General features: G+C 64.2%; 48 protein-coding genes and 4 pseudogenes (2 of these 52 cut by a window edge). 14 read left to right on the plus strand and 38 right to left on the minus strand.

Features of this window, described 5'->3' with window-relative positions; all coding sequences use genetic code 11:
• The 7 genes and pseudogenes from istB to ACM61V_RS04545 all read right to left on the minus strand — a co-directional run.
• A protein-coding gene (istB, locus tag ACM61V_RS04515; RefSeq protein WP_419713830.1) for an IS21-like element helper ATPase IstB crosses the window boundary here: on the minus strand, positions 1-678 show its 5' portion. Its footprint begins 177 nt before the window's first position; the window shows 678 of its 855 coding nt (coding positions 1-678); it begins with the start codon at positions 676-678; its stop codon lies off the left edge, out of view.
• Positions 675-1,931, minus strand: coding sequence for an IS21 family transposase (gene istA, locus ACM61V_RS04520; RefSeq protein WP_419713831.1), 1,257 nt, complete (start codon positions 1,929-1,931; stop codon positions 675-677). Before istA ends, istB begins: the two co-directional genes overlap by 4 nt.
• A 118-nt stretch (positions 1,932-2,049) precedes the next feature.
• A pseudogene (locus ACM61V_RS04525) lies at positions 2,050-2,313 on the minus strand (radical SAM protein); the annotation flags it as partial.
• A gap of 8 nt (positions 2,314-2,321) precedes the next feature.
• Positions 2,322-3,494, minus strand: a complete 1,173-nt coding sequence (locus tag ACM61V_RS04530; protein WP_419713832.1) for a molybdopterin molybdotransferase MoeA — start codon at positions 3,492-3,494, stop codon at positions 2,322-2,324.
• On the minus strand, positions 3,491-3,967 hold the full coding sequence (moaC, locus tag ACM61V_RS04535) for a cyclic pyranopterin monophosphate synthase MoaC (protein ID WP_419713833.1): 477 nt from the start codon (positions 3,965-3,967) through the stop codon (positions 3,491-3,493). Before moaC ends, ACM61V_RS04530 begins: the two co-directional genes overlap by 4 nt.
• Positions 3,964-4,416 carry a molybdenum cofactor biosynthesis protein MoaE gene (locus ACM61V_RS04540; protein WP_419713834.1) on the minus strand — a complete coding sequence of 151 codons (453 nt, stop codon included), beginning with the start codon at positions 4,414-4,416 and terminating at the stop codon, positions 3,964-3,966. Before ACM61V_RS04540 ends, moaC begins: the two co-directional genes overlap by 4 nt.
• A 2-nt stretch (positions 4,417-4,418) precedes the next feature.
• Positions 4,419-4,664 carry a MoaD/ThiS family protein gene (locus tag ACM61V_RS04545; protein WP_419713835.1) on the minus strand — a complete coding sequence of 82 codons (246 nt, stop codon included), beginning with the start codon at positions 4,662-4,664 and terminating at the stop codon, positions 4,419-4,421.
• Positions 4,665-4,867: 203 nt separating this feature from the next.
• Between ACM61V_RS04545 and moaB the strand changes: the two genes are divergently transcribed.
• Entirely contained in the window at positions 4,868-5,437 is a 570-nt protein-coding gene (moaB, locus tag ACM61V_RS04550; protein ID WP_419713836.1) for a molybdenum cofactor biosynthesis protein B, read from the plus strand.
• A 26-nt stretch (positions 5,438-5,463) separates the two neighbouring features.
• Here the strand turns inward: moaB and ACM61V_RS04555 are convergent, their stop codons facing one another.
• From ACM61V_RS04555 to ACM61V_RS04580, 6 genes are all read right to left on the minus strand, one after another.
• Entirely contained in the window at positions 5,464-6,204 is a 741-nt protein-coding gene (locus tag ACM61V_RS04555) for a sulfite exporter TauE/SafE family protein (protein WP_419713837.1), read from the minus strand.
• The gene (locus tag ACM61V_RS04560; RefSeq protein ID WP_419713838.1) at positions 6,204-8,582 is read right to left on the minus strand and encodes a TonB-dependent receptor; all 2,379 of its coding nucleotides are present in this window, start codon (positions 8,580-8,582) and stop codon (positions 6,204-6,206) included. Before ACM61V_RS04560 ends, ACM61V_RS04555 begins: the two co-directional genes overlap by 1 nt.
• Positions 8,583-9,203: 621 nt before the next feature.
• Positions 9,204-10,478 (minus strand): hypothetical protein, encoded by a 1,275-nt coding sequence (locus ACM61V_RS04565; protein WP_419713839.1) that lies wholly within the window; start codon positions 10,476-10,478, stop codon positions 9,204-9,206.
• Positions 10,475-10,819, minus strand: coding sequence for a hypothetical protein (locus ACM61V_RS04570; protein ID WP_419713840.1), 345 nt, complete (start codon positions 10,817-10,819; stop codon positions 10,475-10,477). Before ACM61V_RS04570 ends, ACM61V_RS04565 begins: the two co-directional genes overlap by 4 nt.
• A gap of 233 nt (positions 10,820-11,052) precedes the next feature.
• On the minus strand, positions 11,053-12,408 hold the full coding sequence (locus tag ACM61V_RS04575) for a hypothetical protein (RefSeq protein WP_419713841.1): 1,356 nt from the start codon (positions 12,406-12,408) through the stop codon (positions 11,053-11,055).
• On the minus strand, positions 12,405-17,219 hold the full coding sequence (locus tag ACM61V_RS04580) for an AAA domain-containing protein (RefSeq protein WP_419713842.1): 4,815 nt from the start codon (positions 17,217-17,219) through the stop codon (positions 12,405-12,407). Before ACM61V_RS04580 ends, ACM61V_RS04575 begins: the two co-directional genes overlap by 4 nt.
• A 65-nt stretch (positions 17,220-17,284) precedes the next feature.
• On the opposite strand from ACM61V_RS04580, the gene ACM61V_RS04585 reads away from it, so the two are divergent.
• On the plus strand, positions 17,285-17,416 hold the full coding sequence (locus tag ACM61V_RS04585; protein WP_419713843.1) for a hypothetical protein: 132 nt from the start codon (positions 17,285-17,287) through the stop codon (positions 17,414-17,416).
• 1 nt (position 17,417) lies between these two features.
• Here the strand turns inward: ACM61V_RS04585 and ACM61V_RS04590 are convergent, their stop codons facing one another.
• Together ACM61V_RS04590 and ACM61V_RS04595 are read right to left on the minus strand one after the other, a co-directional pair.
• Positions 17,418-18,536 (minus strand): CaiB/BaiF CoA transferase family protein, encoded by a 1,119-nt coding sequence (locus tag ACM61V_RS04590; protein WP_419713844.1) that lies wholly within the window; start codon positions 18,534-18,536, stop codon positions 17,418-17,420.
• On the minus strand, positions 18,533-19,717 hold the full coding sequence (locus ACM61V_RS04595) for an acyl-CoA dehydrogenase (protein ID WP_419713845.1): 1,185 nt from the start codon (positions 19,715-19,717) through the stop codon (positions 18,533-18,535). The genes ACM61V_RS04590 and ACM61V_RS04595 overlap by 4 nt, the downstream gene beginning before the upstream one ends.
• 103 nt (positions 19,718-19,820) lie before the next feature.
• Between ACM61V_RS04595 and ACM61V_RS04600 the strand changes: the two genes are divergently transcribed.
• The 4 genes from ACM61V_RS04600 to ACM61V_RS04615 all read left to right on the plus strand — a co-directional run bounded on the left by ACM61V_RS04600 (position 19,821) and on the right by ACM61V_RS04615 (position 24,380).
• Positions 19,821-20,720 (plus strand): LysR substrate-binding domain-containing protein, encoded by a 900-nt coding sequence (locus tag ACM61V_RS04600; protein WP_419713846.1) that lies wholly within the window; start codon positions 19,821-19,823, stop codon positions 20,718-20,720.
• Between the two features lie 283 nt (positions 20,721-21,003).
• Complete coding sequence (ndpC, locus tag ACM61V_RS04605) at positions 21,004-23,022, plus strand: 6-hydroxypseudooxynicotine oxidase (RefSeq protein ID WP_419713847.1); 2,019 nt, start codon at positions 21,004-21,006, stop codon at positions 23,020-23,022.
• 581 nt (positions 23,023-23,603) lie between these two features.
• Positions 23,604-23,918 (plus strand): helix-turn-helix domain-containing protein, encoded by a 315-nt coding sequence (locus ACM61V_RS04610; protein WP_419713848.1) that lies wholly within the window; start codon positions 23,604-23,606, stop codon positions 23,916-23,918.
• An 81-nt stretch (positions 23,919-23,999) separates the two neighbouring features.
• A complete protein-coding gene (locus ACM61V_RS04615) occupies positions 24,000-24,380 on the plus strand; it encodes a nuclear transport factor 2 family protein (protein ID WP_419713849.1) in 381 nt (126 codons plus the stop codon).
• A 172-nt stretch (positions 24,381-24,552) separates the two neighbouring features.
• On the opposite strand, the pseudogene ACM61V_RS04620 reads toward ACM61V_RS04615, so the two are convergent.
• From ACM61V_RS04620 to ACM61V_RS04660, 9 genes and pseudogenes are all read right to left on the minus strand, one after another.
• A pseudogene (locus ACM61V_RS04620) lies at positions 24,553-26,745 on the minus strand (nicotine dehydrogenase subunit L); the annotation flags it as partial.
• 40 nt (positions 26,746-26,785) lie between these two features.
• Positions 26,786-27,241: a nicotine dehydrogenase subunit S gene (locus ACM61V_RS04625; RefSeq protein WP_419713850.1), complete on the minus strand. Its 456-nt coding sequence runs from the start codon at positions 27,239-27,241 to the stop codon at positions 26,786-26,788.
• 632 nt (positions 27,242-27,873) lie between these two features.
• Complete coding sequence (locus ACM61V_RS04630) at positions 27,874-28,587, minus strand: hypothetical protein (RefSeq protein ID WP_419713851.1); 714 nt, start codon at positions 28,585-28,587, stop codon at positions 27,874-27,876.
• A gap of 31 nt (positions 28,588-28,618) precedes the next feature.
• Positions 28,619-29,068 (minus strand): annotated as a pseudogene (locus tag ACM61V_RS04635) (HPP family protein); the annotation flags it as partial.
• Positions 29,065-30,270: an NAD-dependent formate dehydrogenase gene (locus ACM61V_RS04640; protein WP_419713852.1), complete on the minus strand. Its 1,206-nt coding sequence runs from the start codon at positions 30,268-30,270 to the stop codon at positions 29,065-29,067. The pseudogene ACM61V_RS04635 and the gene ACM61V_RS04640, both read right to left, overlap by 4 nt.
• Positions 30,271-30,449: 179 nt before the next feature.
• Entirely contained in the window at positions 30,450-31,358 is a 909-nt protein-coding gene (locus tag ACM61V_RS04645; RefSeq protein ID WP_419713853.1) for a LysR family transcriptional regulator, read from the minus strand.
• Positions 31,359-31,622: 264 nt separating this feature from the next.
• Positions 31,623-31,958 carry an acetyl-CoA hydrolase/transferase C-terminal domain-containing protein gene (locus ACM61V_RS04650; protein WP_419714246.1) on the minus strand — a complete coding sequence of 112 codons (336 nt, stop codon included), beginning with the start codon at positions 31,956-31,958 and terminating at the stop codon, positions 31,623-31,625.
• Positions 31,847-32,944 (minus strand): acetyl-CoA hydrolase/transferase family protein, encoded by a 1,098-nt coding sequence (locus ACM61V_RS04655; RefSeq protein ID WP_419713854.1) that lies wholly within the window; start codon positions 32,942-32,944, stop codon positions 31,847-31,849. Before ACM61V_RS04655 ends, ACM61V_RS04650 begins: the two co-directional genes overlap by 112 nt.
• Positions 32,945-32,988: 44 nt before the next feature.
• Positions 32,989-35,307, minus strand: a complete 2,319-nt coding sequence (locus ACM61V_RS04660) for a TonB-dependent receptor (RefSeq protein WP_171007650.1) — start codon at positions 35,305-35,307, stop codon at positions 32,989-32,991.
• On the opposite strand from ACM61V_RS04660, the gene ACM61V_RS04665 reads away from it, so the two are divergent.
• Positions 35,288-36,469 carry a glycoside hydrolase family 68 protein gene (locus tag ACM61V_RS04665; RefSeq protein WP_137787949.1) on the plus strand — a complete coding sequence of 394 codons (1,182 nt, stop codon included), beginning with the start codon at positions 35,288-35,290 and terminating at the stop codon, positions 36,467-36,469. The genes ACM61V_RS04660 and ACM61V_RS04665 overlap by 20 nt on opposite strands.
• A complete protein-coding gene (locus ACM61V_RS04670) occupies positions 36,466-37,401 on the plus strand; it encodes an ROK family protein (RefSeq protein WP_137787948.1) in 936 nt (311 codons plus the stop codon). The genes ACM61V_RS04665 and ACM61V_RS04670 overlap by 4 nt, the downstream gene beginning before the upstream one ends.
• On the opposite strand, the gene ACM61V_RS04675 is transcribed toward ACM61V_RS04670, so the two are convergent.
• The 3 genes from ACM61V_RS04675 to ACM61V_RS04685 form a co-directional block, all read right to left on the minus strand.
• Positions 37,382-38,353, minus strand: a complete 972-nt coding sequence (locus ACM61V_RS04675) for a LacI family DNA-binding transcriptional regulator (RefSeq protein ID WP_137787947.1) — start codon at positions 38,351-38,353, stop codon at positions 37,382-37,384. The genes ACM61V_RS04670 and ACM61V_RS04675 overlap by 20 nt on opposite strands.
• A 194-nt stretch (positions 38,354-38,547) precedes the next feature.
• Positions 38,548-39,495: an alpha/beta hydrolase gene (locus tag ACM61V_RS04680; protein ID WP_137787946.1), complete on the minus strand. Its 948-nt coding sequence runs from the start codon at positions 39,493-39,495 to the stop codon at positions 38,548-38,550.
• Positions 39,492-40,670 (minus strand): serine hydrolase domain-containing protein, encoded by a 1,179-nt coding sequence (locus ACM61V_RS04685; RefSeq protein ID WP_137787945.1) that lies wholly within the window; start codon positions 40,668-40,670, stop codon positions 39,492-39,494. Before ACM61V_RS04685 ends, ACM61V_RS04680 begins: the two co-directional genes overlap by 4 nt.
• Positions 40,671-40,788: 118 nt before the next feature.
• Here ACM61V_RS04685 and ACM61V_RS04690 point away from each other — a divergent pair, with 118 nt between their 5' ends.
• From ACM61V_RS04690 to ACM61V_RS04700, 3 genes are all read left to right on the plus strand, one after another.
• Positions 40,789-42,261 (plus strand): MFS transporter, encoded by a 1,473-nt coding sequence (locus ACM61V_RS04690; protein ID WP_137787944.1) that lies wholly within the window; start codon positions 40,789-40,791, stop codon positions 42,259-42,261.
• Between the two features lie 26 nt (positions 42,262-42,287).
• Complete coding sequence (locus tag ACM61V_RS04695; RefSeq protein WP_419713855.1) at positions 42,288-43,172, plus strand: alpha/beta hydrolase fold domain-containing protein; 885 nt, start codon at positions 42,288-42,290, stop codon at positions 43,170-43,172.
• A 123-nt stretch (positions 43,173-43,295) separates the two neighbouring features.
• Positions 43,296-43,925, plus strand: coding sequence for a glutathione S-transferase family protein (locus ACM61V_RS04700; protein ID WP_137787942.1), 630 nt, complete (start codon positions 43,296-43,298; stop codon positions 43,923-43,925).
• 366 nt (positions 43,926-44,291) lie between these two features.
• On the opposite strand, the gene ACM61V_RS04705 is transcribed toward ACM61V_RS04700, so the two are convergent.
• Positions 44,292-45,557 (minus strand): hypothetical protein, encoded by a 1,266-nt coding sequence (locus ACM61V_RS04705; RefSeq protein WP_137787941.1) that lies wholly within the window; start codon positions 45,555-45,557, stop codon positions 44,292-44,294.
• Positions 45,558-45,977: 420 nt separating this feature from the next.
• Here ACM61V_RS04705 and ACM61V_RS04710 point away from each other — a divergent pair.
• A pseudogene (locus ACM61V_RS04710) lies at positions 45,978-46,107 on the plus strand (IS630 family transposase); the annotation flags it as partial.
• A gap of 265 nt (positions 46,108-46,372) precedes the next feature.
• Here the strand turns inward: ACM61V_RS04710 and ACM61V_RS04715 are convergent.
• The 3 genes from ACM61V_RS04715 to ACM61V_RS04725 are packed head-to-tail and all read right to left on the minus strand — an operon-like array spanning position 46,373 to position 47,993.
• A complete protein-coding gene (locus ACM61V_RS04715; RefSeq protein WP_137787939.1) occupies positions 46,373-46,834 on the minus strand; it encodes a cytidine deaminase in 462 nt (153 codons plus the stop codon).
• Positions 46,831-47,505, minus strand: coding sequence for a glycoside hydrolase family 25 protein (locus tag ACM61V_RS04720; protein ID WP_137787938.1), 675 nt, complete (start codon positions 47,503-47,505; stop codon positions 46,831-46,833). Before ACM61V_RS04720 ends, ACM61V_RS04715 begins: the two co-directional genes overlap by 4 nt.
• A 5-nt stretch (positions 47,506-47,510) precedes the next feature.
• The gene (locus ACM61V_RS04725; protein ID WP_137787937.1) at positions 47,511-47,993 is read right to left on the minus strand and encodes a UPF0262 family protein; all 483 of its coding nucleotides are present in this window, start codon (positions 47,991-47,993) and stop codon (positions 47,511-47,513) included.
• Between the two features lie 111 nt (positions 47,994-48,104).
• Between ACM61V_RS04725 and ACM61V_RS04730 the strand changes: the two genes are divergently transcribed.
• On the plus strand, positions 48,105-49,601 hold the full coding sequence (locus ACM61V_RS04730; RefSeq protein ID WP_137787936.1) for a replicative DNA helicase: 1,497 nt from the start codon (positions 48,105-48,107) through the stop codon (positions 49,599-49,601).
• Positions 49,602-49,696: 95 nt separating this feature from the next.
• On the opposite strand, the gene ACM61V_RS04735 is transcribed toward ACM61V_RS04730, so the two are convergent.
• The 5 genes from ACM61V_RS04735 to cobA are packed head-to-tail and all read right to left on the minus strand — an operon-like array spanning position 49,697 to position 53,590.
• Positions 49,697-50,455 carry a phosphoadenylyl-sulfate reductase gene (locus ACM61V_RS04735; protein ID WP_137787935.1) on the minus strand — a complete coding sequence of 253 codons (759 nt, stop codon included), beginning with the start codon at positions 50,453-50,455 and terminating at the stop codon, positions 49,697-49,699.
• A complete protein-coding gene (locus tag ACM61V_RS04740; RefSeq protein ID WP_137787934.1) occupies positions 50,448-50,885 on the minus strand; it encodes a DUF934 domain-containing protein in 438 nt (145 codons plus the stop codon). Before ACM61V_RS04740 ends, ACM61V_RS04735 begins: the two co-directional genes overlap by 8 nt.
• Complete coding sequence (locus tag ACM61V_RS04745) at positions 50,878-52,509, minus strand: nitrite/sulfite reductase (protein ID WP_137787933.1); 1,632 nt, start codon at positions 52,507-52,509, stop codon at positions 50,878-50,880. Before ACM61V_RS04745 ends, ACM61V_RS04740 begins: the two co-directional genes overlap by 8 nt.
• Positions 52,509-52,805: a DUF2849 domain-containing protein gene (locus ACM61V_RS04750; RefSeq protein ID WP_137787932.1), complete on the minus strand. Its 297-nt coding sequence runs from the start codon at positions 52,803-52,805 to the stop codon at positions 52,509-52,511. Before ACM61V_RS04750 ends, ACM61V_RS04745 begins: the two co-directional genes overlap by 1 nt.
• Positions 52,802-53,590 (minus strand): uroporphyrinogen-III C-methyltransferase, encoded by a 789-nt coding sequence (gene cobA, locus ACM61V_RS04755; RefSeq protein ID WP_137787965.1) that lies wholly within the window; start codon positions 53,588-53,590, stop codon positions 52,802-52,804. Before cobA ends, ACM61V_RS04750 begins: the two co-directional genes overlap by 4 nt.
• Positions 53,591-53,706: 116 nt before the next feature.
• On the opposite strand from cobA, the gene ACM61V_RS04760 reads away from it, so the two are divergent.
• Entirely contained in the window at positions 53,707-55,542 is a 1,836-nt protein-coding gene (locus ACM61V_RS04760) for a DUF885 domain-containing protein (protein ID WP_137787931.1), read from the plus strand.
• Positions 55,543-55,584: 42 nt separating this feature from the next.
• Here ACM61V_RS04760 and astD read toward each other — a convergent pair whose 3' ends face one another.
• Together astD and ACM61V_RS04770 are read right to left on the minus strand one after the other, a co-directional pair.
• The gene (astD, locus tag ACM61V_RS04765; protein WP_137787930.1) at positions 55,585-56,997 is read right to left on the minus strand and encodes a succinylglutamate-semialdehyde dehydrogenase; all 1,413 of its coding nucleotides are present in this window, start codon (positions 56,995-56,997) and stop codon (positions 55,585-55,587) included.
• 72 nt (positions 56,998-57,069) lie between these two features.
• On the minus strand, positions 57,070-57,671 hold the 3' portion of the coding sequence (locus ACM61V_RS04770; RefSeq protein ID WP_137787964.1) for a protein adenylyltransferase SelO family protein. It continues 757 nt past the right edge of the window; 602 of the gene's 1,359 nt are visible here — the last part of the coding sequence; the start codon falls outside the window, past its right edge; it ends in the stop codon at positions 57,070-57,072.

Raw genomic sequence — 57,671 nt, forward strand, 5'->3', positions numbered from 1 at the left:
CAGCGCCGTCGCCACGACGGCATCGCCGAAGACCTCGCCCCATTCGGCGAAGCCGCGGTTAGAGGTGAGGATCATGGCGCCCTTTTCGTAGCGGGCGTTGACCAGCTGGAAGAACAGGTTCGCGCCGCCGGGTGTGACCGGCAGGTAACCGATCTCGTCGACGACGAGCAGCGACGCTCTGGTGAGGAAGCGGATCTTCTCGCGAAGCGTGCCCTCGCGCTCGGCCTTGGCGAGCTGGGCGATCAGATCAGCCAGCGGGATGAAGTAGACCGCCTTGCCGGCGCGCACGGCCTCGACCGCCAGCGCGGTCGCGATGTGGCTTTTCCCGGTGCCGGGCGGGCCCAGCAGATGGACGACCTCGGCGCGCTCGATGAAGTCGAGGCCGGCGAGCGCCAGGATGCGGTTGCGGTCGAGCGAGGGCTGGAACGAGAAGTCGTAGCCGGCGAGCGTCTTGACGACGGGCAGCCGCGCCATGCGCAGGGCCGCCTTGATTCGGCGGTTCTCGCGCAGAGACAGCTCCTCGCCGAGCAGATCGTCGAGCGCCTCGATGCCGTCGATCTGGCCCTGCTCGATGCGTCGCAAGGTCGCGTCGAGGATCTCAAGCGCCCGCGGCATCTTGAGGCTGACCAGGCTGCGGCGGATCGAGTCGACGCGCGAGGATGGTGCCGCGCCGTTCATGGCCGTCCTTCCATCGCCAGGCTCGCGCCAATGGCTTCATAAACCGCCAGCGAGCGCAGCGGCACATGGTCACCGAGCCGGCCGATCATCGTCGTGCGCCGTTCCTGTGGCCGTGATTGAGGCCTTCCGGTGCGATGACGCCGGTCGATGCGATACTGGAGGCGTCCTTCGAGCACAGGGTGCTCAGCAACCACAACGCCGCGATCGATTACCCGGACTACGTCCGGTAGCTGCTCGACCTCGACGATGCGGCGCGTGCGGTCAGGCACGCTGTAGAAGTTGCCGCCGACCGCCACAAAGCCGTCATGGGTAACCCGCCGCTCGAGCTTCAGCACGGCGTTGAAGCGGTGTTCGGGCAGCCGCTGCAGTTCTCCCTGCTCCTCGGCGAAGGCCTCGGCCACCACGCGCTGCGTCGTGCCGTGCACCCGGACATTGGCCACCGTGTCGAGCCACTCGACGAGCTGGGCGTTGAGGTCCTCCATGTTGCGGAAGGATCGGCCCAGGAAGAAGTCCTCGCGGATGTAGCGGAACGGCCGCTCAACTTTCCCCTTCGTCTTGGCGCGATAGGGCCGGCACGCCCGGGGCTGGAACCGGTAGTGCTTCGCCAGCGCCAGCAGCGAGGTGTTGTAGACGATGTGGCCCTGGTCGTCCTCGCCGGTGACCGCGGTCTTCATCCGGTCATAGAGGATCTCGATCGGCACGCCATCGATCGCCTCGAACGCCTGCATGTGACAGCGCAGCAGCGTCTGCAGGTCCTGATGCAGCACATAGCGGGCGAACACGAGGCGCGAGTAGCCCAGCACCAGGCTGAACAGCCAGACGATGCGCACCACGCCCGGCTCGTCGGTGAACTCGACGACGAACCGGGCGAAGTCGACCTGGGCCTGCACGCCGGCCTTGGTCTCGAAGCGAACCTCGTAAGGCTTGGGATCATGGTCGGGCCGGATTGCTGCCAGGTAGCGCTTCACCGCGGTGTACGCGCCGGCATAGCCCATCTCCCTGATCTCGCGCGTGAGGCGCGAGGCCGTCAGCTCGGGGAACGCCGTCACGCGCTCGCGCAGGAACTCCATGTAGGGCGCGATCTTGCTCGGCCGCCCGGCCTTGCGGGGGCCGTAAACCGGCACCTCGACGCCGCGCTCGATGTATTTGCGAACGGTCTTGGGATCACGGCCCGTCCGGCGGGCGATCGCCGTCACCGACAGCCCCTGCCGGTGCAACTCCAGTATCATCATGGCTTCTCCAAGTCGGATCATCAGCGCCGCCTCCCGCAGGAGGTCATCGCGCCGATTTTGGCGTTGCCCAATGAGCCGGGGTTAACCCCGGCTCATTGGGCAACCAGGCCCAACAATCAGGGAATTTTCAAAGCCCACATCCGCGGAGAATTACACGCCCACTGACACTTGCGAGCCATTCGACGTTTTTGCGGACGAGCGGCTCGCCTCCCGTAAGGCGGATTCTGCGCACGCCACGCCGAACGAAGTGACGGGCGAGTTCGACGAGTTCTTCAAGCGTGAGCAGGTCGGCGCGAGGTAGGAAGGTCATCGCCTCCGGCATGCAATAGCGGCACCGCAGGTCGCACCGGTCGGTCACCGACAGCCGGACGTAATCGATCTGGCGGCCGAAGCCATCGATCAGCGGGGCGCTCACAGCGCGAGCATCTGCACGGCGTCGCCGGCCAGCAACGGGCCGCTGTCCGCGGCCTGGCGCAAGAGTACATCGGCGGACGCGAGCGTCAGCTGAGCGCCAGAATCCTGGTAAGGCAAGGCGGCTACTACGCCATCCCGGCAGACGGCACGCGTGAAGGTCTCGCGACTTCCGCACCCGGGCAGACCCTCGCCCAAGGTAGCAGAGCGCCAGCGGACCGCGTCTGCGGATCGACCACCCGCCAAACCCTGAACGAGCGGCGCGAGCAGCAACCTAGCCGTCACGTAGGCGGACGTCGGATTGCCTGGTAGCCCCATCACGAGCGTCTCTCCGACCGAGCCCATCCATATCGGCCTGCCCGGCCGCATGGCGACGCCACTGAACGACAGCTCGATTCCCATCGCCGCAAAGGCCGACTTGGCGAAATCTCTCTCGCCGACCGAGGCGCCCCCGACCACGACGACCAGGTCGGCGTCCGACAGCGCCGTTTGGGCGGCCGCTATTGTTTCCTTTCGATCGTCGCACACCATGGTGCCCGGACCGCACGCTCCACCATAAGTTGCGATCAGAGCAGCCAACCCCTGAGAGACGCTTTCGGGGATCATGCCCTGCCGCGAGTGCGCCTCGCCAGGTCGCACGAGTTCGTCGCCCGTGGCCAGGACGCGTACGCGTGGTATCTTGCCGACGCTCACGCGACCGAGGTCGGCCCCCGCCGTCACGACTAGCGCGCGTGGGGTCAGCCTGTCGCCAGCAAGGAGCAGCTGCTGCCCCTTCCGAAAATCAGCCCCGCGTCGTCGTATGAAGTCTGGACCAGCGGGCGACTTCCGGACAAGCGCGCGGTCTGCGTTCCGATCCACGATCTCCTGGACGACCACGCGGTCGGCGCCCGCAGGCACTGCCGCCCCGGTGAAAATCCGCACACACTCGCCCGGACCGATGTCCCCTTCGTGCGGCGTGCCTGGATAGCTCGCGCCCAATATCTCGAAGGCGTCCCCAGTGCCGCACACGGCATAGCCATCCATCGCGGAAACGTCGACGGGCGGCGCATCGACGGCAGCCAGCACGGGAGCGGCCAGGAAGCGGCCGTGCGCGCTATCGAGCGTCACTTCTTCGGCGCCCAGCCGACGGGCAGCCGCAGTGACGCGCGCAAGCGCCTCATCATACGTGATCATGGCCTGCTCCAAGCGCCGGCGCTTCCGCCAGACTTGGCCGCCACGCTGATCCCTCCGATCTCCATTGACCGGTCTACAGCTTTGAGCATGTCGAACAGCGTGAGGCATGCCACCGAAATTGCGGTCATCGCTTCCATCTCGACGCCGGTTCTGGCGGCGGTGCGCACCTCGGCCTCGAGCTGGAAGCCCGGAAGGCCTGCGTCGGCCTTGATGGTGACCGCGATTTTGGTCAAGGGAAGCGGATGACATAGCGGGATCAGGTCCGCCGTGCGCTTTGCAGCCATCACCCCGGCGAGTTCGGCGGTTGCGACTACAGAGCCTTTGGGCGCGCGGCCGTCGGCTACGAGAGTCAGCGTATCGGGCAGGCAACGCAACCATCCCGTGGCCTTCGCTACTCGGTGGGTCACCGGCTTGTCGCCGACGTCGACCATGCGCGCACGGCCCTGCGCGTCGAGATGGCTTAGGTCACTCACGTCACGCTCCACCGCGCGAGGTCAAATCGGTCGGCCTCGCTTGGCTCGATCCAGCGGCTACCTCCGGCACCCAGTTCCTGTTTCCAGAACACCGCTTCGGACTTCAGACGGTCCATCATGTAGTCCGCCGCGCCGAACGCCGCCCGCCGGTGAGCGGCAGCCGCCGCGACGAACACAACCGTCTCGCCTGGAGATATCGTCCCAAAGCGGTGAACCACGCTCGCATCCGTTATCGCGAAGCGGCCGCGCGCGTCGGCAACGATTTCCTCGATCGACGAGCATGTAAGCGTCGGGTGAACGTGGAGCACGAGTCCAGTGACCTGCGTCCCGTTCGCTAAGGGCCTCGCCACGCCGCAGAAGCTGACCACCGCGCCGGCGCCGGCCGAGCGATCGAGAATCGCGCCCAGCAGCTTGGGCGGATCAATCGGCGCCTTGGTCAGGTTGATCACCTTCAGCCCCCCGACAGTGGCGCGAGAAGATCCACTGCCTGACCGCTGAGCAGCACGAGATCGTCATGGACGATGCGGTCGTCGACGGCGGCGAGCACGCGTGCACCGAGGAGTTGGTCGGCGCCGAAACGTGAGGCGAGCGCCTCGCGCAGGCCTGCGACCGTCATCCCGCACTCGATAGGCATCTCGACGCTACGCGCGATCTCCTCCGCGAAGCGACCAAAGAACCGCACCTTCACCATACCCATCGTCACACCTCAACGCGCCACAGGCCGAAGGGGCCTCCGCAGGCGGAGACCGCCAACAACGTTGCCCGGTCCAACGCACGGTATGGACCGACCAAGCACCGCACTAGCCTTGTGGGGGCCCACTGGCTACGTCGCGGGCAGCCCCGCTGCCGGATCCGCCCGGCAGGCGGAGCTCCCGGTTTTGCGGAGGAACGGAGAACGGCATGAGCGGAGTGATCGCGGGTGGACGGATCGGCGAAGGTGAGGCGAAGGTGGTCAGGGTAGCCCTTCTCACCGTCTCCGACACCCGGACGCTGGCCACGGATTCGAGCGGTGACCTTCTCGAAGCCATGGTCGAAAGTGCGGGACATGTGATCGCCGGTCGTACCATAGTCTCCGACGACGCGGCCGGGATTGCCGAAACGGTTAGGGTCTGGTGCACCCGGGACGACGTCGACGTCGTGATCACGACGGGTGGCACCGGCCTGTCCGGACGCGACGTCACGCCGGAGGCCGTCGAACCTTTGTTCGACAAGCGGATCGAGGGCTTTGCGGTCGTCTTCCACCTCGTGAGCTATCAGAGCGTGGGGTTGTCCACCATGGCGAGCCGTGCGACCGCCGGCCTGGTCGGCACGACCTACGTGTTCTGCCTTCCGGGCTCCAATGGTGCGGTCCGCGATGGCTGGGAGAAGGTCATCGCACCGCAGCTCGACAGCCGGCACCGCCCATGCAACCTTGTCGACATGATGCCCCGGCTGGGTGAGGACGTCGCGAGCCCCCGTCAGCCCGGGTGATCCTATATTCGCCATTCTCGCGGTCGTCACGAGAAGACCAGTTTGATCCCGGCGACGACTAGGACGATTGCGAGGGATCGTTCGACATGTCGCCGGGGAAGACGCTCGACACCCAGCCACGTGCCGACCACAGCACCGATGACTACCGCCACCACCAGCGCAGGCAAGATGGGCGGCAGTTCACGCAGGTCGGACAGGCTCCCCGCGAGACCCGCCGCCGAGTTTACGAGGATGAAGACCGCCGCGATTCCCGAGATGCGCCGGACCTGCTCCCACTGCAGGAAGAGCATGACGGGGCTGAGGAAGATTCCGCCGCCCGTGCCGGCCAGCCCCGCGAGGAGCCCCGTCGCCGCGCCGGTCGGTGTGGCTACCCACCAGGAGGGCATCCGGACCTTGGCCAGATCGGGAATCGCCGGTCGCCACAGCAGGCGAGTTGCGGCGACCCAGAGCGTCAGCCCGACAAGTACGCGATAGATTGAGGCATCCAGCGCCAGCCGCCCACCGAGATAGGCCATTGGGGCCGCCCCCAGGATAAGCGCCAGAAACAGGCGGAAGTTGAACTGGCCGGCCCGAAGATACCTGAAAGAGGCCAGTCCTGCGACAACCAGATTGAGCGTCAGGGCCGTCGGTCGCATCGACGCAACGGGTACCGCGAACAGGGCCATTGCGGCCAGATAGGCGGATGCGCCGCCGTGCCCGACACTTGAGTAGAGCGCCGCGGCTACGGCCACAAGGGTGGTCAGCGCCGCGACCTCTACACCCGTCATTACCGTTTCAACCGCAACGTCACGCCAACGGTGCGCGGATCACTGGGGTTACCGAGGATAAGGCCAGAATTGCCAGCCTGGATGGTGAGGTTCTGTATGTAGTCGGCATTGAAGAGGTTCCGGGCGAAGACCGCCAACTCCATTCCGTCCGCGAAGCGGTAGCCTATGTTGGCGTTCGTCAGGGCATATCCCTCGATGTATGTGTAGCGGGAAAGGCTCGGATCCCCGTTGAAGCCGCTGCGGAACGCGGCGTCGGCGTGGACAAAGACCTTTCCGGCGCCGACCTGCAACGCATAGTCAAGCCCACCCGTGAGCGACCAGCGGGGCAACGACGCGAGGCGCTGACCTGTCAGGTCACAGGCGGTGGTGGCTGCGGTCTGGACCTCAAGTGGGCACGGCCCGGCGGGGTAGGACGAGTAGCGACCGTCGGCATAGGCCAGCCCTGCTCGCAGCGTCAGCCCGCGTGCGGCTCGCACGGTCGCGTCGGCCTCGACGCCCTTCACTGTGACCCGTGGAATGTTCGACAGGTAGCCGCGGAGAGCTACCGTCTGGCTGCTATCGACTACCGTAGCCTGAAAATCACGGACACTGGTGAAGTAGGCGTCGACGTTGAACACGACCCGGCGGTCGAACAAAGTGGTCTTAAGGCCCCCCTCCCAATTCGTGTTGCGCTCCGGACGGACCACCGCCGTCGCGAGCGCCGGCAGGTTGTTGTTGTCCAGCGGAAGGCCTGACATGTTGATGCCGCCCGACTTGAACCCGCGTGCGTAGCTCACGTAGGCAAGCACGTCGTCCGACACCTGCCAGGCGATACTGGCTCGGCCCGACAGGCTACCGTCGCGGTCCTCTGCAACGTAGGACTGGGGCCGCAGTACCGACAGCTTTGCGTTGACGAGCGCGGTGCTTGTGGTCGGCAACCCACCGAACACAAAGGTGGGATACGAGCCCGACTTGCTCTCCTGCGTGTAGCGGAGCCCGCCCGTGAAGGTCACGGCGTCCAGAACACGGTAGTTCAGCTCCGCGAAAGCAGCGTAGCTGCGGGTGCGAAAGTCGGTCCTACCGTCCTGGCCGTAGCCGTCGAGCAGGGTTGAGGGGACTGGCGTGCTGGCCGCGCCGGTGGTCGTGCCGATGAGATAGCGGGCGGCGGCGGGGCCATATATCGAAACTGGCCGACCAGTGATGCGCTGACGAAACGCATAGAGGCCGGCAACGTAACTGAACGGTCCCTCGCCTGCGGAGGCGATGCGGACTTCCTGGCTGTACTGGTCCTGCCGCGAAGGGATATGCTGCGACAGCTGGATGGGAATGCCGGTGTAGTCTCGATCGTTCTCGGCGTCCCAGTTCCAGAACCGCCAGGCGGTGACGCTCGTGATCGTCGCCCCGCCCAAGTTCCAATCGGTGATCGCTTCCACCCCACCCTCGTTGGTGTCCACTGCCAACGGTCCGTCGATGTCGGTCAAGCGGTCGTAGGGGTTAGCGGAGGGAGGAGCGTAGCCGAACTGGGCGGCGAGCCCGAGCGGACCGGCGAACTGACGCGACGCCGCGCGGAGGCTTGCGCCTGCGCGCAGAAAGACCTGGGCGCAGCAGTCTGCCTTGAAGTTAGTGAAGTCGGCGATAATCCGCATCTGCAAACGGTCATCGGGCTTCAGCAGGAGCTGGCCCCTGATGGCCTGGGTCCCGATCTGATTGTGGTCCCGACCGTCCCGGACGTTGGCGATCACGCCATCGCGCCTGGTCGATACCCCGGACAGCCGGAACGCTATTTCGTCCGAGATCGGTCCGGAGATCCACGCTTTAGCCTGCACGAAGTTGAAGCTGCCATAGCTGAGCTCGGCGAACCCCTCGGTTGTGAACGTTGGCGCGCGGCTGGTGATGTTGATGGCCCCGGCCGTCGTGTTCTTACCGAACAGCGTTCCTTGGGGACCGCGCAGCTCCTCGACCCGCTCAACGTCAGCGAAGTCGAACGCGGCGGTAGCGGGACGTGCGTGATAGACATGGTCGACGTAGAAGCCGACCCCGGGCTCGAGACCGTCGTTCGATTGGCTGACTGCGACCACGCTGGAACCCAAGCCACGAATCGTGAAGGCGGTGTTTCGGGGGTTGGCAGAGGAGTAGTTGAGCGAGGGGATCAGCGTTGTGAGGTTCTGGACGTTGACCGAGTAGCTGCGGTCGAGCAGCGAGCCGTCCACTACCGACAGTGATCCAGGAATCCGCTGCGCGTCCTCCGCCCGTCGTCGCGCCGTCACCACGATGACTGGAACCTTGGTGCCGGAGTCGTCCACCGACTCGCCTGCAACGAGGGCGTCAAGTTCTTGCGCCTTGGCCGGTGCGGCGTAGGTCAGACCCACAGCCGCAGCCATCAAAAGTTTTCTTATCATTAGGGACCCCCCACCTTGAATCAGCTTGTATTGTATCCGCTGGGATACATTACTTGCAAGCCGTCATTGTCCGGTCGTTTGTTCGCCAGTTTGTCACGGGGGGAGCGACTGGGCAGACGTCGGCCCATCTGGCCATGACTGACGTTGCGGCCGTCGACTGACTTCCCTCCTAGTGAGGCCGTTCGTGGCGAACGAGAAGATGTGCTGTTGTCGCTCCCTTGCCGTCACCGTCATCATGGAGCATCGGCATGAGCCCAGCTAGCCGACGTACCCAACGATCGAGTGTGCCGGCTTGAGGTCGATCACGTCGTCTGGATGAAGGCCTGCAAGGCTTCCATACTGCGAGGACGGGGAGAAATTATAGCTACGGTCGCGCCGGCATCGAGAAGGCGTCACGGGGCGACCACCTATAGGGCGTGCTAACTTCGGAAATCACACAAGGTTACGCGAACGGCACGAGCAGGGGGGTAGCGGCCGGTTCCGTTCACAGGGCCTATCGCGGGCGCACCGACACCCCAACCGGTGCCGGACATGACCATCGGGAACCTAGACGTCTTAAACCCGCGATCGGGGACGCGGCCTCACGTCGGGGTAGGGCAACTCAGACCTGTCAAGTTGCGGTCACGAGCCCAGGGGATTGCATCCGCCGGACAGCGGCATGGGATAGTATGTTGCGCCCGCCGGGAGCGGTATCGTCCTGCCCAGTCCGAGCGTCACGCCTTCGCCGCCGATGGCCGTCACGGAGCGTCCGCTGAGCCAGGTTGCCATCGCTCTGGCACCATCGGCATCGTCGTAGAGAACGTTGCGCGCGCGGCCGTCAACGGTGACGGCCATGACCGGCTGGTGGTTCCGGGCCTTGATGCAGACCATGTAGAGGAGCGGTTGCGCATCGACCGAGCGCACGAGGACTCCTTCGGAAACGCCGGGTGCGTTGCCGGTCACCAGCTGGACGCCCTGCTTGCCCTCCGTGTAGAACTCGCGGCCGGAGACGATCCGCCGGAGAACGTAGCGTAGCGTGACGGTCGCTACGAGGTCCGCGCGGGCGAACGTGCTCAGCGGCGAGATCGCGAACGTCGCCTTTTCCGGTGTCAGCGGCTTCCCGGCCTCGAACAGCTTCTGGGAGGATACGACGAAGTCCTGCAACGGGTCGGTGCCGGTGGTCGGCGCGAGCGTCAGAGAAACCAGCGTGTTGCCGACGACGTCCAGTCCACGCTCGCTCTCGCGCGTCAGCACAAGGCTGTCCGGCGTTATGTCGACGTTGAGGTTCTCGTACTGCGAGATGATGTCCGCCGAGGTGGTGCGCTTGTTGGATGCGGTGCCGCCAACGCTGTTGTCGCCGAACCCCTTGATCGTCGGGGCGAGCGAGGCGGTGAGCGACAGGTCGGTGACGTCCTCGAGGTGGGCGATGCTCTGCACCTTCGTATCGGTCGCGGCGACCGTGTAGCCGGCGAACTCGAAGGTCGAGCGGGGGCCGTTCCTCTTCGGCGTGATCGTCACGATGGTGCGCACCAGGCGGTCGCCGGGCCGGCTGTCGGGACCCTTGCTGATCGAGACCACGAGGATGCGAGCGAGCTTGGTGCGGTCGTCGGCACCGCCACCGGATGGGGCCTTGAGCGGTGTGGCCAGCTGCTTTCTGAAGGCGTCGGGATCGGCCGACTTGGCCGCCAGCGAGTCGATGATCGCCGCCTGACCCCGGTCGGAGAAGTCGCGGATGGTCGATTTCGGCGCGTCCGGCTTGGGCGGCGTGAATGAGTACACCCGGACCTGCGGCACCTCGCCTGGGGGCAGGCTGGCCGCGGGCAGTTCCGACACCGACGTCCAGCGCCGGTCCTCGGGATGGGCGCAGGCGGCGAGCGAAAGGGCGGCGAGCGTGATCGCGACGGACCGCCGCGTCACTTGCGGCGACCGATCGTCAGGGCGGCCACCAGACCGCCGACCAGGGCTGCCGCGACGGCGCCAAGCAGGAGTGTGTTGCGGCCCTGCCTGTCCGGTCCGCGCTCATATGCCGCGAAGTCCGCGGCGTCGTTGCGGAAAACCACCCCGATGTCGTCTTCGGGAGAGGCGACGTTCACGATCGGCAGGGTTCGTCCCCGCACACACTGGTTGGCTGACCAGCTCGTCTCGTAGTTGCCGGGGTCAAGCCTGACACCGTCGGGGAAGTCGTCCCGACCCGACGTGCGGCAGATGCGGAGCAAGGCCTCTCCTGCCTGCCCGGAAGGAATGATGCCGTATTGCATGATGATCGCCCCCCAGCGTGGTTCGGAGCAGTGATTCCGGACCCGCGATGGAATTAACCCGCGGCTGCGCGGCGGGCAAGCCGGACTTGGTCCGAGTTGGTCCCAGGCATACGTCCATCTCGGCGACCGTTGAGCACGGCCTGATCATCCGGCGGGCGCGAGCTTGCGCGCGACCGTGCCCCCTCTAGGATTGGATCAGATGCGGACCACAGCTCCGGCCGGCGGCGGATGGATCAGCCGGCGGGATGCGCCGGCGCATCCGTCCAAAGCGCCTCCGCACCCTCTTCTGGCGAGGGATTGAGCCTGTCGGCGATCCTTGCCAGTCTTTTCGGGTCAGTCACGATTCCTCCGACGGGCACGCCGTGGCCGCTCAGGGGGACATGCACGTTCACGAACGCGGCGACGCCGGTCACCAAGAGGATTTCCATATTTGCGGGCAGGCGGCCTTGGGGAAGCAGCGCTCCCCGCTCGAAGAGGCGCCTGTGGCTGGCACGGATGCTCTTGTGCGTCGACCGGGGCATGGCGATCGTCGTGGCCACGGTATCGACGCCGGAGTTGCGCAGCGCCTCGCGGAGCCCGTGGAGGGTCTCCGCGACCTTGAGGGTCCGTCCCCAGGCACTGCCGCTCGGCCGCAGCCAGACGATCTCGATCGTTCCCTGAGGCAGGTCGCCGTCACCCACCGTGTCGATGAACGGCGAGGCGTTCTCGGGAAGGTAGGTGGCGCCGATGGTGGGCTTGAAGCCGGATACGGGATCGGGTTGCAGGGCGGCTCGCCAGGCTTCCTGCGAAGCCGGGGACCGGATCACGTCTGCGAGCTTGGTCTCGCCCGTCATCCTCTCGAACTCTGCGGCCGTCGTCGGCGCGGCGTCCGGGACCGAGAGACCCTGCCATGCGTCGTTCGCCGCGACCGTCAGCTTTTGGAATCCCCCGGCGCCATCCTCCAGGTCGGGGAATGTCGGCCGAACGACGAGCTTGTCGAGGTCGAGCGCCAGGGCGGCGGGCAGAACCTGATAGCCGTATGATCCTCCGTGGATGTCCGAGATCGAATAGAGGTTCACCGCGTCCGCGTCAGGGAACCGTCTGATCCTCCGCGCATAGTCCCTGAAGTTCTCCTCGAAGGCCTCTCTGGCGAAGGCTTCAGGGAGTTCCCGCGCGCTGGGCTGCTCGCGGAGCCTGACCAGATAATCGGTGTTTCGTGCGCGTGAGCGCGGCACCATGCTACGGCTGACGAGATCGAACCACACGTCCCCGATCAGCGGCGCCACCTCCACGATGTGGGGGACGCCGTCTGACCCGACCGACCGAAACAGCTCGCGTCCGGCGGGGGCGAGCAAGACTTCGTCGCCGTCGAACTCGATCCATGACCGTCGTTCGCCCAAGTCGAGCAGCACGGTTTCCATCTCGGCCTCGGAGAAGCCGAACCAGGCTCTGAGGCGACTGACCGACATTCGGTCCAGGACGGCCAGCAGCCGTAGGACGTATTCGTCGACCACGCCGAGTTGGCGATCGCGGGTGACGGTGGCCCGGATCGTGAACCGGCGGCAGGCGATCTGGAAGTCGACCGCGTCGATCAGCAGGCGTTCGGTCATCGGTCGATCTCCGAAGCGGGCCGCACCCTGCCCGAACCCTCCTTTAGGTCCCGGACGTGGGCGAGGACCTGGTGCATCGGCGAGCGGCTGCGTGGGCTGCCCCACATCCGCGTGCTGCCGACGATGTACAGGCGCTCCTTCGCACGGGAGATCGCGACGTTGCACCGGTTCTCGCGGCCGACGTGGCCGGACACGAACTCCTGGTTGGCGCGGACGAGCGACAGGATCACCACTGCGTTCTCCTTGCCTTGGTAGGCGTCCACGGTGTCGATCGTCACGAGACGGCGGAACGCCTCGGGAAACGGCCGCTGGGACCATTCCCGCTCGATCCTGCGCTTCTGCTCGCTGTACATGCAGATGACGCCGATGGCGGGATCGGCCCGACGGGATAGCTCCTCCACCAACTCGGGTTCGCGCGCGTAGCGCTGGAGGATCGCGAGCACGGCCTCGATCTCGGCGTCGTTCCAGATGTCGCGGCCGCCGTTCCGTTGCCTCTCGCCGGCGGCGTCCGATTGCGAGGTGTCGTACCACACGACCGATTCGGCGATGTCGGCGGGGAGTTCAGCGAAGGCGAGGTCTGGCTTGCGGTCTTTGGACGGACGCAGCGTCACCCCGTGCGGCGCGTAGAAGATGCTGGAGACCATGTCGCTGATTACGGGCGTCATGCGGTACTGCTCGTCGAGCACCATCGCGTTCCGCTGACCGTATGATGATGCGAAGGCGCGCTCGAAGTCGGAGCGCTCCAGGTCGGCGCGCGGGACGCGGTCGAATTCCTCACGCAGCCCGGACTGGACGGCGCGTTCGACCATCGGCCTGAGCTGCCTCTGGTCTCCGACCAGCACGACGCGGCTGCCGAGCTGCAGCGGTACCGCGAGTTCGCCGCTGGTGCACCGCGCGGCCTCGTCGACGATCACCCAGTCGAAGGCTGCGCCCTCCAGTCGGATCTGGGACTGGCCCAGGCCGACGCAGGTGCCGGCTACGACCCGCCTGGTTTTTGCGAGGAACTCGTCGAAGTTCCGATGGCCGGCGCCGAGCGTGTCCTTCCATTCGTGGGCGAGCGCCAGGAGGCGCCGGGCGGTGGCAAGGTCGCCCACACTGCATTTCGGATGTGCTGCCAGCGTGGTCGCGTAGGCCTCTTCGACGAGGGCGGCCGCGCCGTCCGCCTCGCACTGGGTCTCGTCGATCGGTCGCTGCAGGACTTCGGTCGCGTTCGCGGCGAACGAGCGGTGCAGCGAGCGCAGCCTGGTGTCGGACTTGCGGCGTTCGTCGCGGCCCATGTCGCCCTCGGCCGCCTTGCGCGCCAACTCGAGCGCTCGCTGGAGGGTGCCCAGGCGCTGGTCGACGCCGACGACGTCGTAGATGAAGGCGCGCGGAATGCCCGCGGCGCCCGCGGCGTGCGCGACGCGCGACTTCAACCCGTTCTCGAAACGGACGCGGTAGCGCTCGCGCAGCGACATCGCCTGGAAGGGGCGCACGCGCTCTGTCGCGCCGCGGGATCCCACACGGAGAAGGTCGGCGTGGCCACCATGCGCGCGGTATGTCCTGAGCAGTTCCTCCAGGACGTTGTTCACCGCCTCGTGGGACTGGCTGGCGACCAACACGCGTCGGGCGCCGCCCTCGGTGAGCAGCCAGTGGACGAAGGAGGCGATGAAGCGCGTCTTGCCGGAGCCGGGCGGCCCCTGCAAAAGCCCCACCGGTCCGCTGGCGAGGAAGTGCGCGAAGGCCTTCCTCTGCCCCTCGTTCAACCCGTATGCCCGCAGATCCTCGTCGAGCGCGGATAGGTCGTAAGTTTCCTCCGGCGCCTCGAACTGCGGATCGAAGTAGTCGATCAGGTCGGGTATGACCGACCGTCTCGCAGTCACGCGGTCGACCGCGCGGCGGCGTCGCTCCTTCGACACGCGGTCGCGGCGATCTATCAGCGCGACGTGCTCGCCACCGCCGGCGATGGGGCCGCGGAGGTCGCGGATCGCGATCTGGCTGCCGTCGCAGCGCGCCACGTCAAGTTTGCCCAGGCGGCGACCCTGGACGCCAGGCGCGAGCCGCACCTCGACGATGTCCTCGTCCTCGAACTCCAGTGGCCGCGGCGTCTCGTAACGGAAGACGGCGGCACCCCCGAGGTCCGCGAGGCGCGTGTCCAGCCTTACTGTGAGCACCGAGTCCTCCTCGATTTCCGCGGCACGCTGCCATAGCCTGGCGACGTCGAGCGTGCCGAGTGGGGACGAGACGGGGAGGGCGGCAGTCTCGTCTCCGACCATCCCGGCGTCTTCGTCGGATGGGTCCCAGCTGTCGTCTGCGAGTTCGGGTTCCGCTGCCGGTTGCGCCGGTTGGGACTCTTCGGGCGCGACTGCGTCGCGGAGGAACCGGACAAGTTCGCCGAAGCCACCCTCGGTCCCTCGTGCGACGCTGACCCGCATCTCGATACGCGCGCCCTGCGCGATTTCCTGGAGGCGCGCCTCCGTCAATTCGACCGCATCGACCTGACCGTCCCTCGTGCGGACGAACAGCCTCGAGTTCAGACCGGTGATGAAGAACGACTCGGTTGCGGGCGCGACGCGGTAGCTCCTGACCCACAGATGCCCGTCGTCGGCTTCGATCACCGCGTCCGGAAGCGTCGGGAGGCTGACCCGGAAGATCTGGGCCGGCGGGGCTAGGAGGCGGCGGCGTTCGACCTCGATGGCCTCTTCGAGCACGTCGAGCGTCTCGATCACCGGCCGCTCCATCTCGGCTTCGGCGACCGCCGTGATCGTCGCGAGTGCCGGGTCCGTGCCTGCGCCCGCCAGCGTGGCCACCATACGGCAGACCGCGAACCGGTCGATCTCCTGATCCGACCTGCGCTCGTGGTCGGCCGGCGCCCAGGCCGGGCTACGCACCCGGCCTTGGCCGAGGGGAGCGAGATCCAGCATATCGATGAGCGTCACCGCGCCGTCTTCGCCGACGAGGACGTTGCCCGGATGCAGGTCGCCGTGCGCGAGTTCCCTGGAATGCAGGCCGGCGACGACTGAGGCGAGCTCGGCTGTCAGCCGCAGTATGGCGTCCAGGTCGGTCGGACGGGCCTTGTCGAGGGTCGCGCCTTTGACGAAGTCCGTGACGACGTACGGGCCGACCGGGGAGAGGCCGCTTGCGACGACGCGGGCAACGCCGCGCGCGGGAACCGAATGCAGCGACGCAGCTGTCTCGAGAAGGGCAAGCAGCGAGTGGTCGCGACGTGCGTCGCCGCGCAGGACGCCGTTCCAAACCTTCACGAAGCGCACGTCCGGGCCCGTGCCGCTGCTGTAGTGGGTGGAGCGGGAGCCTGTGATGGGCGTGTCGGCGGGCGGGAACGCCGCATACGGGATGTCGCGGGTCTCGAAGTCGTCTAAGCGCGACTGGTCGACGAGCGGCCCGGAAGGCGTCCGCAACTCGCCCAGCGCCTCGGCGAGCAGGCGGGCGTCCGCGTATCGCTCGCCAGGGGCGGCCATCGCCCGATCCGCCACCTCGTCCCATCCCTGAGGGAGGGAAGTCGCGTCGCCGCCAAGCTCGGCGAGCTCCTTCATGAAGAGGCCCAGGCTGCGGACGTCGCGCTCCGTCGCCGTGCACGCGACGCCGTCCCAGTCCGGTTCCGGATCCGCGTAGGTCGCCAGCACCTCCAGGAACTCGGCGACCGACCTCTCCTCTGGGGTCCGCGCGGAGAAGAACCCGGTGAGCGACATGCTGGTCGGTGCGCCCAGCCAGACGCAGTCGCCGCCGATGTCGCGGTGCGCGACGCCGTGGGCGTGGAGTTCGGCCACCATCGACGCCAAGGTGTGCGCGATGTCGATGCGTTGCTCGCCGGTAAGCTCCTCACCGTAGGTTGCCAGATATCGTCGGAGCGTGGTCCATCCGGTCGGCACGGAGAGAAGCTGGTGGTGCTGCGTGAGGATCTCGTCCGGTTGGGAACCGACTTCCGTCAGCATGCCCCTGTCGGCCATCCAACTGCCCTGCTCGCCGAGATAGGCGCGGACGCCCGTCTCGCGCTCCGCGATGAGCCGCCGTCCGTCCGGATCGTTTAGTCCGGCCGGCAGGCGGTCGAAGCGCCATAGCCGCAGTAGCGCCTTAACGCGCTCCTGACGGTTCCGGTGCGCGCGATGCTCCCGCCAGACGTCGCCGCGGTGCACGTAGAAGTCCTCGTCCGTTACGCCGTAGCCGTCCCAATCCATCTTGAGCGGCTGGAAGTAGGACGCGTTCCCGAACAATCGCTCGAAGTCCTTGACGAACATGTTCGGGCGGGCCTTCGACAGGTTCACGCGACCGAGCAGCCTATTCCGCTCCTTCGGGTCGCCGAGCAGTCGAGCCTCGTCGAGCGTTAGCACGTATGGCTGTTCTGATGCCGGCAGGAACTCGCGGGTGGCGGTTCCGGTGAGGACGACGCGGGAATCGACGTAGACGCCACCGAGCTGCGGGATCTGGTCGCGGATCATCCCCTTGACCTTCTTGGCCTTGTCGTTGCCGAGCGCGACGGCCGATCGTCCGCGCTTCGAGCGGCCCAGCATCCAGTTGTCCCCGTTCGAGGTCAGCTTGCCGTTCCAGTCCTTGAGTTCGAGGAGCACGATCCGGTCATCCATCACCGCGATGACGTCGATCTCGATCGGCGAGCCGTTGCGTGGAAATGCGTTCAGTGACGCATAGACCAGCCAGTTGATGGGCAGCGCGTCGGCCAGGGCATCCAGCCCCTTTATCTCGCGATGCTGGATCCCAGCGCTACTGAGGTAGCGCACCTTGCAGGCCATGGCTGTTTTTCCCCCGTGCAGCGCCCCGTCGCCGACCAGCCCGTCATCGAGCCAGCACGCGCCCACGTCAATCGTGTCCGAGGCTGGTCGCGGTCGATCGAATTGATCCAGAACGGATATTTGGGACCGCCATGATCGTTGCTCTCGATGGTGGCGTGGTGCGGTTCGAACCGTCGAAGCGTATTATCGCCGTCGATCCGTTGCCGCGTAGCGCGATGGGCGAGGTGCGGAAGGCGAAACTACGCAAGCCGTACGCCACCTAGCTTAGCGTCTTTGGACCTCCCCCAGTCGCGGGGCGGTTCGGTCGAGCACCAGGTCAGCGTTGGAGAAGCGGATCGGGGTCCGCAGACCATCGAGCCGCTCGCCCTTGATCACCATGCCGCGTGCTCGCACCTGCGGGTCGTTGAACGCCTGTTCGACGGTGTTGATCGGCCCGACCGGCACGCCGACTGCTTCAAGTTTCGCCAGCAGATCGTCGCGTGCGAAAATTTGCGTCGCCGACCGAATTGCCGCGAACAGCGGCTCGCGGTGGACGATCCGCCCGGCGTTGGTCACCCAGCGCTCATCGGGCGCGATTCCGACGACGCCGCAGAAGCGCTGGAACTGCGCGTCGTTGCCGACCGCCAGGATGAACCAGCCGTCGCACGTCGGAAACACTGCATAGGGCGAGACGTTCATGTGCGCGTTGCCGACCCGCGGCGGGTTGACGCCGCTCGCGAAATAATTCGCCGCCTGTTTCGCCAGCACCCCGGTCATCGTATCGAGCAGCGCCATGTCGATCTGCTGGCCGCGCCCGGTCTTCTCGCGCTGGATCAGCGCGGCCTGGATGCCGATCACGGCATAGAGCCCGGTCGCGATATCGGCCATTGCCACGCCGATCTTCTGCGGCGCGCCGTCGGGCTCGCCGGTCAGGTCCATCATCCCGCTCATGCCCTGGATGACGAAGTCGTAGCCGGGGCGTGAGGCGTAGGGGCCGTCCTGCCCGAAGCCGGTAATCGAGCAATAGATCAGCCGCGGGTTCAGCGCCGACAGGCTGGCGTAATCGAGACCGTATTTGGCGAGGCCGCCGACCTTGAAGTTCTCGATCAGCACGTCGCTGTCGGCAGCAAGACGCCGGACCTCGGCCTGTCCTTCGGGCGTGGTGAAGTCGAGCACCACCGACGACTTCCCGCGGTTGCAGGCATGATAATAGGCCGCGTCCCGGGTCCCGTCCGAATTCTCGAGGAACGGCGGACCCCAGGTCCGCGTATCGTCGCCCGCCGGGCTTTCGACCTTGGTCACCTCCGCGCCGAGATCGGCCAGCACTTGCCCCGCCCACGGCCCCGCCAGGATCCGCGCGAGCTCGAGCACTTTGAGGCCGGCGAGGGGGGCGGGCTTGGTCAAAACGCCGCGATCCCGGTGATGGCGCGCCCGAGGATGAGTGCATGGACGTCGTGCGCGCCCTCATAGGTGTTGACCGTCTCCAGGTTCATCGCATGGCGCATCACCTGATATTCGCCGCTGATGCCGTTGCCCCCGTGCATGTCGCGGGCATCGCGGGCGATGGTCAGCGCTTTCCCGACATTGTTGCGCTTGACGATCGAGATCATCTCCGGCGCGAACTTGCCCTCGTCCATCAACCGACCGACGCGAAGTGACGCCTGCAACCCGAGCGCGATCTCGGTCTCCATGTCGGCGAGCTTCTTCTGGTAGAGCTGCTTGCTGGCCAGCGGCACACCGAACTGCTTGCGGTCGAGCCCGTATTGCCGGGCGGCGTGCAGGCAGAACTCGGCGGCGCCCATGCTGCCCCAACTGATCCCGTAGCGCGCCCGGTTGAGGCAACCGAATGGGCCCTTGAGCCCCTGCACGTCGGGCAGCAGCGCGTCCTCGCCGACCTCGACCTCGTCCATCAGGACCATGCCGGTGATCGACGCGCGCAGTGAAAGCTTGCCCTCGATCTTCGGCGTCTCGAGCCCCTTCATGCCCTTTTCGAGCACGAACCCGCGAATGCCGCCGCCATGCGCATCGGACTTGGCCCAGATCACGAACACGTCGGCGATCGGGCTGTTCGAGATCCACGTCTTGGCGCCCGAGATCGAATAGCCGTTGGCGGTCTTGGTCGCCCGCGTCGTCATCCCGCCGGGGTCTGAGCCGGCGTCAGGCTCGGTCAGCCCGAAGCAGCCGATGAACTCCCCGCTCGCCAGCTTGGGGAGATACTTCCGCCGCTGCTCTTCCGACCCATAAGCGAAAATCGGGTACATCACGAGGCTGGACTGTACCGACATCATCGAGCGATAACCGCTGTCGATCCGCTCGACCTCACGCGCGACCAGGCCATAGGCAACATAGCTCGCGCCGACCCCGCCATATTCTTCCGGAATGGTCGGGCCGAGCAGCCCGAGCTCGCCCATCTCGCGGAAGATCGCGGGGTCGGTCGTCTCGTGCTGGAACGCATCGATGATCCGCGGCGCCAGCTTGTCCTGGGCATATGCGCGCGCGGTGTCGCGCACCATCCGCTCGTCTTCGGTCAGCTGATCCTCAAGCAGGAACGGGTCCGCCCAGTCGAAAGGTGCCATGCCGGCCATCACCGTCTCCCGCTCACTGAGCGACGGGTTTTGCGTGGGACGTCCAATCGCTTCAACGGCAAAATTCGGTGTATTCGATCGCAAATCACGAATATATTGACGTATGCTGGACAGCCGTTCACTCTTGTATTTCGCCACTTTAGCTGAGATTCTCCACTTCGGACGCACAGCCGAAAAGCTGAATGTAGCGCAATCCGTAATCAGCGTAGCCATCCGCCGTCTCGAAGATAGTTTGGGCACCTCGCTTCTCGAGCGTGGCGGTCGTGCGTCGGTGCGACTGACCAAAGCAGGTGAGACGTTTCTCGAGGAAGCGCGGGCGACGCTTGCCAGGCTTGACCGGGCAGAGCGGATCGGCAGGCTTGCCGGACGGGGGCAGGCAGGCCCGTTGCATATCGGCTATGTTTTCTCAGCTGCGATGTGCGGTGTATTGCCGCGAATGCTCCAAGCACTCCATGATCAGTTTCCCTTACTTTCCGTCCGACCGGTGCAAATGGAGACACCAGAGCAACTGCTCGCAATCGCGGACGGCCGGATCGACATGGGCTTGGTTCGATCGCGACCAGCCTATGCATCGCCGATCGCAGCGCAGCGGGTTCACGAAGAGCCGCTGATGCTCGCGCTCGCGGCAACCGATCCGCTAGCGAATATGGTGACTATTTTCCCGGCTGATCTGGCCGGACAGCGGTTCATAATGCCACATTTCGACGAGAGTTTCGGTCTTGTTGAACATCTGGATCACCTGGCACGAGAAGGTGAATTCGTGTTGCAGGATGTTCAGCGGACTGCGGACTTCGTTACCGCTCTTTCCCTTGCTGCCGGTGGGTATGGTATTGTCTTGGCGCCGCGGTCGCTCGGTGCGTTGGGGTTCCCCGACGTTGTTTATCGCGAAATTGCAGGATTTGAGGACCAAGTCGCCCTTGCGCTCGCATGGCGCAATACAGGCTCTCCGTCAGTTATTGACGGGGTCGTCGCTGCTGTGCAGCGACACCTTCGGCGCCGTTAGACCCTTAACACTGTAGAATATGCCCGGTCTTAATCCGTCCTCGCAATCGAACTGGGGCGATTGTCCGAGGCCGGCGCGTGGGCGTTCAGGTCACGTCGGTGCTTCGCAAGCGAGCAGAGCGGTAGCAACTCGCCTTGCGTCTTAGGGACTTTTTGGCCGCTTTCCATACGGGGAATTGCATGCACCGTTGTAGGGTGTCGACGCACCACCCGACATCGGCGGGCATGGCCGCAGCGACATTTGTAGCGGGTCGTTTCCAGACGGTCCGTCGACGGAGCATTACATGCGCGACTCTCGTTACGACATTCTCTTCGAACCCGTGCAGATCGGTCCGGTCAGGACGAAGAACCGCTTCTACGTGGTCCCGCACGCGACAGCGATGGGGATGACCGCGCTCGAGGAGATGATCGCCTTCCGCAAAGCGAGGGCTGAGGGTGGCTGGGGCGTCGTGTGTCTCGAGGAGACAATGATCCACGAGACGTCCGATCACGCGCCGCTCCCGGATCCGCGCATGTACTCCGACAAGTACATTGAGCCGCTGTCTCGGGTCGTGGGAGCGATCAAGGAGCATGGCGCCTTGGCTGGCGTCGAACTGGCCCATGCGGGGGCGTCCGGCCCCGCCATTTACCACCGCGAACACCCGCTCTCGCCAACTACTAAGTATCCACACTATTTCAACAACCCGATAGCGGCACGGACGATCGACCGGCAGGACATCGCTGATTTCCGCCGCTGGTACCGTGACGCCGCGCTCCGCGCCAAGAAGGCCGGGTTCGACATCGTATACGTCTACTGCGCGCACAACCTGTCGATGCTGCAGGACTTCCTCGATACGAGGGTTAATAAGCGAACCGACGAATACGGTGGCGTGTTCGAGAACCGCGTCCGACTGCTCCGCGAGACCCTGTCGGACGTCAAGGACGCGGTCGGCGACACCTGCGCGGTGGCTGTTCGCTTCGCGGTCGAGGACCGACGTCGGCAAACGAACCTGACTGCCCTGGAGGACGGTCGCCGCGTCGTCGAGGCGCTTGCCGACGTCCCCGACCTCTGGGACGTGAACGTCAGCGACTGGGCCTGGGACAGCGGCAGCAGCCGCTTCTTTGAGGAGGGGCAGCAGGAGCCGTTCATCGACTTCGTGAAGAAGGTCACCGATAAGCCCGTGGTCGGCGTGGGTCGCTTCACCTCGCCCGACGCGATGGTGAGCCAGATCAAGCGGGGGGTGCTCGATCTGATCGGCGCGGCGCGCCCTTCGATCGCCGATCCTTTCCTGCCAAACAAGATCGACGCTGGCCGTCAGGATGACATCCGCGAGTGCATCGGCTGTAACGCCTGCACGGCGGAGGTGATGACCTCGTCCCGGATACGCTGCACCCAGAACCCGTCTGCGGGCGAGGAGCACGTCAGCGGCTGGCATCCAGAGGATGTGCCTGCAGCGCACGATCAAGAGGCCTCCATTCTGGTCGTCGGCGGCGGTCCTGCAGGCCTAGAGGCCGCCCACACGCTTGCCAAACGGGGCTATCAGGTCTCGATTGCCGATGCCGGAACCGAGTGGGGTGGCCGGCTCGTTCGCGAGCGGAGGCTGCCGCGGCTCAGCGCCTGGGGTCGCGTAGTCGATTATCGGGTCGGCCAGCTCCAGACGATGCCGAACGTCAACATGTACCTCGACAGCAGACTTGGTGCCGAAGACGTGGCCGGCTTCGAGGCGGACCACGTCATCATCGCGACGGGTGCGAGTTGGCGCGGCGGGGGCTTAGGCCGAAACCACGACGAGCCGATCCCGGGTCACGATCAGCCCCACGTCCTCACGCCGGAGGACATCCTGGGGGACCGGGTGCCTGAAGGGGGCAATGTGGTGGTCTACGACGAGGACTATTACTACATGGCCGCCGTCATCGCCGATCGTCTGGCTCAAGCTGGCTGCAAGGTGACCTACGTTACCACCGCGAGCGATCCATCGCCTTGGACGCACAATACGCTGGAGATGGTCCACGTCGTCAATTCGATGAACGAGGCCGGGATCGAGATCGTGGTGGGTACCGCCATCAGCTCCATCGAAAAGTCTTCGGTAAAGGTGAGCCGGCAGCTCGACGGCCGGCAGGGTGAGATCGTGGCGGACACCGTCGTACTAGTGACGGGTCAGCTCTCCCAGGACGAACTCTACCACCAGCTCGTCGCGAAGCGCGATGCCGGTCTGCTGAGATCGGTGGAGAGGATCGGGGACTGCCTTGGCGCGGGACAGATCGCCCAGGCTACTTACGACGGCCGCAAGGCCGGCATGCGCTACGGAGCGACCGCGGAGTAACAGTGATTGCCGACTGAGCTCGGTGCGTTGCTACGGCTATCGGGAGTGAGCGCTGGATCCGCAACGCAAGAATTCGACATTTCGGCGAGTAGCGGTTCACAGGCATTGACATAATTATTCATATGAATAATTAGAGCCCATATATGGTCCGGTAGTTCGCCGATCGAAGGGTTTGGATGCTCGTCCGCGGCTGGAGGATTTTCAGTAGGCCGTGGCAGGGGAGCAGTCCGATCTCCGAATTGTCCGCTACGGTTCAGTGAATAGGGCATCGCGCAATGGCGTCGAAGGAAGCGAGAAAACCTTTTCCTCCGTGTCTTCGCACCACGTCTAATTGCCATTCAGCGGTCGACCGACCGCCGGTCGGCCTGAGGCCTACATTCGCTGACGGTCCCATCGTTTGTCAGAAACGGTTGGGCGAGCACTATGGGGCGACCTGGCGGGAAACACAGGGAAGGATCGCGATCGACGATTGCCGGAGGACGGGCATCGCGTCCGCGCGGGCTGATCGCCCGTTGTCCGTCCTGTCCGGTAAAGGGGCCTGCCCGGGCGATCCCCCGCTCGTAAGGAGGCTCAAGGCGGCCATGTTGGCCGGTCCCCGCTTCGATGCACCCGAGAGCGATATCGCGCGCGAACTCGGATTGTCAGGACGCACGCTGCGCCGGCGGCTTCGCGAACTTGGCACGACCTACGCGGACACGCTTGCCGAGGTGAGGTTCGCGTTTGCAAGACGTTGCCTTGCCGACGCGTCTTTGACGATCTGCGAGGTCGCCGACCGCGTCGGATATACCGAGGTGAGCAATTTCCGGAACGCCTTCAAGAGGTGGGCGAGTTGTTCGCCGCGCACGTTCCGCGCGCAGCTCGGCCTGGACATGCGCTCCGCGGCACCGCCGACCTGACTTCCCAGGTCGTTCCCGGCGCCAAGAAACTCCGGTTCGCCCCAATCCAGTGCCGATAATAAAACGTAAAGGACCCTGATCATGTCGAAATTGTCGATCTGCACCGCAGCCTTCATGAGCACGTTCAACGACGGTGATTTCGACCGGATGCTCAGCCTTCTCTCGCCCGATGCCGTCTACATCGACCCGCATGGCGTGGAGCACAGGGGCGTCGACGCTATCGGGGCGTCTCTACGCAGCATCTTCGATGGGACGCTGGGCAGCGTCGGCTACGACGTCCATTCGACGATCCTCGACGAAGCCACGCAGCGGGCCCTCGTTACTTGGACGATGGTCATGACCGCGGCGGATGGTTCGCGCACATCGGCCGACGGTCTCGATATCCTGCGGTTCGAGGATGGGCGTCTGGTTGCGAAGAATGCATTCTGCAAGGCCGACTCGCTGGCAATCCGGGCAGCGTGACTGCTTGGCGACTGGAGCCAGCCGCGCGAGCGCGTTTGCACCGATGGATGACGATGACCGTCTAGGTTCGGGAAGAGGATTTACGCGCTGATGGAGCGGGTCCATTGGCCCGACCGGAGGTGGAGGTAGGCATCGCGTCGCCCGAGGGCTCACCTTGCGTCTCCGGCAGGGCGAATGACAGATCGTGATCGCTGAGCGGCAGCGAGCGTACCCGCGGTCCTCCGGCCTTGCGAATAGCGTTCAGCATTGCCGTCATGACGATGGGCACCGCATCTTCCCCGACGCCGGCGGGATGGTCGTCGCTCTGGACTAGCTCGACGTGGATGTTGCGGCAGGCGGTCGCCAGACGCGCCACGTTGTGGTCCTGGAAGTTGCGCTCGACCACGCGACCATCCTTGAGGGTGATCCTGCCGTAGAGCGCCGTTGTGATTGCCCAGAAGATGCTGCCTTCCACCTGACCGCGCACCACCTCCGGATTGAGGATGCGTCCGCAGTTCAGCACTACGAAGACGCGATCCACCCGTACACCGCCTTTGCCATCGAGCGTCACGTCGACGACCGCCGAAGCGGTGCCGGTTCTGTATGTCACCCAGTAGCTGAAGTCGCTGACCGACACGCCCCGGCCCCGACCCTTGGGCAGCGGCTTGCCCCAGCCTGCGGTCCGGGTCACCCGGCCGAGCACGTCCCGCATGTTGCGGATGCGGCCTACTGCGACATCGCGGTCCTTTAGGTCGGAAGGGACCGTCTTCTCGTCCAGCAGTTCCAGGTAGAGTTCCACCGGGTCGCGCCCCGCAGCCTCCGCCAGTTCGTCCTGGAAGCCCTGGTTCATCCACACGTGCTGCGTGAATGCCACGCCGCGCATCCAGCCGAATGGCTGCGGCGTTTTGGTCCGGGCGTATTCGATCCTGAGATTGGGGACGTAGTGCGGCAGGCGGGCCGGGCCATAGCTCTGATCCGGCGCGGTGCCGCTCACGACGCGGTTGAACCACGCGATCACCTTGCCGTCCTCGTCCAGCCCGGCCTTGAAGCGCGAGACCGTGATCGGTGGCGGATAGCCCCGCGCCATCATTTCCTCCCGCGTCCATACGAGCTTGATCGGCCTGCCGGGTAGGGCCTTCGCGATCTGCACTCCCTGCGACACGTATTCGTTCTGACACCGGCGGCCGAATCCGCCGCCGACGTAAGGCAGGTTGAACTGGACCTTTTCGGGCGGAAGACCTGCGGTGACCGCCGCCAGTCGGTGCGCGTCTTGGGCGAACTGGGTGGAGGCCCAGACTTCCAAGCCTTCTGGTCGCAACCAAGCGGTGCAGTTGAGTGGTTCCAGCGGCATGGCGTCCATGAATGGGTACGAGTAGTCCGCCTCCAGCACACGGGTCGCCCGGCCGATCGCCTGCGCGAAGTCGCCTGACTCCCGCACGACCGGCTGCGCCTGCCCCACGCGCCGCTTTAGGTCCGCCATGATGTCTTCGCTGCTGGCGTCCGCGAACTTGCCCTCGTCCCACTCGATGGGCAGGGCGAGCAAAGCCTTGCGCGCGCGCCAGAAGCTGTCGGCGACGACGGCCACTGCGTCATCCATCCCGTAATCCTCGCCGCCGTCGGCGACCGGACCGTTGAGCCCGCAGGGTCCGCCGGCGATCCGGACGACCTTGATGACTCCGGGCATGTCCGCAATCGCGGATGCGTCCCAAGACACCAGCTTGCCACCGTAGACGGGCGATTGGCGCACGGCGGCGTAGAGCATTCCGGGAAGTTCGACGTCGATGCCGAACTTGAGCTCGCCCGTCGTCTTCGGCGTCAGGTCGAGGCGTTTGATCGGCTTGCCGATGAGACGGTAGTCGGCCGCTGCCTTCAGCTTGATTGTGGACGGGTGGGGCGGACGGACGCGGGACGCCGCGAGCGCCAGCTCCGCATAGTTCTGCCGACCACCTGACGGGGAGATGACTACGCTATCTTCGGTTCGGAGTTCGTCGATCGGTACGCCCGACCGCCGCGAGGCTGCCGTCAGGAGCATGTGGCGTATCTGGGCTCCGGCCATCCGCATTGGGTCGAACAATCGGTCTGCCGACCAGCTGCTTTCCGTGCAGGTGTATACGTAAACGTTTCCGCGCAGCAGGTTGGTCAGCGGGTCGAAGAACTCCGGCCTCACCAGCGACCACCTCAGGTCCATCTCCTCGGCGAGCACCTGCGAAAGGGTGGTGATCACACCCTGCCCGATGTCGCTCTGCGGTATGCGCACCCTCACGGTGTTATTTGGTTCGATGACGACCCATGAGATGAGTTCGACGGGCTTGGCTGGCCCGAAGTCGTCGACGCGACACCCTGACAAGGCCACCGGGAACACTACGCCGGTCGACGCTGCCGCCATGGATTTCAGGAAGGAGCGCCGGTCCGTCGACATCTGGGGATTAGGTCCGGTTGTTCGCGGCGGCGTGGATCGCCGCGCGGATGCGGTCGTAGGTACCGCACCGGCAAATATTGGTAATCTCGCGATCGATATCGTCATCGGTCGGGGCGAGGGTCTTCGACAGGAGGGCGGTGACCGCCATGATCATGCCGGACTGGCAGTAGCCGCATTGCGGGACGCCAAGGTCCTGCCACGCCTTCTGCACGAACTGGTCGCCGTCACGCGAAAGGCCCTCGATAGTCGTCAGCTCGAGGCCCACCGCCGCGGTTGCGGGCAGGGAGCAGGAGCGGGTGGCCTGTCCGTCGGCTATGACCGTGCACGCGCCGCACTGCCCGATTCCGCACCCGAATTTGGTCCCCTTCATCCCGAGCTTGTCGCGAAGCACCCAGAGCAACGGCTCGTCATTATCGACATCGACGTCGGCGGGTGCCCCGTTGACCTTGAGTGACACCCTCATCGGGTGGACGCCGGTCCGCTCGTCCGCGTGTTGATCGCCACGCAAAGCCGACGCCGCGACAAGGTCTGCTGTTTCTGGACGGTCAGCGGCAAGGCCATGTCGAGTGCTGTGGCGAAGGACGTCTGCAGGGCACGCGGGCTGTATCGAACATGCATCAAGCTCTCACCTAACTAGGCCCACCAGGATCCTCAGCCTTCCCGGCCTCGCCTCTCGGCGCGCTTCCACGACGGCTCCACGATGTTTCGTTCAGGGCCGGGCGGACCGGATGCGATCCGGGCTGAGTCCCGGCATTATTGGTTCACCCTCGGCAGGTCAATAAATTATTGATGCGTATAATTAATCGAACCCCCGATCCGAGTTTGGTATCTGGCGCATGTTGACACGCGCGCTCGAAAGAAGCCTCTTGGGTGTGGAGCGGCGCCGATTGTCCAAGCAGAGGCCGCAGTGCGCACAACGCCGAGAGTGACTGCCTGCACTGCGCGTTCGGGCTCGGCGTGTTCCTGACGGTAGCCACGGGCGCGCATCCTGACTCCGCGATGGGATCAGGCCTCAACGATCCGGGATGCGGGGCGGTGATTGCTCATCTCCCGGGGACTCACGGTCCAGGGGCGCGCCGCTTCTGAGAAGCGGTGTTACGAAGAAGCCTCCTTCGGCTCCTGGTAGGTGACCACCACGATGCTCGCGTCGGACTTGGCGGCCTTCTCGTTGACCTTGAGCACCGCCTTCTTGAAATCGACGCTGCCGGCCTGGCCGCGCTGTCCGCTTTTCATCGGCCGCATCAGGTCCATGTATGTGCCCATGTCCTTGAGCAGATCTCGGCAACGGTCTGCCGCGTCGCGCATTGGAGCCGGGTCGGCGGGGACCGCCTCGAGCGCGGCCTTTATCCGCTTCGCGAGCTTTCGCGAGCCTTGGTAGAGGTGGCTCGCCTCCATCTTTCCGTCCGGCTTGCGCAGCCTGACTGGGCCGATCTCCCATACGAGGCCTTCGGAAGCGGGGAAGTCGGTCACTTCTTCGAATGTGGTCCGACCGAGGTTCGTGACGGCGATCAGCACCTTTCCGCCCCGCGCCCGCGGGAACAGCGGCGGCACCTCCGTGCCGATGCGCGTGAACTGGTTCGCGAACAGCTCCCTGACCTTGTGGAAGTAGAGCTCCCGCAGACGGCCCAACCGCTTGAAGCCCGTCCCGACGCCCGTCGTCGAGATGTCGCCCCACGCGATCGCGGTCGGATTCTTGTGGTCCCACGCCAGATGGAAGGTTCGCCAGACGCCCCGCTCGCGCACCCGGATGAAGTCGAGGTCGGACTTGGTGACCTCGCCGTCCATGTCCTGGTCGTCCATCAGCTTCATGCGCCCGGGCACGAGCAGGAAGGACCGGGACGAGCACGAACCAGTAGCCGGACGCCAATACGTGCGGTCCACCCAGCACTGCGGTTAGTGCGATTGCGCCGCTTGGCGGATGCAGGCATCGCGCCGCAGACATGCCCGCGATCGCCAAGGCCACTGCAACCGCGGCGGCGAAGGTGGGCGGCACGCCGCCCATCTGCGCCATCGTGACGCCGGCTATCGCCGATATAAGGTTCCCGCCCACCAGCGCTCGCGGCTGGGCGAGTGGACTGGCCGGAACAGCGAAGAGCAGGACGCTCGACGCTCCCATCGGCGCGATCAGCAGAGGGAGGCCGTTGTTCGGTCCGAAGAACCACGTACTGACGGCCGCGGTCACGAGGATCCCCAGGAGCGCACCAATCGCCGAGCGCAGTATCTCGCTTGGAGGCGAGGCTGCCGGTGCTGCGGCGAACTTCGGCCCTAGCTCGCGCAATCGCGCTATCATCCGGCCTTCTGGAACTTGGCCGCTTCGTCCGATCCATCCGTGGCGTTGCCCTTGGAGTAGGAGTGGGCACCTGTTCCCGCGAGCGCGCCGCCTTGGACGATGAGGTATTCATCGCGGATTGGTCGGCCTTCCAGGAAGCACTCGAGGATTTCGCGCGTGCCTGCGGCATAGCGAGCTTGCGCCGAAAGCGACGTCCCCGAGATGTGCGGGGTCATGCCGTGATGAGGCATGGTCCGCCACGGATGGTCTTGCGGCGCTGGCTGCGGGAACCAGACGTCCCCGGCATAACCGGCAAGCTGGCCGCTCTCGAGCGCCCGAGCCACTGCGTCGCGATCGCACAGCTTTCCGCGCGCGGTATTGACGAGGTAGGCGCCGCGCTTGAATAGCTTCAACGTTTCGTCGTTGATCATGTGCTCCGTCTCGGGATGGAGCGGACAGTTGAGGGTGACGACGTCGCACACGCCATACATCTCCTCACGCGTCTCGTGCCAGGTCAGGCCGAATTCCTTCTCGACGGCCTGGGGCAGGCGATGCCGGTCGGTGTAGTGCAGGTGCATATCGAAAGGCTTGAGCCGCTTCAGGACCGCGAGACCGATGCGACCGGCGGCGACCGTCCCGACGTGCATCCCCTCGACGTCATACGAGCGAGCGACGCAGTCGGCGATGTTCCAACCGCCCTTGGTCACCCAGTTGTAAGACGGGATGTAATTCCGGACGAGGCCTAGGATCATCATCACGACATGTTCCGCAACGCTGATCGAATTGCAGAACGTCACCTCGGCGACAGTGACGCCGGCTTCCATTGCCGCTTGTAGGTCGACGTGGTCCGAGCCGATCCCGGCCGTCAGGGCCAGCTTCAGCATCGGCGCCTTCGCGATCCGCTCGGCGGTGAGGTACGCTGGCCAGAAAGGTTGTGATATAACGACATCGGCGTCGGAGAGCTCCCGTTCGAGCACGGAATCCGGACCGTCCTTGCTGGAGGTGACGACGAGCGTGTGTCCGGCGCTCTCGAGGTAGCCGCGGAGGCCGAGCTCACCAGAAACACTGCCCAGCAGGGCTCCGGGCACGAAGTCGATCGCTTTCGGCGTCGGGAGCGTCTGGCCGTCGGGGTAGCCCGATATTGCGGGGAGGTCGTCGCGGGCATACTGGGTTGGATACCCATCGATCGGGTCGTCGTAGAGCACGCAAACGATCTTCGCCATTCATCTTCTCCGATAGATGAACGACCAGAATCTGTTGTGCTAGTCCGGAAGTGTGCACCCCGGCGTTCAGCAGTTCCCGATCAAGGCCGTCCGGCCGGAGCCAATCTCCGTGTCCCCGCCGATGGAGCTGTCCACTCCCGCGATCCAATGAATCTATCTGCTCGATTAATAGACGGCGTCTATGAAGTCGGGCCCATCTCTCTGGCGATGTCGAGATATGCAGCGGCGGTGAGGAGGGCGAAAGCCATCGGCGATTGTGGGTGTCGATCCGATACGACCAGACCGAGGATCTCGCTATGCTCCGGTTCGACGATGGATAGGGCGTGCAGGCGTTCTTGCGATCCTACTAGTTGGAGGAAACTGTCGGGAACGATGCTAGCCCATCCACCCGCACGGAGATGCGAAAGCACGGCCAGGAACGAGTTCGCCACGACCGAGGGGTGTATCGGGGCGCCCACCGACGCGGCGATGCGATCGATGATGCGCCGATTCTGCATGTCCTGGCTCAGGAGGCAGAGACGTTGGCCTGCCGCGGTCTTCCAGCTGACCGATTTTAGCTCGCAAAGGGCATGGCCGTCCGGGACGATCAGCGTGTATCTCTCGTGATAGAGCGGTATGCTCCTCACATGCGCGATAGGTTCGTTGTCGAGATAGGTTATGCCTCCGTCGAGCTCAAAGCTGTCCAGCCCCTGTGCGATGGAGCGCGACGTCAGGGATCGGATGTCCACAGTGGCTGCCGGATTGGCTTTCAGGAACTCTGCCGTGAGAGTCGCCACAATCGGCATAGCCGCCGGAATCACGCCCAGTCGGAGCGCTCCAGTGACGCCGCCGTTGGATCCGGTGAGATCGGTCTTGAGACTGTCGTAGTCCGCGAGAATCTGACGTCCCCAAGCCAGGAGCTTCTCGCCCTCCGGGGTGAGGCCGACGAAGATGTGCGCCCGGATTACGAGTGTTACCTGCAGGTCGTCTTCCAACTTGCGCACCGCAGCGGAAAGGGTGGGCTGCGTGACGTTGCACCTGCCGGCTGCGCGGGCGAAATGCCGCTCCTCGGCTAGGGCGACAAAGTAAGTGAGGTGACGTACGAGCATCTCTCTGTCCTACCCCGCGCCGGACTAAAATTTAACCATCAAGTCTCACGGCAATAGGCCTAGGATGCAAGATCGGGACCGACGTCTGCAAGGGTCAAGCCGCCGTAGCTACGTCCCTCCATGGGCAATTTGTGTGTTGATATTGTATGCGTCGCCGACACGGCTGTCGGCCTTGTTGATGACTCTGCCGCCGCTTTCCTGGGGAGCAAAGCCGCTGTACTGGTCTCACCGCTGCCGACCGTACTCAAAGCTGGAAGCCGGCAATTAAAGGCCGTCGCGGTGGCGCCGCTCAAGCTGCTCGCGGAAATCCGGATGCGCGATTGAGATGAGAGCTAACGACCGCTCCTCGAGCGTCTTGCCCTTCAGGTCTGTCCACCCGTGTTCGGTGACGACGATGTGGGTGTCGTTGCGGGGCGTTGTGACCGGCCCGTCGAGGTGAGCGACGATCCTCGACACAGTCCCTTTCGCCGCGGTCGAGTGGCATGCGATTATCGATTTCCCGCCCCGCGAGGCAAAGGCGCCGCGCACGAAGTCGAGCTGGCCGCCGGACGCGCTGTATTGCGCGGCGCCGACGCATTCCGAGTTGCAGGCGCCGTGCAGGTCGACCTGAAGGGTGGCATTGACCGACACCATGCGGCGATGACGCATGGGTCGTTGACGTAGTCGACGGGATAAGTCTCCAGCGCCTCGTTGCCATCGAGGAAATCATAGAGCTCGCGGTCGCCCATAGCGAATGTGAAGATCGATTTGCCCGGATGAAGGTTCTTTTGGCTATTGTCGGCCACGCCGGCGCGCATCAGCGCCGCGAGCCCAGGCGTCAGAAGCTCCGTATGTATGCCGAGGTTCCGGTGTCCGCGCAGCGCCGCACATACCGCTTGTGGGACCGCCCCTATGCCCATCTGCAGGCAGGCACCATCGTCGATCAGGCCGGCGATGATCTGACCGATCGCCTTGTCCTCAGCTCGGAGGGTGGCATCCGGAACCTCTAAAAGCGGCGTGTCGTTCTTCACGACGGCCGTGACGTCGGCTATGTTGATAAGGCAGTCGCCGAGCGTGCGCGGCATGTTGCAGTTGACCTCTAGGATCACGGTCGAGGCAGATCGAGCGACCGATAGAGCGTAGTCGCAGTTCGTACCAAGGCTGAAGTTGCCATCGTCATCCATCGGCGACACGGTCGTAATGAGGGCGTCAGCGCGAACCTGTTCGGTAAGCAGTCTGGGGACTTGGCTGAACGCGGTGGGAATAAACGATACGCTGGGGAAGCCTTCGGCGGCCGCCAAACGATTCATCTCGCGTTCGGTGGCGCTGTGAAAGAGGCTTACAGGCGTAATCCTGTTCCGCAGTCCACGGCGTAATACGCTGTCGCGTGCCGTGGACGTCGAGAGCAGATAGTAGACCGCGAGGCTGTCCACCTTACCGGCCTCCGCCCGCGCCGCTAACGCTGCGAGGATAGCCGGCGGTTGCGCGATCCCGAGACCCATGACGATCTTCGCACCGTTCGGCACGAGCGCTGCCGCCCCCTCCGCCGTCAACGTCTTGGCAGCGTCGATGCACGAAATGGCCCGGTCGGGACGCTGGACATTCATGGATCGCGCCCTCCTAGTACCAGATGGTAACGAGTACCATCGGCTCAGTCGAACGACGCGCGGAAGCGCAGACCGATCGTGCGAGGTAGAGGACCGGCAACGAACGCTGGCGGGCGAATGAACCACGGTCCACGCTCATCGGTCAGGTTTTGCCCGAACAGTTCCAGCGAATACGGACCCCGGCGTAGGCCGACCATTGCGTCCACCAAAGTGAATTCCGGCGTCTTCTGGTTCGCCTGGTTCGTCCGCGATCCGGTCGGGCTTGCGGACGCGTTAGTGTAGAGAGTCAGGTTGCGCGCGATCTCGCCGGTGTATCCGACGTCGAAGCGCAACGTGTAGGATGGCGTGTTCAACAGCTGCTTGCCGGGCGCGATGCCGCCCAGCAACGCTGCCACCTGCGGATCGACGCTGACGTACTTCGAGTCGTTCAGGTCACCCGAGAAGCCCAGCGTCAGCCCCTTGATCGGCTGCCAGTCTAGCGAAAGATCGATACCGCGGATCTGACCCTGGCCCAATGAGGCGAAGGCCGCGATCCCCGACGACGTTGTGAGACCAGTCTGAAGGCCGTCATAGGTAAGGCTGTAAAGGCTAAGGTCGTAGCGCAATCGGGCGCTTCGGACGTAGCCCTTCCAGCCAAGCTCGTAGTTGCGGACCCGGTCAGGATCGAGCGCCGTCTTGCCTGTGATTCCGTCGATCGCGAGAAAACTCACCTGGAACGGCGATTGGATGATCCCGCTTCGGAACCCGGTGCCCGCGTTGAAGAAGATCGTCATGTCCTTGTTGGGGTGGACGCTGAGGTTTGCACGCCACGTGACCACCGTCGGATTTGCGCCGCCGTTTGTCGGAATGGCCAGCGGACTGTTCCCACTACCTTCGAACGTACGGTCATCGTGATAAACACGGAGGCCGCCTAGAGGCACGACCTTCCCGTCGAATAGGTCGTAACTGACTTCGCCGAAGCCAGAATAGTTCTTGGTCTTCGTATTCGTATATACGTTCCCGTTGAATACCGGCACCGCGAAGTTAATGCCCTGTGTGATGAAGTTGTTCGCGTTGTTGTAATACCCGCCGACGACCCAGTGGAGCGGGCCGGTGCCAGTGGATCTAAGCCTTAGTTCCTCCGAGAAGCTCTCGCCGTCGTATCCGTTGAACAGAGCGCCTTGGCCCAACGGAGGGGCGACAAACGTATACCCGTAGAGATACGAATACTGAAATTTGAGGAACGACGTTGCGCTGGTAAGTTTCGCAAATCCAAGATCGTAGGAAATCGTCGCACCGAACTGGTCGTTGCTGCCCCTCTCGTAGCCCACCACGTTCCCCCAGTCGGCGAGGTACGGCGGCGACACCGACGACATTTGCTGGCTGTAATCCTGCTTGCCTGCATTGTGCATGTACTGGAGACGGACGCTGAAGTTGTCGTCCGGCCTGAACAGCAGCACAGCGCGCACGTCACCGCGACGGGAATCGTTCGCGTCTCGCGCACGGGGGGTGCCCGTCGGAGCACCCGAATAGACATCGGCGTATCCCGCGCGATAATCGTATCCACCGCTGACGCGCAGGCCTAGCTTGCCGTCGATTAACGGAACGGACATCGCCCCGGACACGCCGTAGTTCGGGTCGCCAGCATCTCGCATCCCCGCGATGTAGGCTTCGCCGCCGCCGGTAAAGCGGGTCAGGCTGGGATCCTTGGTGTGGAAGATTATGGTCCCACCCATCGCGCCCTGACCGTAAAGCGTGCCATAGGGACCACGCAGGACTTCGACGCGGTCGAGGTCTGAGACGCGCACGGTGGGCGCGAACTGCGCGTTCGGCGTGGCGTAAGGGATCTCGTCGACGTAGAAGCCAACGAGGGGATCGCCAATGCCGCCACCGCTACCCGACCCGCGAATGGAGTAACTCCTGAGGAACTCGCCGACCTGTTCACTTTGCGATGCACCGGGTACGGCCGTTACGAGAGAGTCGAGGTTGGTGATCTGCTTCCTCTCGAGTTCAGCGCCGCCGATCGCCTGGATAGCGAGCGGGCTTGCGATCAGAGTCGCGGCGCCCGATTTCGATGCGGTGACGACGATGTCTGCGGATTGATTGTCGGCAGGGCTGTCTGGGGCGGTTGTGGTCGCGTTGCGGGGCGCGGCAGCGGTCTGCGCATCCGCTTGAGCGCTGATTGCGATAAGCGATACACAGGCGGCTAACGACAGTTTCTTCATGGCGATGCATCCTCCCCTTCCAACGTCACGACCGTATGATTCGGTCTTGCAATGCATTGCAAAATGCATACTTCTGCAATGCATTGCAACAGAAAAGTGACGGGTCTGGCCTGTCATCTGGTTCAGATTGGGGAATGGAATGTCCGATGCGTCAGCCAATGTCTCAAGGGCTGGGGCCGAGTGCACCAGCACTACACACTTAGACGCTGGCGCGCTTCGGCTGGCGAACCACCAACTCGAATTGCGACTTCCCCTCATTAGCGATCTCTCCCTTTCTAGGGTCGTGGCCTACGGCGACGTCTGGGACATGTGGCAGCTAGCGTGGAGTGACGGCGTGACGTTCGAGGCCCACGGGCGTCAGTTATGGTTCTTCCTCGCGACGCCAATACTGGCAGACCCGGAAGATCGACATGACATCGCGCGTATCCGGATGGCGAGCCTGGGCTTCGATGGCTGGCGCGACCACGGCTGGGTCTTCCCCGTCGGCTGGACGCCGGGCAGCCGCGAATGGTCGGGCTGCTCGGTCTTGGACGACGACGGACGAACGGTAACAATCTATTTCACGGCGACAGGCCGGCGCGGCGGACATCTCACCTTCGAGCAGCGACTCTTCGAAACGCGTGGTTCGCTAGACTTCGCCAACGGGGAGCCGGTCCTGAGCGGCTGGACGCCCCCAGTCGAATCTGTCGCCGCCGACGGCGTATACTACAAGGTCGCCGATCAGGCAGTTGCGCCGCGGCGCGGGATCTGGGCCTTCCGTGATCCGAGTTTTTTCATCGATCCAACTGACGGCGAAGAGCACCTGTTGTTTTCAGGCTCCGCAGGTTGGACCGACGACGACCTAGATGGCGTTATCGGCGTCGCGACCCGCACTGACGGGAGGTGGCAGCTGAGACCGCCGCTCGTGGAGGCGATCGGCGTCAACAGCGAACTCGAGCGTCCGCACGTTATCCATCGTGACGGTCGCTACTATCTGTTCTGGTCGAGTCACGGCCGTCGGCATGCGCCAATGTTGGGTGCGCCGACCGGCTTGTACGGGATGGTGGCTGAACGCTTCTCGGGCCCCTGGCGACCGGTCAATGGCAGCGGGCTCGTGGCGGCCAACCCGGTCGAATCACCATTCCAGGCATATTGTTGGTGGGTGACGGCGGAGGGCGCCGTTCTCAGCTTCGTCGACTATCCCGGGGCGACCGGTCACGAGCCACCGAAGGATCCAGCAAAGCGGCGCGCCTTGTTCGGCGGGACTGTCGCTCCAAACTTCCATCTGCGCTTCGATGGCGAGACGGTGCTGCCAGTCGTGACCGGAGCGCCGGTGCCGTGAATGCTGGAACCAAGCTCTACGGCTGCGTGGAAGCCGGTGGCACCAAGTTCGTCTGCGGGCTGGCCGACGAGGAAGGTCGGTGGCTGTGCCGTCTGCGCATACCGACCCAAGAGCCAGCCATCACATTAGCAGAGGTAGTCAGCTTCCTTCTCGCTTCAGAGGAATCACACGGCAGGATCACTTCTCTCGGGGTTGCGAGCTTTGGCCCGATCAGTCTCAATCGTTCGCGACCCGACTGGGGGAGGCTGCTCTCGACGCCCAAACCGAAATGGAGCGGCGTGTCGATAGTTGGGCCGCTCCTCGAGGCGTTCGACCTACCGCTCGAGATCGACACGGACGTAAACGCCGCAGCCCTAGCTGAGGTGGGTGCAACCCCAGATCTGGACCCCTCTGCCTTGGTTTACGTCACGGTGGGAACGGGCATCGGCGGCGGTGCGGTGGTGGGCGGCAAATCCTTGATCGGCGCACGTCATTCAGAGATGGGTCATCTTGTGCCGCCGAGGCATCGGCTCGACCAAGACTTTCCAGGCTGCTGCCCGTACCACGGTGCCTGCCTGGAAGGTCTGGCGAGCGGACCCGCCATCACAGCGCAATGGGGCCGTTCATTGTCGGAACTCGACAGCGCCCATCCCGCGCATGACATTGTCGCCTGGTACCTCGGCTGGCTCGCGTCTTCCCTTCTTGCGACGTTGTCTCCGGCGCGGATCGTTTTCGGCGGCGGAGTTATGGGGACGCGTGGACTGCTCGATGGGGTTCGCCGGTGCGCGGACCGTATGGCCGGTGGATACATCGTCGCACCGGGAGAAGCGCTGACACTCATACACCCGCCCATGCTGGGCGACGATGCGGGTCTGTTCGGTGCGCTCGCGCTGGCTAGAATGGCAGCCAAGTCCCTTGATCGGCAAGATACTCTCAGGCGGATGCGCGGATGACCAATTCGGGCGACAATTGAACGGATTGGCCCTGCTCGCCGCGCATGCGCATGAAAAGGAGATCGCACATTAACTGCGACCCCTGCTCGAGATCCTGACGGATCGTCGTCAGGGGCGGATTGCTCTGAGCTGCGATGGGTACGTCGTCAAAACCTATGACCGAGAGATTCTCCGGAACAGACCTTCCGGCTTGGGCCGCAGCGCGGATGACGCTCATGGCGACGACGTCGGACGCTGCGAACACTCCGTCGATGTCGGGATGGTCTCGGAACAGCTGCTCGGCCGCCGCAAATGCGTCTTGTGCGGTAAGATGAACGGGAAACAGGATTGCCTCGGACCGCTGCTTCGCTGGCAGTGTAGACATGAAACCTTCATGACGGGCCGCGAACTCAGGCACTGCGATGTTGCCGAGGAAGGCTAGTCGACCACGCCCCTCGTCGAGTAGTCGCATCGCGGCGAGACGGCCGCCCTCAATGTTGTCCACCCCTACGGAGACGTAGCTCTGATGCGGCGTCCATTGTCCCCACACGACCATCGGGAGATAGGTCTTGCCGACCTCTTGCAGGACTTCGGTCTGATCCGACTGACCGATGACCAGGACTCCATCGACCCTGCTTCGATCGATGATCTTGCGCAGCCAATCGGTTGTATCCGGTTCTATCCGGCGAAGTAGAAGGTCGTAGCCTCGTTGCGAAACGGCATCTGCGAGGTAGGCCAGCATCGCCATGAAGAAGGGGTCGCTGAGGTGCTGCCCCTTCTCGTGACCAAGCGGGAGAATTAGCGCGATCGTGTTTGACTGCCGGGTTCTGAGCATCCTCGCGGCGGGGTTAACGCTGAACCCGACCTTAGTGGCGAGGTCCTGAATGCGCTTGCGGGTCTTTGGCGCGATCAGCGGACTGTCCGCTAATGCGCGCGAGACGGTCGCCGCGGAGACGCCAGAAAGCTGCGCCATCTCCTGCAGCGTCCTAGGCTCGCGGGGAGACGCTTCGCCGTTTGACGCGACCGTGCTCTCCGGTCGTACTTTATTCGGTGGGGGTTTGGTAGGCACGAGAAGGTTTTCACCAACCTTGCAAACGATGGCAATGATTTTCCCGTTTGATCATGGGCGACGAGCGACCTCTGACCATGGTAGACCGTGGCAACAATTTATTTTGGCCGGTCGAGCAGCTTTCGAAATTCGTCGATCACCTGCTCCGACGCCTCCGCTGCGGCTGGTACGATCCGCCTAAGGTGCGTGAAGCCATGGGTCATGTTGGCAAATTCCATCACCTCGGTATGGACCCCTGACTGTCTTAGTCGTTCGCCATAGGCGACCGCCTCATCCCGGAGCGGATCGACTGTGGTCACGACGATCAGCGCCGGCGGCAAGCCGGAATGGTCATCGGCTGCGCTCGGCGACAGTCGCCAGTCGTCGGGATCGCTCGTGCCGATGTATGCAGCGGCCGTGGCACGCATCACGTCACACCGTAGGCTGGGATCTGCATCCGCAATTCTCGACTTCGCCGTCCAGGAGGAATCGCGCAGGTCGACAGATGGATACAACAGCAGCTGAGCCGCCAGTGGGTGGACACCGTCGTCTGTGACCGGACGCAGTCCGATTGCCACAGCCGCTGCGAGGTTTCCCCCTGCGCTGTCACCCGCGATCCCCAGTCGAGCGAAATCGCCACCAAGCTCGGCTAGGTGGTCGACCGTCCAGCTGACGGCTGCCAATGTGTCCTCGTAGGCCGCCGGGAAGGGTTGTTCTGGCGCTAGACGGTAGGTGCTCGAAACGACCACTGCCGGGAGCGCTTCGCAGATGTGCCGAATGGTATGATCGACCGTTTCGAGATCACCGACCGCCCAGCCTCCACCGTGGATGTAATGGAGCGTAGTCGCTGTTGGCCTGGTCGGCCGATAAACGCGCAGTTCAACAGGTCCGTTCGGGCCGTCGACCAGCCGCTCTTCGACCGATGCGACCTCGGTCGTCGGTCCGTCTCCCCGAATGAGAGGTAGCAGGGTTGCAGCGGTCGCCCGCTGTGCAGGCCAATCTATCGGCAGCGAAACTTCGAGCGGCACGGACGCGAGTAACTGCGAGAGCACAGGATCGAGCATCATTCTGTTTCCTCAAGAATTGATTGGAGAGCGGCTACGACCGCGTACACCTCGGGATCTTCAAAGCCGCCGGCCGCCATGCCGTTACGGACATAGGCGAAAGCGACCTGTCGCCGCGGTTCCGCGAAGGCGAGGCTCCCACCCATGCCGTCATGGCCGAAGCTCGATCCTCCGAGCATCGGCTGCACCCGCCAGGGGGTCATCACTCCTGCGGCCCAGGATGGACCGTCTTCTTCAAGGCCGAACTGACGCCCCGTTGACACAGGTTTGATGCTGTCGGCGATGACTTCGTCCGACATCAACCGGACGCCGTCTACCGGCGCGATGCAAGCGCCATAGAAGGTTGCCAGCGACCTTGCGTCGGCGATGCCACCGGCGCCTGCGAGTTCCAGCCGCTGGACAGCAGGGTCATTCAGACTGCCTTTCCCGAGGTCGGGCGCGAAGGACAGGAGACCGTTGAGCGTGAGCGCATGCCACGGCAGCGTATCTTCCATCATGGTTTCGGCGACTACTTTCGCGGCCGTCTCGGGGTCGCGGTAGACGAGACGAGCAACTCGCTCGCCTTCCTGGGCTGGCAATCCCATGAAGATGGAAAGTCCGAGCGGTTCGCAGATCTCAGTCCGAAGCCAATCGCCGAGACAATTGCCCGTCACCCGACGAACAAGCTCGCTCGTGATCCAGCCGATCGATACCGGATGATAGATATGGGTTGCACCAGGGTCGAATATAGGCTTTTGCGCTGCCAGCCGGGCGGCCATGCCTGGAACGTTCTGGAGGTCCTGAATCGTGACCTCGCCGTCCACGAAGGGGACGCCGGCACGATGGGCCAAAGCCTGGCGGACCGTGACTCTCGATTTACCGGACACAGCGAATTCGGGCCAGTACGTGGAGACTGGTTCGTCAAGGTCCAGCAGCCCCTGCGACACGAGATGCAGCACGCACACCGCGGCGACGCCTTTCGATACCGAGAACACCGGTACGATCGTGTCTCGCTCCCACGCGCGACCAGTGATCCCGTCTGCTGCGCCACCCCAGATGTCTACGACGGTTTCCCCCCCGACCCTTATGGCGCATGCCGCGCCCACCTCGGAGCCGCTCCGAAATCCAGTTTCGAATGCTTCACGGCAGCGCTCGAAATCCGGTGCAACGTGCCCGCCGATGTGAGTCGAGATAGTCATATCCCCTCCGTCCTCCTCAACGCTTCCGCGTTTGATCGAACTTGCATAGCAGCGACGAGTCGGTTTATGCAATGCATTGCATGATTAGTAGTTAGTTGGCAGTCTGGAGCGGGTGGCGATGGGAAAGAGCGATATGGGGACCCGGGCTGCTCGTCGACTGCCGGTGCGAACGAAATTACTTTTTGGCGTAGGCCAAGGTGTCGAGGTCTCGGCGACGTTCGTCGCGAACACCTTTCTCCTGTTCTATCTCACCAGCGTGGTCGGCATTTCACCGGCTGTAGCCGGAACGGTCATTTTCCTGTCGCTGCTAGTGGACGCCGTGGCGGATCCGCTGATCGGATCGTGGTCCGATAGGTCGCAGAGCAGGTGGGGTCGCAGGTTGCCATTCATGATCGGCGGACTGCCGGTCATTTGCATTGCATCTCTCGCTCTGTTCGGAATCCCGATCTCGGGGGGCACGGTGTCGGCCATCGGCCTTGCCTTGCTTTCGAACATTCTCCTCCGTGTCGGGACATCGATTTACGCACTGCCTTACGCGGCGCTCACCGCCGAGTTGACGACCGATTACGACGAGAGGTCTAGTGTCACGGTCTACAGGATGATCTTCGGATTCGTGGGAACGGTGCTCACGATCGCGCCGGCTTTCGGCGTGATATTCACGACCAAGGAGGACTATGCGTCCCGAAGTGCATACGTCCAATTGGGCCTATTATTGACCGTCGTCGTGCTGACGATGGGCTTGGCGTGCATCATCGGTGTCCGACGCGCTGTCGCTTCCAGTGCGGCTGAGCACCTACCGCCAAGCGCAACCTCCAAGTCCTTCCTTGAAGACCTTAAGGATCTTGCGCGGAATCGGTCCTTTATGGTCCTCTTCACGTCGGCCCTGATCGTGTTGATCATCGCGGGCAGCATGAACGCACTAAACCTGTACGCCTATAATCACTTCTGGAAGCTGCCGGCTGCCCAGAACCAATTTCCCATCGTCGGTTTCCAAGTGGGACTGCTGCTTGGGATCCCGCTCACGGCTCTCATACTGCAGCGCATGGAAAAGCGGGATGTGATCGTTCTTGGCATCATCGTTGTGGCGGTCGGTCAGGCATCATCGGTGCTTACGGCGTATCAGTGGCTCGGACCACTGCCGACCCCCGCGGCGACCGCAGTTTTGGTCGTCGCGAGCGTCTCGTTCGGCGCATGCAACTCGCTCTTTTTCATCGGTTTCCAGTCGATGATCGCAGACGCCGTGGACGAGCACGAATTGAAGTTCGGGCAGCGCTGCGAAGGTCTGTACTTCAGCGCGCTTGTTTTTTCAGCGAAGGCAGCCACCGGCATTGGTTCACTCGTCGCTGGGCTAGTGCTGTCCTCGGTCGGATTGAAGGCGACCGCAAACACTGTCGCTGTCCTGCCAGAACGCTCAGCGACATTCCTCGGCCTGTTGTGGGGCGCCGGCCATGGCTTGGCCTTCCTTGTAGTTTTGCCGCTGATCCTGACCTATCGGCTTGGGCGCGCGCGACATCAGGAGATCATCGTTGAACTCAATCAGCGGCGCTCGACTCGGACAGCGCGGCCAACGGGCCTTCTGGGTACGGATTAAGACCCGACCATGGTTGGAGCGCATTGATGCCGAGCTTCGGGAGCCTATTCTTCGAGACGCTTTTGCGGTTAACGCTGAAGCCGCCATCGACCGCGGAAGCGGGCAAAGACGCGGTGCGTGCTGCCGCACTCCGACCTGCGAGGTTCGGCCACCCGAAGCGCATTCGACGCGATGTCTTCATCGATCGCGTCGACCAGCATCGGTGGCCGGTCTACTCGGTGAAGCCGGTGGGAATGGAGGCGGACAAGTCGGTCATCTACGTTCACGGCGGAGCCTACTATGGGGAAATCAACCCGTTTCACTGGAGGTTGATCGCGCGGATTTCCGCCGAAGCTCATACTTGTGCGATCGTTCCGATCTATCCGTTGGTGCCCTGGGGCACGGCCCTGGAGGCGGTAGAATTTATTTCCCAGCTCGCACGGGATGAGCTGAGGGAACGTCCTGCCCGGGGGGTCAGCATATGCGGTGACTCAGCAGGAGGTAGCATTGCTTTGGCAGTGGCGATGCAACTGCGCGACGAGGGCGTGCAGCTCAGGCGGACGGTTCTCATCCATCCAGCGCTCGATCTCACTCTGTCTAATCCTGAGCTCAATGCGGTCGAACGAATGGACCCACTATTGCGGAGCGATGCCCTTCGACCGATTTTCGAGCAGTGGCGTGGCGGCCTCGATCTAACAAATCCGATTGTGAGTCCGCTGCATGGGATGATGTCTGGGCTTGGACCTATGACGGTTATCAGCGGAACGCGCGATATCACCAATCCGGACACCAGGTTGCTGGTTGCCAAGGCTAGGGAAGCGGGAGTCGAGGTCGATTATCGCGAGGGCGAGGGTTTGATACACCCGTCGCCTGCCCTGCCAACTCGTGAGGGGCGCGAAGCGCGCAGGCAAATCGTGAGAGCTCTACTTTGATCAGGGGTCCGTCAGGGTTGGTAGCTCGAAGCATCATCACACAATCGCCGACGCGCGACTGCGACCGGCGATCAACCTTACCAGTTTATGAGAAGTTTAACTTCGGAATAAGGTACTAGGCCGGTGATCGAACTTTATCACTGCCGGGAGAGCCGCTCCCTGCGACCCCTGTGGGCGTTGGAGGAACTTGGCCTACCATATCGGCCGGTTTTCCTATCTTTCCCGCCCCGCCTGCGCGAAAAAACTTATTTAGCGACCAACCCCTTGGGAACCGTGCCCTACCTGATCGACGGCGACGTGCGGATGAGCGAGTCCACGGCGATGTGTCTTTACCTGACAGAAAAATACGGCCCGACCCCATTGGCCATTAGTGCCGCTGAATCAGGGTACGCGAACTTCTTGAACTGGTTGTTTTTCAGTGACGCGACGCTGACGTTTCCGCAGACCATCGTGCTTCGCTATCGTCAATTCGAGCCAGATCCGGACGGCCGTACGGCGCTCGATTACGAAAAATGGTTCTATGGTCGTCTCAAGTCGGTAGAGGCCGAGTTGTCGGGTCGCGAATGGTTGTGCGGCGATCGTTTCACCATCGCTGACATCGCGATTGTATACGCGCTCTATTTGGGCGATACGATCGTCGGTCTAGGACCGGGGTACGGACCGAATGTGAGAGCCTATCTCGAGCGTGCGTGCGATAGATCAGCCTTCAAACGGGCGCGTGAGGTCGATATGCAGGCGCCGGCATGGCGCTAACTTGTTCGGGTAGGTCAGTGGCGTAATCTAGAGCAGCGCCAACGTCGCCGACGCTCCCGCTTTGCGGTGCCCAGTCAACACGGCTACGCGCTCGAACTACTTTCGTTGAGGAAAGAGCCTCCGTACGCAGACCTCACGATCGCCGGCGACCGTATCGCCTAGCGTGAGTTACGGATGGGTTCGGTCCAAGTGCACGTTGGCACTTCCTGATGCTGCCGGACGGTTTGGATCGTGACGGGCGCGAAAGTGAATGCCGTGCATAATGGCGATGAAAGACGGCGTCGCTTCACGCGACCGCAGCGCCTCCGGCGAGGTCACGGCCATCCGCGTCAGCCGGTTCAACGAGGCCGCTCAGCGTCTTCACGTTTATTCAGAGGTTCGGCCTCCAGACCACCTGCGCTCCGCCTCCTCCACGGTGAACAGCCTTGGCGTGTGGTAAAGTTTCAGTCGTTCCTCGCTCCACTCTGATCGCTCGATTACCGCTCCAGCGGCCACGAATGCGGGATGGTCCACGTATTGGGCCAAGAGCCGCCCCGGCGCTCCGAGAGCCAACACTTCGGGATACCTGCCGTCGAGGGTGAGGGTGCCGTCGCTGTAGCAGCCGCCATCGAACGTGAAGAATGGATTGAGCACGCCGTAGTGGCAGAACAGGGCGCCGAAGTGTCCGTCGCAGCCGTAGTGGTCATGGCTCCCGTCATGGAGCGCAGCATCGAGCTCCTGCTTGAACACCGCTGCCGGGTTGCGGCCCGCCTGTTCTATCAGGGCCAGCGCTACGTCGCTGATCCAGCCGATCGATCCCGTCGCGCGCAAGACTTTGAGGCGCTCGACGTTGCGGCAGTGACCGGAGCCCCTCCGCGAATAGACCTTCCTGAGCCTTGGTGCCGAGCTCACTTGTTCTAATCCGGACGGAGCCCAGACCTGGTAGATACCAAGTTCAACGTCGAGCGCCACGTAGGGCTGGCGGAAGAGTTTGGATCGACGGCTGGTGAAGCGCACGGGCTCCATTCGCAGCCAGAGCGGGGAGGCACCGCCTCCGAACCGGGCGACGTCGCGCTCGAAGCCTTCGCGCATCTTCCGTTCCCTTCGAAGCAGCTTGCGACGGCTCGATAAGGTGTCGACCAGCATCGAGACCATGAGCGCAGCGACTTCCTCCACCGGCCTCCACGTGTCGGGGCGCAGCTGCCAGTCGTCGATCCCGATCGGCAGGATCATCTCGCCGATGTCAAAGTCCACGACGGCCATTGCGGAGGTCGGTTCCGACACATCGCCCTCCTCGCCGACGAGGGTTGCCCGGACGTCGCGATAGTCCGGCAAGGCGACACCCAGACCGGGTTTGGCCGCTATTAGCCGCCGGAGCTCCGCTATCAGCTTCTTCAGCTCGTGGCCGGGGACGATCGTGCCATCCCAGGCGTCGATGTCGTCGACCAGCGGCTCGGCCTCGTCTAGCTCCCGCTCGCCATCCCATGCCCATTCGCCGACCGGCAGGTCGTTGTGGCCGTCCCAGGGACGCCCTAACCAGCCGAGCCGGTTATGCTTGTCCGTCCTGATGGAGACGGGCAGGCTGCGTATCCAGGGCGCGACGTCGAAAGCGCGCAGCTGCCACCAGTCCCGCCCGGCGGTCATCCCCGCCACGATTTCCTCGCCGGAGGGTGAAGGTGCGCCAGCGCAACCCGGAGCGTCGTCGTCCAATTGCGGTCTGGACTGCCGGTCCGACGCGCGGCGCCCGCTCGAAGAGCGATTCATGCCCTTGCCATCGCAAATGTATGTTTCAATCCGCTGCGGGTCCCCGCAACCAACCGTGCCACATGGCCCCGCCCCTAACCAGACGGGGCCTTGTCGTATATGACGCGCAGATCGTCGCGCTCGAATGCGTTGGGCCGATGAAGGGCGATGCCACGCCCAGGCGCCAAGGCGGCGACCGCGGCTCGGGTCGGATCGAGGCGCATGTTGCTCCTGATCCGCTGCGCGATCGAACCGCAGCCGGCCATCTCGCATACCGACCTGCGCACCGAGCGCGGCGCACATGGCGTCGGGATCAACGTCGCAGGTCTGTTGCGCTTCTTCGCGCGTCGCCGGATCACGCTCAACAAAGTCCGGGCATGCCCCGGAGCAGAACCGCCCCGACGTTCTGAAGCGTCGGTGGGAGTGGTTCCAAGGCCCGCTCGACCTAGATCCGCATCGCCAGTGGCGATTGAGCGCTGGGCGGCCGCGATGCAGGAAGAGCCCGCGCGGTCGCGGCCGGCTTTCGCCGTCGGCGTCGCTCGGGCAGAGACCGTCGAGGGTGGCTTGACCGGCTTTACCGACGAACATCGCTCGATCTTGTGGGGCGAACGCGAGCACGCTGCCGGCTGAGCGACCGACCGCGATCACGCCATCCCGCCTTCGGTAAATCGTCACCCCGACCTGAAAAGCGAACAGCTTTTGCAGCGTGAGCGGACGGTTCGCGCTCACGCCGCCGGGCGCGGGGTTATGCCCAGATCGGCTGGCCCGAACGCGTCCGGAAGCAACTCGGAAAGGCGATAGGTGATGACCGCCCCGCCCTCCGCCGCGCCACAATGGACAATCAGATCGCGTCCGCCCATCTGTGCCGCCTCGTTCAACACTTGTCGGCACCGGCCGCAGGGGTTCACCGTCGTCGTGCCGATGGGGACGCCGTGCGTATCCATCAGGCCGCCGATCACGGCAACTTCGACGATCTCGGCGAGAAAGCCCGCCGCACTTGCGCTGGCCACCGCGACCGTTTCGGCGCACAGCGACAGGCCATAGCTGGCATTCTCGACATTGGCGCCAGTCACGATCGATCCGTCACGCATCAGCAGCGCCGCCCCCACCGCGAAGCGCGAATAGGGCGCATGGGCGTGGAGCGCGGCCGCGCGAGCGGCGGCGATGAGTGTGGCGCGATCGGTCATGGTGCGGCGACGTCCCAATTGGCCGGGCCGTCGATCCCGTCGACGCGGCGCATATCGTTGGCGCGCCACAGCCGCCACGGGCGCGCGGCATAAGATGGCGCGATGAAATTGCCGCTGGCCCACAGGTTGCGCGGCAGCGCGGCGCTGATGTCGTAATCCATTTCCACCGCGCGCGATATTCGCAGCAACACCGGCTTGCGCATATGCGCCTCGATCGTTCCGGCGAGCAGCTTCAGCTCGCTCACCAGCGTGTCGCGCTCCGGCCGGGTGGTGCAGCCTGGATCGTAGCTGATGTCGATCGCCACCGGCAGCGCGTCCGCATCGGCCGGGACGAACGTATTGAACGCATTAGCCTGCTCTCGCGCCGGCTGGCAGAAGGAATAGAGGTGCACAGCGCCGCGCCGCATGCCGACCGCTTCCATGCCATGCCAGTTCGTCTCGAACGCCGGGTCGCGCTCGCGTGCGCCGCGGGTTGCGACGGCATAGGCGAAATCGGCGCCGGCGGCGGATACGTTGTTCCATTCGATCGCGCCGTCGCTTGCGCTTACGTCGACGCCCTGCACCGGATAGCGCTCGGTCGAGGGGCGCCAGTGCGTCGCATATTGCCACGCGGCCACGCCCGACAAGGCTAGCGCGGCGACGATCAACGCGAAACGTCCCAACCCCCACATCGACGTCAGCCTTTGATATGCAGGACGCAGATGAGCGTGAACAGGCGCCGCGCGGTATCGAAGTCGATCTCGATCTTGCCCGCCAGCCGCTCCTTGAGCATTTCCGCCGCTTCGTTGTGTATTCCCCGGCGAGCCATATCCACCGTCTCGATCTGCTGCGGTGTCGATTGGCGGATTGCCTGGAAATAGCTGTCGCAGATCGCGAAATAGTCGCGAATCGGCCGGCGGAACCGACCCATCGCGATGATGTGCGTCTCAAGCGGTGCGCCATCCTCGCGCCGGATCGCCATCGACAGCCGCCCCTCCTCCACCGACAACGCGAGCCGATATGGCCCGGCGTAACCGTCAGGGTGGACCTTTTGCGGCGCGAAGTGATTGCCCTCGATCAGATCGAATATCGCAATCCGCCTTTCCTGCTCGATATCCGCCGAACGCCACAATATTGTGTGCTCGTCCAGCTCGACATCGATGATCCGGGGATCGGCCATTAGCGTTGCGATAGAGGTGAACGGCGCGCGCGACAATCCACCCGCATTATCCACATCATTTGACGCAAGACGGTTGAGCCGCCGGGGGACGCGAGCGTAGAAGCCGGTGCGATGGCCACGCTCGCATTCACCCACCCCGCCGCAAATTCCGCCGAGCCGATCCACCTGCCACGCAACGTGGAGGCGGAGGCCGCGCTGCTCGGCGCGATGATGATCGACAACCGGCTTGCCGACGATATCGCCGACCGGCTTGAGCCGGCGCATTTCTACGAACCGTTGCACGGACGGATCTTCGCCGCGATCAAGACGCTGCGCGGCAGCGACATGCTCGCCACCCCCGTCACTTTGCGCCCGATGTTCGATGCGGACGAGGGGATGAAGGAGCTGGGTGGCCCCGCCTATCTCGCCAGCCTCACCGGATCCGGTGCTGGCCTGATCGGCGCGCGGCAGTTCGCGCAGCAGATTTATGATCTGTCGATGTTGCGGGCGCTGGTTTCGGTTGGCCGCACGCTGGTCGATCGCGCCATGGATACGTCGGAGGAGGTGAACCCGCGCGCGCAGATCGAGGCGGCCGAGGAAGAACTGTTCAAGGTCGCCGCCGATGGCGGAGCGGAGAACAGCGTCAAGACCTTCGTCCAGGCCACCACCATGGCCGTGAAGATGGCAGAGCGCGCGCTCAATTCCGGCGGCAATCTGTCGGGCGTCACCACCGGGCTGGATTCGGTCAACGCCAAGATCGGCGGCATGCATCATTCGGATCTCATGATCCTCGCCGGTCGCCCCGGCATGGGCAAAACCTCGCTTGCTACCAACATCGCCTTCAACGCGGCGCGGCGCTGGATGCGCGATATGGCGGACGGTATCCCGCCATCGCAGTCGGTAGGCGCGAAGGTGGCGTTTTTCAGCCTCGAAATGTCCGCCGATCAGCTCGCAACGCGTATCCTGGCCGAGCAATCGGGCATCAGTTCCGAAGCATTGCGCATGGGAAAGATCAGCCGCGCCGAATTCGAGAAGCTCGCGACGGCGGCGGCCGAGCTTGAAAATCTCCCGTTCTTCATCGACGACACCGGCGGTCTCTCGATCAGCGCCCTCCATACCCGCGTGCGCCGGCTCCAGCGGAGGCACAACAACGAAATCGGGCTAGTGGTGGTCGATTACCTCCAGCTTCTCACCGGCAGCGGCAAATCGAGCGACGGCAATCGTGTGCAGGAAATCTCCGAGATTTCGCGTGGGCTAAAGACGCTCGCGAAGGACATGAACGTGCCGGTGCTGGCGCTTTCCCAGCTCAGCCGCGCGGTCGAGCAGCGCGAGGACAAGCGTCCTCAGCTCTCGGATCTGCGCGAATCCGGCTCGATCGAGCAGGACGCGGACATGGTGTGGTTCGTGTTCCGCGAGGATTATTATGTTGGCCAGAAAGAGCCGAAGCGGCCGATGGAAGGCGACGACAGCAAGGTGTTCGAGGAACACGCGCAATGGGCGACCAATATGGAGCGCGTGTTCGGGCTGGCCGAGCTGATCGTCGCCAAGCAGCGGCACGGCGCCACCGGCAAGGTCATGCTGCGCTTCGATCCGACGATCACGCGTTTCAGCGATTACGCCGGCTATTGAGAAGGCGGCGCACGCCGCGTCTCTATCCGTGGGGTGTTCTTGAGCGCCGCGGCAAGCGCGAACCCGCGCACTTCATCGCATCGTGCGCGCGGTCGTCAGAATGCCGGCTCTTCGCCCGGCCTTGTTGGCAGATGGATGCCGCATTCCACCTTGTCCCACCCGCGCCACCGCCCGGCGCGTGGATCTTCGCCTGGCTGCACTTTAGAGGTGCAGGGCTTGCAGCCGATCGAAGGATAACCGTCCGCCTCCAGCGGATGATGCGGCAGTTCATGCTGATCGAAATATTCCTGGAGGCGTGCGCGATCCCAGTTCGCCAGCGGATTTAGTTTAAGTCGCCCCTCATCGATCTCGAAGCGGGGAATGCCCGCGCGGGTCTTGGACTGGAAGCCCTTACGACCGGATATCCATGCGTCGAACGGCGCAAGCGCGCGCCGCAACGGCTCCACCTTACGGATCTCGCAGCAGCCGTCCGGGTCATATGACCAGCGCAGGCCGTTGGCATCCTTCGTCGCGAGAAGGCGTGGATCGGGGCGATAGACGCGCAAATCGGTGAAGCCCAGCCGCTCGGCCAGCTCGTCGCGATATTCCAGCGTTTCCCCGAACATCTTCTGCGTGTTGGTGAAGATCACCGGCACGTCGCGATCGATTTCCGCGATCATGTGCAGCAGCACGGCGGATTCCGCGCCGAACGACGATACCGCCGCGATCCGACCCTTGAGCTCGCCCCTCAGCAAATCCGCGAGCATATCCTGCGTCGAGATGCCGGCGAACCGCGCCTCATAGAGCGCCGCGTCTCCAGCAGCGAAGGCCGGCGTCACGTCGATCGTATCCAGTATGCGGGCGGGTTTACCCATGACGCAGCTTCCACACCGGCACGGCGGCATCGGCGGCGGCCTGATAGTGATGCGCATAGCGAGCGAGGCTGCGATCTAGCGCTGCTGCATCGATCGGCGCCTGCGGGGCGAAACTGTCAAAACCGCAACGGCGCATGAAGGTCACCTGATCGACCAGCAAATCGCCCGAAGCGCGCAGTTCGCCAGCATACCCTGCCTCGCGAAGGATTCGCGCCGCCGAATAGCCGCGCCCGTCCCGAAACGTGGGGAAGCTTACCTCGACCAGTGCGATCTGGCCGAGATGCGGCAGCAGCGCGCGCGCGTCGTCGCCAGCCTCAAGCCGCACTGCGCCGGCATTGGTCTGCCCCGCGAGGAAACTGTCCAGCGTAATGGCCGGCTCGTCATGCGCCTCGTCGTCGCGGAAGCGCAGCAGGTTATCGCCATCAGCCATAGATCGCTTCCTTGAACGGCTCGAAGCCGACGCGACGATACGTATCGAGGAAGCGTTCGCCATCCTCGCGCACGGCCAGATACTTGTCGGTCACACGCTCGATCGCATCGACCACGCCATCTTCGCTGAAGCCGGGGCCGGTGATCTTGCCGAGGCTGGCATCCTGCGCCCCCGATCCGCCAAGCAGAAGCTGGTAATTCTCCGTGCCCTTACGGTCCACGCCAAGGATGCCGATGTGACCGGCATGATGATGGCCGCACGCGTTGATGCAGCCGGATATCTTGAGCTTCAGTTCGCCCAGCTCGCGCTGCCGCCCGAGATCGGCGAAGCGCGCCGCGATCTTCTGCGCGACCGGGATCGAGCGCGCATTGGCGAGGCTGCAATAATCGAGCCCGGGGCAGGCGATGATATCGGTGATGAGATCGAGGTTCGCCTCGGCCAGCCCCGCGTCGGACAGCGCGGCCCAGAGCGCCGGCAGATCGCGGCGCGCGACATGCGGCAGGACGATGTTCTGCGCATGGGTGACGCGCAGCTCATCGAAACTGAAGCGCTCGGCGAGATCCGCGAGCACGTCAATCTGGTCGGCCGAGGCGTCACCGGGAATCCCAGCGACCGGCTTCAGCGACACGTTGACGATCGCATAGCCCGGCTGCTTGTGCGGCTTCACATTCTGATCGAGCCAGACCGCGAAATCCGGATCGCTGCGATCGACCGCATCGCCCAGCCCGGTCTCGAACGCGGGCGGCGCGAAGAAGGCGGTGATGCGTTCAAGCTCGGCGGCCGGGGGATCGATCCCCAGCGTTTTGACCAGCGCGAATTCCTCCTCCACCTGCCGGCGATACTCGTCCGCGCCAAGCTCGTGGATGAGAATCTTGATCCGCGCCTTGTAGATATTGTCCCGCCGGCCGTAGCGATTGTACACGCGCAGCGCCGCCTCGAGATAGCTGAGCAGATCGGCGGCGGGCACGAATTCCTTGATTTCGGGCGCGATCATCGGGGTGCGGCCCATGCCGCCGCCGACGAAAATGCGCGCGCCGAGCATGCCATCGCGCTTCACCAGCTCGATGCCGATATCGTGGAGCCGCATCGCGGCGCGATCCTCCGGCGCGGCGATCACCGCGATCTTGAACTTGCGCGGCAGGAAACTGAATTCGGGGTGGAAGGTGCTCCACTGCCGCAACAGTTCGGCCCAAGGGCGCGGATCCGCGACCTCGTCGGCGGCGGCGCCGGCATATTGATCCGAGCTGATGTTGCGGATGCAATTGCCGCTGGTCTGGATCGCATGCATCTCAACCGAGGCGAGATCGGCGAGGATATCCGGCGCATCCTCCAGCTTGATCCAGTTGTACTGGATGTTCTGGCGCGTGGTGAAATGGCCATAGCCGCGATCGTATTTGCGCGCGATATGGCCAAGCATGCGCATCTGTCGGCCGTCCAGCGTGCCATAGGGAATCGCGACCCGCAGCATATAGGCGTGAAGCTGTAGATAGAGACCGTTCATCAGCCGAAGCGGCTTGAACTGATCCTCGGTGATCTGGCCGGCGAGGCGGCGCTTCACCTGATCGCGGAATTCATCGACGCGCGCGTCGACGATCGCCTGATCATATTGGTCGTACTTATACATCAGATGACCCAGCTCCCAGCGTTAGGATCGGCGGGTTTGAGTGTCAGATCAGGGCGCACCGTGGGGCCGAGTGCACGGACGCGATCCTTGATGTGCGCGGGGCGCGGGCCGGCGGGGGTTGCCGTCGCGTCGATCACATAAGCGGCATTGACGCGTCGCGCGCCATCCTCGGCCTGCGCGATCGCCTCGCCCCGATCGCCGACGTCAACCGCATCCTCGACATGGCGCGACCAGCCCGTGCCCGTCCACCAGACGACATCGCCGGTGGGCAGATCATTCCCGGTCAGCAGCTTCACGCGATATTCTCCGCAACCTTCGCCCACCGGGCCAGTTTGTCCTCGGCGTCGCTGAGTTCCACCACCTCGCCGACAACGATGATCGCAGGGCTGCCAACCCCTTCACGTTCGACCATCGCGCCGAGATCGGCCAATAAAGTCTTGATCGCGCGATGCCCGGCCAGCGTGCCCTTTTCCAGTACCGCAACCGGCATGTCGGGTGCGACGCCATCCGCCATGAGCTTGTCGGCGATCTGCTCGGCAGTGGCGACGCCCATGTAGATCACGAGCGTGCGGCCCTGCCCGGCGAGGCCGGCCCAATCCTGCTCGGACAGGCCCTTGCACTGGCCGGCCACAAAGCTGACCGCGCTCGAATGATCGCGGTGGGTCAGCGGCAGCATCGCCTCCGCCGCGCAACCAAGCGCCGCCGAGACGCCCGGGATCACCTCGACCGGCAGGCCCGCGGCGCGCACCGCCTCCACTTCCTCGCCACCGCGACCGAAGATGAACGGATCCCCGCCCTTGAGGCGGACAACGACGCTGCCGGCCTTCACATGCGCGATGATGAGCGCGTTGATCGCTTCCTGCGGCAGCGTGTGCCGGGCGCGGCGCTTGGCGACCGAGATGCGCTGTGCGGCCGGAGGGGCGAGATCGAGTACGCGCAGGTCGATCAAGCCATCGTGCACCACCACGTCCGCCTGGCGCAGCGCCTCCGCCGCGCGCAGCGTGAGCAGGCCCGGATCGCCGGGGCCGGCGCCGACAAGGATGACGCGGCCGCGCGCGTCGGGATCGAGAAGGCTCGCCATAGTGATGCGCAGATGGGCCGCGGCGAGCGCGGCGGCAACGGAGGCTTGCTTGGCCACGGCCTAGACCAGCTTTTCTCCACCCGATAAGTGTTATATTCATCTGCAACACTTGATGGATGAGGATAACGCCGTTGCGTAATTTGTTCGCCGCCCTGTTGCTAACGGGCACCGCCTTCGCCGCGCCAGCGATCGCCGCTGCCCAGGCGGTGCCGCCACCCGCCGCGCAGCCGGGGGATGGCCCGGAAGATGCCAGGCTGAAGAAGCTGTTCCACGACAGCGACGAGGCGAGCCTGAAGCGTAATCCGGTCAGCGGCATCTTTCGCGGCGACCTGCGCTATGCCGCGCATCTGGGCAATTACCTGACCGATGCGTATCTCGCGGCCGAGAAGAAGGCGAGTGAGGACGATCTGGCGGGGCTGAAGCGGATCGATCGCGCGAAGCTCACGCATATCGACCAGATCGCCTATGACGTGTTCAAGAACCAGACCGAGATCACGCTGCGCGGGTTCGCCCCGGATATCCTGAAGGCGACGAACCTGCGCCCGATCGATCACTTCTTCGGCTTCCAGACTTTCTACCCCGATTTCGCCTCCGGGCAGGGGGCAGCGCCATTCAAGACGCTGGTGGATTACGAGAACAACCTGACCCGCAACGCCGAATATGCCCAGATCCTCGATCGCGCGATCGGGCTGTTCAGGCAGGGGGTAAAGGAGAATATCGTCCAACCCAAGCTCGTCGTGCGCAACATGATCGAGCAGTTCGACAATCTCATCAACCAGGGTGTCGAGGGATCGGTGTTCTACGGCCCGGTGAAGAAATTCCCGGACGGCATTTCCGCCGCCGATCAGGCCCGGCTCCGCGCGGCCTATGCGACGCAGATCCGCGACGTGCTGATCCCCGCGCACAAGCGGATGCGCGACTATCTCGCCAACGATTATCTCGCCCATGCGCGCGACAGCGTTGGCCTTTCAGGGATGCCGGGCGGCGTGAAGCTCTACGAATATCTGATCGAGAGCAACACCACGCTGCCGTTGAAGGCGGAGGATGTTCACCAGCTCGGGCTCCGGGAGGTCGCACGCATCCGCACCGAGATGGAGGCGCAGAAGAAGGCGGTCGGTTTCAAGGGGACGCTGGCGGAATTCTTCACGGAATTGCGCACCGACAAGAAATTCCAGCCAAGCTCGGCCGAACAGCTCCGCGAAGGTTATGAGGCGATCGGCAAGCGTGTCGACGCGCGGGTGCGCGAGCAGTTCTCGCTCATTCCCAAGACCCCGCTCGAGATACGCGCGGTGCCGGCCTACAAGGAAAAGACCGAGGCCGGGGGCTCCTATCAAGGCGGCACGCCGGACGGATCACGGCCGGGCGTTTTCTATTACAATACCTATGATCTGCCCTCACGCTACATGTGGGAAATGGAGACGCTGTACCTGCACGAGGCGGTGCCGGGGCATCACTTCCAGATCAGTATCGCGCAGGAGAATGCGGCGCTGCCGGCGTTCATGCGCTTCGGCGGCAACACCGCCTATGCCGAGGGCTGGGGCTTGTACGCGGAAACGCTGTGGCACGATCTGGGCGTGGAAACCGATCCCTATCAGCGGATGGGCGGGCTGAACGACGAGATGCTGCGCGCGATGCGGCTGGTGGTCGACACCGGCATCCACGCCAAGGGCTGGACGCGCGATCAGTCGATCACCTACATGCTCGAAAATTCGCCGATGGGAAAGACCGACGCTACCGCGGAGGTCGAACGCTATATCGCAATTCCCGGGCAAGCACTGGCTTACAAGATCGGCCAGCTCACCATCTCGCGGCTGAAGGCAACGGCCAAGACGGAGCTGGGCGCCAAATTCGATCCGCGCGCCTTCCATGCGCAAGTGCTGGATACGGGCGCGCTGCCGATGCCGGTGCTTGAGGAGAAAATCCACGCCTGGGTGACGGCGGGCGGAAAGTAGGCCACCGTCATGCCCTCCGCCGCCGCCGGGTGACGGAGGGCATCAGCCTTCGTTGAGGCCGATGCCGATCGTGGCGCGAGCGGCGTCCGCCTCGTTGCTTACTACAGGATAGGCGCAATAGTCCGCCGCGTAGAAGGCGCTCGGACGATGGTTGCCTGACCAGCCGATGCCGCCGAACGGTGCGCCGGACGAGGCGCCGTTTGTCGGCTTGTTCCAGTTCACGATGCCGGCGCGCGCCCGGGCCCAGAAACGATCGAACAATTGCGGTGTCTGGCTGATGAGCGACGCTGACAGGCCGTAGCGCGTATTGTTCGCCTCGGTGATCGCCGCGTCGAAATCATTGCAGCGGGTGATCTGCAATACCGGGCCGAACAATTCGGCGTCGGGAAGACCCTCTACGCCCGTTACATCGATCAGAGCCGGCAGCAGGAAGGGCCTGCCCGCGATCGGTCGCTCCAGATGGCGGATTGGCCGGCCGCCCTTCATCAACAACTCGAGAAAGCTGTCGCTGAGCTGATCCGCCGCGTCATTGTCGATGACCGGGCCCATGAACGGGGCGGGATTGGCGAACGGTTCGTCAACGATGAGGCGCGCGACCAGCTTGTTGAGCTGCTCCATCAGCGGCTCGTACAGATTGTCGTCCACGATCAGCCGGCGCGCCGCGGTACAGCGCTGGCCCGAGGTGGTGAAGGCGGATTGAGCGATAAGGACGGCTGCCTGCCAGAGATCGGGTGTGTCCCACACCACGATCGGATTGTTGCCGCCCATTTCGAGCGCGAGGATCTTCTCCGGCTTCTCCGCGAACGCGCGATTGAGCGCGAGGCCCGTGCGAGCGGAACCTGTGAACAACAGCCCGTCGATCCCGTCATGCGCGGCGAGCGCGCGGCCTTCGTCCGGGCCGCCGATCACGACGCGGATGCACGCCTCGGGAACGCCCGCCTCGATCAGGCAGTCGGCCAGGAACACGCCGGTCGCCGGCGTTTTTTCGGATGGCTTGAATACGACGGCATTGCCCGCGAGCAGGGCGGGGACGATGTGGCCATTGGGCAGGTGCGCCGGAAAATTATATGGCCCCAGCACCGCGAGCACGCCGTGCGGCTTGTGGCGCAGCGCCATGCGGCTGCCCATCGGGGAATCGAGCCGGCGCTGCGCGGTGCGCTCGGCATAGGCGCTGACCGAGATGTCGACCTTCGCGATGACCGTGTCCACTTCGGTCCGCGCTTCCCACAACGGCTTGCCGGTCTCACGCGCGATCAGTTCGGCAAAGGCATCGGCGCGCGCGCGGACCACGTTGGCAAAGCGGCGCAGCGTTTCGATGCGGACAGTCAGCGCGCGGGCCGCCCAGTTCGCCCATCCACTGCGCGCGGCTGCCACCTCGGCATCGACGTCGCTGATCGGCGCGCGCCACAGTTCGCTGCCGGTTGCCGGCTCGTATGAGACGAGTTCGGTGGCCATCGTAATCATCCCCCCAGCGATCGCGCGCGATCCCGCCATCGAGTGTAGAGAATATCTGCGGCATTCGACAAGCTACGCCAGCGCTTCCCCCATTTCCCTTATGTGCGACACCTTGGCGTCGAGCGCCGACCAGTCATCCGCTTCGGCGATGCGTGACCAGATCGCCTCCACTTCGTCGATCAGCATCGCGCATGGCCCGCCGCGCCAATAGCCATGCGTGCGCGACGAACGAAACGCATGGCGCGCCAGCAAGGCGCGTGAATCGTCCCATTCCGGGCCATATTCGGGGGGCAGTTCCTGTGCGAAAGCGTCAAAGAAGAAACGATCGACCGCGGTGCGGCTGGTGCGCAGGGCGCGTTCGATTGACTGAACGAGGGCGCGATCAGTCGCCGGGTCGATCGATGTGCGGCCAAGTCGCCATAGCATCGCTGCGGTAATAGCGGGCTGGTAGCGATCACCGAACTTGTCGAGCAGCGCGATCATCGGCTCCGCCTCCACCAGCAGCCGCAGCGAGATCGCCAGCTGCATCACGTCCCAGTGGATCGCCTCCGGCTGGCGGCCGAAGGCGTATAGATTGGCGTGATCGAAATAAGCGGCGGTGAAGCCGGGATCCCAGGTCTCCGCGAACCGCCATGGGCCGTAATCGAAGCTTTCGCCCGTGAGGTTGATATTGT

Source organism: Sphingomonas sp. TX0543 (assembly GCF_048565505.1).
GTDB lineage: Bacteria > Pseudomonadota > Alphaproteobacteria > Sphingomonadales > Sphingomonadaceae > Sphingomonas.

Excerpts from the sequence above, each read along its gene's own strand:
- istA (WP_419713831.1), bottom strand. The coding sequence starts at position 1,931 with ATGATCCGACTTGGAGAAGCCATGATGATACTGGAGTTGCACCGGCAG.
- ACM61V_RS04530 (WP_419713832.1), bottom strand. The coding sequence starts at position 3,494 with ATGATCACGTATGATGAGGCGCTTGCGCGCGTCACTGCGGCTGCCCGT.
- ACM61V_RS04545 (WP_419713835.1), bottom strand. The coding sequence starts at position 4,664 with ATGGGTATGGTGAAGGTGCGGTTCTTTGGTCGCTTCGCGGAGGAGATC.
- moaB (WP_419713836.1), top strand. The coding sequence starts at position 4,868 with ATGAGCGGAGTGATCGCGGGTGGACGGATCGGCGAAGGTGAGGCGAAG.
- ACM61V_RS04555 (WP_419713837.1), bottom strand. The coding sequence starts at position 6,204 with ATGACGGGTGTAGAGGTCGCGGCGCTGACCACCCTTGTGGCCGTAGCC.
- ACM61V_RS04560 (WP_419713838.1), bottom strand. The coding sequence starts at position 8,582 with ATGATAAGAAAACTTTTGATGGCTGCGGCTGTGGGTCTGACCTACGCC.
- ACM61V_RS04570 (WP_419713840.1), bottom strand. The coding sequence starts at position 10,819 with ATGCAATACGGCATCATTCCTTCCGGGCAGGCAGGAGAGGCCTTGCTC.
- ACM61V_RS04575 (WP_419713841.1), bottom strand. The coding sequence starts at position 12,408 with ATGACCGAACGCCTGCTGATCGACGCGGTCGACTTCCAGATCGCCTGC.
- ACM61V_RS04585 (WP_419713843.1), top strand. The coding sequence starts at position 17,285 with ATGATCGTTGCTCTCGATGGTGGCGTGGTGCGGTTCGAACCGTCGAAG.
- ACM61V_RS04595 (WP_419713845.1), bottom strand. The coding sequence starts at position 19,717 with ATGGCCGGCATGGCACCTTTCGACTGGGCGGACCCGTTCCTGCTTGAG.
- ACM61V_RS04600 (WP_419713846.1), top strand. The coding sequence starts at position 19,821 with ATGCTGGACAGCCGTTCACTCTTGTATTTCGCCACTTTAGCTGAGATT.
- ndpC (WP_419713847.1), top strand. The coding sequence starts at position 21,004 with ATGCGCGACTCTCGTTACGACATTCTCTTCGAACCCGTGCAGATCGGT.
- ACM61V_RS04610 (WP_419713848.1), top strand. The coding sequence starts at position 23,604 with ATGTTGGCCGGTCCCCGCTTCGATGCACCCGAGAGCGATATCGCGCGC.
- ACM61V_RS04615 (WP_419713849.1), top strand. The coding sequence starts at position 24,000 with ATGTCGAAATTGTCGATCTGCACCGCAGCCTTCATGAGCACGTTCAAC.
- ACM61V_RS04625 (WP_419713850.1), bottom strand. The coding sequence starts at position 27,241 with ATGAGGGTGTCACTCAAGGTCAACGGGGCACCCGCCGACGTCGATGTC.
- ACM61V_RS04630 (WP_419713851.1), bottom strand. The coding sequence starts at position 28,587 with ATGAAGCTGATGGACGACCAGGACATGGACGGCGAGGTCACCAAGTCC.
- ACM61V_RS04640 (WP_419713852.1), bottom strand. The coding sequence starts at position 30,270 with ATGGCGAAGATCGTTTGCGTGCTCTACGACGACCCGATCGATGGGTAT.
- ACM61V_RS04645 (WP_419713853.1), bottom strand. The coding sequence starts at position 31,358 with ATGCTCGTACGTCACCTCACTTACTTTGTCGCCCTAGCCGAGGAGCGG.
- ACM61V_RS04655 (WP_419713854.1), bottom strand. The coding sequence starts at position 32,944 with ATGAATGTCCAGCGTCCCGACCGGGCCATTTCGTGCATCGACGCTGCC.
- ACM61V_RS04665 (WP_137787949.1), top strand. The coding sequence starts at position 35,288 with ATGTCCGATGCGTCAGCCAATGTCTCAAGGGCTGGGGCCGAGTGCACC.
- ACM61V_RS04675 (WP_137787947.1), bottom strand. The coding sequence starts at position 38,353 with ATGGCGCAGCTTTCTGGCGTCTCCGCGGCGACCGTCTCGCGCGCATTA.
- ACM61V_RS04680 (WP_137787946.1), bottom strand. The coding sequence starts at position 39,495 with ATGATGCTCGATCCTGTGCTCTCGCAGTTACTCGCGTCCGTGCCGCTC.
- ACM61V_RS04685 (WP_137787945.1), bottom strand. The coding sequence starts at position 40,670 with ATGACTATCTCGACTCACATCGGCGGGCACGTTGCACCGGATTTCGAG.
- ACM61V_RS04690 (WP_137787944.1), top strand. The coding sequence starts at position 40,789 with ATGGGAAAGAGCGATATGGGGACCCGGGCTGCTCGTCGACTGCCGGTG.
- ACM61V_RS04695 (WP_419713855.1), top strand. The coding sequence starts at position 42,288 with ATGCCGAGCTTCGGGAGCCTATTCTTCGAGACGCTTTTGCGGTTAACG.
- ACM61V_RS04715 (WP_137787939.1), bottom strand. The coding sequence starts at position 46,834 with ATGACCGATCGCGCCACACTCATCGCCGCCGCTCGCGCGGCCGCGCTC.
- ACM61V_RS04720 (WP_137787938.1), bottom strand. The coding sequence starts at position 47,505 with ATGTGGGGGTTGGGACGTTTCGCGTTGATCGTCGCCGCGCTAGCCTTG.
- ACM61V_RS04725 (WP_137787937.1), bottom strand. The coding sequence starts at position 47,993 with ATGGCCGATCCCCGGATCATCGATGTCGAGCTGGACGAGCACACAATA.
- ACM61V_RS04730 (WP_137787936.1), top strand. The coding sequence starts at position 48,105 with ATGGCCACGCTCGCATTCACCCACCCCGCCGCAAATTCCGCCGAGCCG.
- ACM61V_RS04735 (WP_137787935.1), bottom strand. The coding sequence starts at position 50,455 with ATGGGTAAACCCGCCCGCATACTGGATACGATCGACGTGACGCCGGCC.
- ACM61V_RS04740 (WP_137787934.1), bottom strand. The coding sequence starts at position 50,885 with ATGGCTGATGGCGATAACCTGCTGCGCTTCCGCGACGACGAGGCGCAT.
- ACM61V_RS04745 (WP_137787933.1), bottom strand. The coding sequence starts at position 52,509 with ATGTATAAGTACGACCAATATGATCAGGCGATCGTCGACGCGCGCGTC.
- cobA (WP_137787965.1), bottom strand. The coding sequence starts at position 53,590 with ATGGCGAGCCTTCTCGATCCCGACGCGCGCGGCCGCGTCATCCTTGTC.
- ACM61V_RS04760 (WP_137787931.1), top strand. The coding sequence starts at position 53,707 with ATGAGGATAACGCCGTTGCGTAATTTGTTCGCCGCCCTGTTGCTAACG.
- astD (WP_137787930.1), bottom strand. The coding sequence starts at position 56,997 with ATGGCCACCGAACTCGTCTCATACGAGCCGGCAACCGGCAGCGAACTG.